General features: G+C 57.4%; 51 protein-coding genes and 2 tRNA genes (1 of these 53 running past the window's edge). 23 read left to right on the top strand and 30 right to left on the bottom strand.

Annotated features, from left to right (window positions below; all coding sequences use genetic code 11):
* Positions 1 to 157 precede the first annotated feature (157 nt).
* On the bottom strand, positions 158 to 1,357 hold the full coding sequence (gene tyrS / locus HZS81_RS06225; protein ID WP_179929707.1) for a tyrosine--tRNA ligase: 1,200 nt from the start codon (positions 1,355 to 1,357) through the stop codon (positions 158 to 160).
* A gap of 144 nt (positions 1,358 to 1,501) precedes the next feature.
* Between tyrS and HZS81_RS06230 the strand changes: the two genes are divergently transcribed.
* A complete protein-coding gene (locus HZS81_RS06230; protein WP_179929708.1) occupies positions 1,502 to 2,626 on the top strand; it encodes an anhydro-N-acetylmuramic acid kinase in 1,125 nt (374 codons plus the stop codon).
* 21 nt (positions 2,627 to 2,647) lie between these two features.
* Here HZS81_RS06230 and HZS81_RS06235 read toward each other — a convergent pair whose 3' ends face one another.
* Both HZS81_RS06235 and HZS81_RS06240 read right to left on the bottom strand, forming a co-directional pair.
* Positions 2,648 to 3,799, bottom strand: a complete 1,152-nt coding sequence (locus HZS81_RS06235; protein WP_179929709.1) for a PilT/PilU family type 4a pilus ATPase — start codon at positions 3,797 to 3,799, stop codon at positions 2,648 to 2,650.
* Between the two features lie 29 nt (positions 3,800 to 3,828).
* Positions 3,829 to 4,863 carry a type IV pilus twitching motility protein PilT gene (locus HZS81_RS06240; RefSeq protein WP_179929710.1) on the bottom strand — a complete coding sequence of 345 codons (1,035 nt, stop codon included), beginning with the start codon at positions 4,861 to 4,863 and terminating at the stop codon, positions 3,829 to 3,831.
* Positions 4,864 to 4,896: 33 nt separating this feature from the next.
* Between HZS81_RS06240 and HZS81_RS06245 the strand changes: the two genes are divergently transcribed.
* The 6 genes from HZS81_RS06245 to HZS81_RS06270 are packed head-to-tail and all read left to right on the top strand — an operon-like array spanning position 4,897 to position 9,441.
* Positions 4,897 to 5,601 carry a YggS family pyridoxal phosphate-dependent enzyme gene (locus tag HZS81_RS06245; RefSeq protein WP_179929711.1) on the top strand — a complete coding sequence of 235 codons (705 nt, stop codon included), beginning with the start codon at positions 4,897 to 4,899 and terminating at the stop codon, positions 5,599 to 5,601.
* A 38-nt stretch (positions 5,602 to 5,639) separates the two neighbouring features.
* The gene (gene proC / locus HZS81_RS06250) at positions 5,640 to 6,467 is read left to right on the top strand and encodes a pyrroline-5-carboxylate reductase (RefSeq protein WP_179929712.1); all 828 of its coding nucleotides are present in this window, start codon (positions 5,640 to 5,642) and stop codon (positions 6,465 to 6,467) included.
* A gap of 36 nt (positions 6,468 to 6,503) precedes the next feature.
* Positions 6,504 to 7,097: a YggT family protein gene (locus HZS81_RS06255; RefSeq protein ID WP_179929713.1), complete on the top strand. Its 594-nt coding sequence runs from the start codon at positions 6,504 to 6,506 to the stop codon at positions 7,095 to 7,097.
* A gap of 60 nt (positions 7,098 to 7,157) precedes the next feature.
* A complete protein-coding gene (metX, locus tag HZS81_RS06260; protein WP_179929714.1) occupies positions 7,158 to 8,372 on the top strand; it encodes a homoserine O-succinyltransferase MetX in 1,215 nt (404 codons plus the stop codon).
* The gene (gene metW, locus HZS81_RS06265) at positions 8,372 to 8,971 is read left to right on the top strand and encodes a methionine biosynthesis protein MetW (RefSeq protein WP_179929878.1); all 600 of its coding nucleotides are present in this window, start codon (positions 8,372 to 8,374) and stop codon (positions 8,969 to 8,971) included. Before metX ends, metW begins: the two co-directional genes overlap by 1 nt.
* A gap of 17 nt (positions 8,972 to 8,988) precedes the next feature.
* Positions 8,989 to 9,441, top strand: coding sequence for a DUF4426 domain-containing protein (locus tag HZS81_RS06270; protein ID WP_179929715.1), 453 nt, complete (start codon positions 8,989 to 8,991; stop codon positions 9,439 to 9,441).
* Here HZS81_RS06270 and sfsA read toward each other — a convergent pair.
* On the bottom strand, positions 9,438 to 10,169 hold the full coding sequence (gene sfsA / locus HZS81_RS06275) for a DNA/RNA nuclease SfsA (RefSeq protein WP_179929716.1): 732 nt from the start codon (positions 10,167 to 10,169) through the stop codon (positions 9,438 to 9,440). The genes HZS81_RS06270 and sfsA overlap by 4 nt on opposite strands.
* Positions 10,166 to 11,326: an aminotransferase class I/II-fold pyridoxal phosphate-dependent enzyme gene (locus HZS81_RS06280; protein ID WP_179929717.1), complete on the bottom strand. Its 1,161-nt coding sequence runs from the start codon at positions 11,324 to 11,326 to the stop codon at positions 10,166 to 10,168. Before HZS81_RS06280 ends, sfsA begins: the two co-directional genes overlap by 4 nt.
* Before the next feature lie 196 nt (positions 11,327 to 11,522).
* Between HZS81_RS06280 and dksA the strand changes: the two genes are divergently transcribed.
* The 11 genes from dksA to HZS81_RS06335 all read left to right on the top strand — a co-directional run bounded on the left by dksA (position 11,523) and on the right by HZS81_RS06335 (position 23,758).
* Positions 11,523 to 11,960, top strand: coding sequence for an RNA polymerase-binding protein DksA (dksA, locus tag HZS81_RS06285; protein WP_179929718.1), 438 nt, complete (start codon positions 11,523 to 11,525; stop codon positions 11,958 to 11,960).
* A gap of 79 nt (positions 11,961 to 12,039) precedes the next feature.
* A complete protein-coding gene (gene gluQRS, locus HZS81_RS06290) occupies positions 12,040 to 12,930 on the top strand; it encodes a tRNA glutamyl-Q(34) synthetase GluQRS (RefSeq protein WP_179929719.1) in 891 nt (296 codons plus the stop codon).
* An 18-nt stretch (positions 12,931 to 12,948) separates the two neighbouring features.
* Positions 12,949 to 13,125, top strand: a complete 177-nt coding sequence (locus HZS81_RS06295) for a hypothetical protein (protein WP_179929720.1) — start codon at positions 12,949 to 12,951, stop codon at positions 13,123 to 13,125.
* Positions 13,115 to 16,066: an ATP-binding protein gene (locus HZS81_RS06300; protein WP_179929721.1), complete on the top strand. Its 2,952-nt coding sequence runs from the start codon at positions 13,115 to 13,117 to the stop codon at positions 16,064 to 16,066. Before HZS81_RS06295 ends, HZS81_RS06300 begins: the two co-directional genes overlap by 11 nt.
* The gene (locus HZS81_RS06305) at positions 16,044 to 17,417 is read left to right on the top strand and encodes a sigma-54-dependent transcriptional regulator (protein WP_179929722.1); all 1,374 of its coding nucleotides are present in this window, start codon (positions 16,044 to 16,046) and stop codon (positions 17,415 to 17,417) included. The genes HZS81_RS06300 and HZS81_RS06305 overlap by 23 nt, the downstream gene beginning before the upstream one ends.
* Positions 17,418 to 18,245: 828 nt before the next feature.
* Complete coding sequence (gene pcnB / locus HZS81_RS06310; protein WP_422141577.1) at positions 18,246 to 19,655, top strand: polynucleotide adenylyltransferase PcnB; 1,410 nt, start codon at positions 18,246 to 18,248, stop codon at positions 19,653 to 19,655.
* Positions 19,656 to 19,659: 4 nt separating this feature from the next.
* Positions 19,660 to 20,151: a 2-amino-4-hydroxy-6-hydroxymethyldihydropteridine diphosphokinase gene (gene folK / locus HZS81_RS06315; RefSeq protein WP_179929724.1), complete on the top strand. Its 492-nt coding sequence runs from the start codon at positions 19,660 to 19,662 to the stop codon at positions 20,149 to 20,151.
* Positions 20,152 to 20,245: 94 nt separating this feature from the next.
* A complete protein-coding gene (gene panB / locus HZS81_RS06320) occupies positions 20,246 to 21,037 on the top strand; it encodes a 3-methyl-2-oxobutanoate hydroxymethyltransferase (RefSeq protein WP_179929725.1) in 792 nt (263 codons plus the stop codon).
* An 83-nt stretch (positions 21,038 to 21,120) separates the two neighbouring features.
* Positions 21,121 to 22,014, top strand: coding sequence for a pantoate--beta-alanine ligase (gene panC, locus HZS81_RS06325; protein WP_179929726.1), 894 nt, complete (start codon positions 21,121 to 21,123; stop codon positions 22,012 to 22,014).
* An 11-nt stretch (positions 22,015 to 22,025) separates the two neighbouring features.
* Positions 22,026 to 22,406 carry an aspartate 1-decarboxylase gene (panD, locus tag HZS81_RS06330; protein ID WP_179929727.1) on the top strand — a complete coding sequence of 127 codons (381 nt, stop codon included), beginning with the start codon at positions 22,026 to 22,028 and terminating at the stop codon, positions 22,404 to 22,406.
* A gap of 173 nt (positions 22,407 to 22,579) precedes the next feature.
* Entirely contained in the window at positions 22,580 to 23,758 is a 1,179-nt protein-coding gene (locus HZS81_RS06335; protein WP_179929728.1) for an acetyl-CoA C-acetyltransferase, read from the top strand.
* A gap of 76 nt (positions 23,759 to 23,834) precedes the next feature.
* On the opposite strand, the gene HZS81_RS06340 is transcribed toward HZS81_RS06335, so the two are convergent.
* From HZS81_RS06340 to rlmE, 16 genes are all read right to left on the bottom strand, one after another.
* Positions 23,835 to 25,004, bottom strand: coding sequence for an MFS transporter (locus tag HZS81_RS06340; protein ID WP_179929729.1), 1,170 nt, complete (start codon positions 25,002 to 25,004; stop codon positions 23,835 to 23,837).
* A gap of 113 nt (positions 25,005 to 25,117) precedes the next feature.
* Positions 25,118 to 27,280, bottom strand: coding sequence for a polyribonucleotide nucleotidyltransferase (gene pnp / locus HZS81_RS06345; RefSeq protein ID WP_179929730.1), 2,163 nt, complete (start codon positions 27,278 to 27,280; stop codon positions 25,118 to 25,120).
* A 172-nt stretch (positions 27,281 to 27,452) separates the two neighbouring features.
* Positions 27,453 to 27,722 carry a 30S ribosomal protein S15 gene (rpsO, locus tag HZS81_RS06350; RefSeq protein ID WP_179929731.1) on the bottom strand — a complete coding sequence of 90 codons (270 nt, stop codon included), beginning with the start codon at positions 27,720 to 27,722 and terminating at the stop codon, positions 27,453 to 27,455.
* 95 nt (positions 27,723 to 27,817) lie between these two features.
* Positions 27,818 to 28,750, bottom strand: coding sequence for a tRNA pseudouridine(55) synthase TruB (truB, locus tag HZS81_RS06355; protein ID WP_179929732.1), 933 nt, complete (start codon positions 28,748 to 28,750; stop codon positions 27,818 to 27,820).
* Entirely contained in the window at positions 28,750 to 29,154 is a 405-nt protein-coding gene (gene rbfA, locus HZS81_RS06360) for a 30S ribosome-binding factor RbfA (RefSeq protein ID WP_179929733.1), read from the bottom strand. The genes truB and rbfA overlap by 1 nt, the downstream gene beginning before the upstream one ends.
* Positions 29,155 to 29,172: 18 nt before the next feature.
* Positions 29,173 to 31,707 (bottom strand): translation initiation factor IF-2, encoded by a 2,535-nt coding sequence (gene infB, locus HZS81_RS06365; protein ID WP_179929734.1) that lies wholly within the window; start codon positions 31,705 to 31,707, stop codon positions 29,173 to 29,175.
* Positions 31,708 to 31,734: 27 nt separating this feature from the next.
* On the bottom strand, positions 31,735 to 33,249 hold the full coding sequence (gene nusA / locus HZS81_RS06370) for a transcription termination factor NusA (protein WP_179929735.1): 1,515 nt from the start codon (positions 33,247 to 33,249) through the stop codon (positions 31,735 to 31,737).
* Between the two features lie 69 nt (positions 33,250 to 33,318).
* Positions 33,319 to 33,780 carry a ribosome maturation factor RimP gene (gene rimP / locus HZS81_RS06375; protein ID WP_179929736.1) on the bottom strand — a complete coding sequence of 154 codons (462 nt, stop codon included), beginning with the start codon at positions 33,778 to 33,780 and terminating at the stop codon, positions 33,319 to 33,321.
* Positions 33,781 to 34,046: 266 nt separating this feature from the next.
* A tRNA-Met gene (locus HZS81_RS06380) sits at positions 34,047 to 34,123 on the bottom strand.
* Positions 34,124 to 34,229: 106 nt separating this feature from the next.
* A tRNA-Leu gene (locus HZS81_RS06385) sits at positions 34,230 to 34,316 on the bottom strand.
* 32 nt (positions 34,317 to 34,348) lie between these two features.
* Positions 34,349 to 34,711, bottom strand: a complete 363-nt coding sequence (gene secG, locus HZS81_RS06390; protein ID WP_179929737.1) for a preprotein translocase subunit SecG — start codon at positions 34,709 to 34,711, stop codon at positions 34,349 to 34,351.
* A gap of 4 nt (positions 34,712 to 34,715) precedes the next feature.
* Positions 34,716 to 35,465, bottom strand: coding sequence for a triose-phosphate isomerase (gene tpiA / locus HZS81_RS06395; RefSeq protein ID WP_179929738.1), 750 nt, complete (start codon positions 35,463 to 35,465; stop codon positions 34,716 to 34,718).
* Between the two features lie 63 nt (positions 35,466 to 35,528).
* Positions 35,529 to 36,893 (bottom strand): phosphoglucosamine mutase, encoded by a 1,365-nt coding sequence (gene glmM / locus HZS81_RS06400; protein ID WP_179929739.1) that lies wholly within the window; start codon positions 36,891 to 36,893, stop codon positions 35,529 to 35,531.
* The gene (gene folP / locus HZS81_RS06405; RefSeq protein ID WP_422141575.1) at positions 36,893 to 37,810 is read right to left on the bottom strand and encodes a dihydropteroate synthase; all 918 of its coding nucleotides are present in this window, start codon (positions 37,808 to 37,810) and stop codon (positions 36,893 to 36,895) included. The genes glmM and folP overlap by 1 nt, the downstream gene beginning before the upstream one ends.
* Before the next feature lie 118 nt (positions 37,811 to 37,928).
* Positions 37,929 to 39,917 (bottom strand): ATP-dependent zinc metalloprotease FtsH, encoded by a 1,989-nt coding sequence (gene ftsH / locus HZS81_RS06410; protein WP_179929740.1) that lies wholly within the window; start codon positions 39,915 to 39,917, stop codon positions 37,929 to 37,931.
* A gap of 231 nt (positions 39,918 to 40,148) precedes the next feature.
* Positions 40,149 to 40,796 (bottom strand): 23S rRNA (uridine(2552)-2'-O)-methyltransferase RlmE, encoded by a 648-nt coding sequence (gene rlmE / locus HZS81_RS06415; RefSeq protein ID WP_179929741.1) that lies wholly within the window; start codon positions 40,794 to 40,796, stop codon positions 40,149 to 40,151.
* A gap of 99 nt (positions 40,797 to 40,895) precedes the next feature.
* Here rlmE and yhbY point away from each other — a divergent pair, with 99 nt between their 5' ends.
* Positions 40,896 to 41,222: a ribosome assembly RNA-binding protein YhbY gene (yhbY, locus tag HZS81_RS06420; protein WP_179929742.1), complete on the top strand. Its 327-nt coding sequence runs from the start codon at positions 40,896 to 40,898 to the stop codon at positions 41,220 to 41,222.
* A 100-nt stretch (positions 41,223 to 41,322) separates the two neighbouring features.
* On the opposite strand, the gene greA is transcribed toward yhbY, so the two are convergent.
* The 5 genes from greA to HZS81_RS06445 form a co-directional block, all read right to left on the bottom strand.
* A complete protein-coding gene (gene greA / locus HZS81_RS06425) occupies positions 41,323 to 41,799 on the bottom strand; it encodes a transcription elongation factor GreA (RefSeq protein WP_179929743.1) in 477 nt (158 codons plus the stop codon).
* Positions 41,796 to 45,026 carry a carbamoyl-phosphate synthase large subunit gene (carB, locus tag HZS81_RS06430; protein ID WP_179929744.1) on the bottom strand — a complete coding sequence of 1,077 codons (3,231 nt, stop codon included), beginning with the start codon at positions 45,024 to 45,026 and terminating at the stop codon, positions 41,796 to 41,798. Before carB ends, greA begins: the two co-directional genes overlap by 4 nt.
* Positions 45,027 to 45,101: 75 nt before the next feature.
* The gene (gene carA, locus HZS81_RS06435; protein WP_179929880.1) at positions 45,102 to 46,247 is read right to left on the bottom strand and encodes a glutamine-hydrolyzing carbamoyl-phosphate synthase small subunit; all 1,146 of its coding nucleotides are present in this window, start codon (positions 46,245 to 46,247) and stop codon (positions 45,102 to 45,104) included.
* A gap of 294 nt (positions 46,248 to 46,541) precedes the next feature.
* Entirely contained in the window at positions 46,542 to 47,351 is an 810-nt protein-coding gene (gene dapB / locus HZS81_RS06440; protein ID WP_179929745.1) for a 4-hydroxy-tetrahydrodipicolinate reductase, read from the bottom strand.
* A 100-nt stretch (positions 47,352 to 47,451) separates the two neighbouring features.
* On the bottom strand, positions 47,452 to 47,733 hold the full coding sequence (locus HZS81_RS06445) for a DUF2218 domain-containing protein (protein ID WP_179929746.1): 282 nt from the start codon (positions 47,731 to 47,733) through the stop codon (positions 47,452 to 47,454).
* A gap of 258 nt (positions 47,734 to 47,991) precedes the next feature.
* Between HZS81_RS06445 and HZS81_RS06450 the strand changes: the two genes are divergently transcribed.
* The 3 genes from HZS81_RS06450 to HZS81_RS06460 are packed head-to-tail and all read left to right on the top strand — an operon-like array spanning position 47,992 to position 50,931.
* Positions 47,992 to 49,119 (top strand): ABC transporter substrate-binding protein, encoded by a 1,128-nt coding sequence (locus HZS81_RS06450; protein WP_179929747.1) that lies wholly within the window; start codon positions 47,992 to 47,994, stop codon positions 49,117 to 49,119.
* Positions 49,109 to 50,188, top strand: a complete 1,080-nt coding sequence (locus HZS81_RS06455; protein WP_179929748.1) for a FecCD family ABC transporter permease — start codon at positions 49,109 to 49,111, stop codon at positions 50,186 to 50,188. Before HZS81_RS06450 ends, HZS81_RS06455 begins: the two co-directional genes overlap by 11 nt.
* On the top strand, positions 50,182 to 50,931 hold the full coding sequence (locus tag HZS81_RS06460) for an ABC transporter ATP-binding protein (RefSeq protein ID WP_089703304.1): 750 nt from the start codon (positions 50,182 to 50,184) through the stop codon (positions 50,929 to 50,931). Before HZS81_RS06455 ends, HZS81_RS06460 begins: the two co-directional genes overlap by 7 nt.
* Here the strand turns inward: HZS81_RS06460 and HZS81_RS06465 are convergent.
* From HZS81_RS06465 to grpE, 4 genes are all read right to left on the bottom strand, one after another.
* Positions 50,909 to 51,823, bottom strand: a complete 915-nt coding sequence (locus tag HZS81_RS06465) for a DMT family transporter (protein WP_179929749.1) — start codon at positions 51,821 to 51,823, stop codon at positions 50,909 to 50,911. The genes HZS81_RS06460 and HZS81_RS06465 overlap by 23 nt on opposite strands.
* Before the next feature lie 176 nt (positions 51,824 to 51,999).
* Positions 52,000 to 53,154 carry a molecular chaperone DnaJ gene (gene dnaJ / locus HZS81_RS06470; protein WP_179929750.1) on the bottom strand — a complete coding sequence of 385 codons (1,155 nt, stop codon included), beginning with the start codon at positions 53,152 to 53,154 and terminating at the stop codon, positions 52,000 to 52,002.
* 100 nt (positions 53,155 to 53,254) lie between these two features.
* Positions 53,255 to 55,180: a molecular chaperone DnaK gene (gene dnaK, locus HZS81_RS06475; protein WP_179929751.1), complete on the bottom strand. Its 1,926-nt coding sequence runs from the start codon at positions 55,178 to 55,180 to the stop codon at positions 53,255 to 53,257.
* A 172-nt stretch (positions 55,181 to 55,352) separates the two neighbouring features.
* Positions 55,353 to 55,994, bottom strand: coding sequence for a nucleotide exchange factor GrpE (grpE, locus tag HZS81_RS06480; RefSeq protein ID WP_179929752.1), 642 nt, complete (start codon positions 55,992 to 55,994; stop codon positions 55,353 to 55,355).
* 199 nt (positions 55,995 to 56,193) lie between these two features.
* Between grpE and recN the strand changes: the two genes are divergently transcribed.
* Positions 56,194 to 57,671: the 5' portion of a DNA repair protein RecN gene (gene recN / locus HZS81_RS06485; protein ID WP_179929753.1), read on the top strand. The gene runs 196 nt beyond the window's last position; only the first 1,478 of its 1,674 coding nucleotides appear in the window; the start codon lies at positions 56,194 to 56,196; its stop codon lies off the right edge, out of view.

Here is a 57,671-nt window from a genome sequence, read left to right on the forward strand (position 1 = left end):
GATCGATGCCAACTGACTCAGCGATCAAACCCTTAACCTTCTGACAAACCAAGGTTTTTACACCTCATTCACCGCTGGTAACGCTCGGCGTCCCCGGCAGCGGATGCGTACTCTACGGGTTAACCGCCGGGTTGGCAAGGGGTTTGTGACAGAAAATTCAAATAAGCGTCACACGGGCGTAACGTTTCTTCCCTGCTTGAACGACATACGCCTTGCCTATGGCCAGCATGGTGTCCTGAGCGACGACGTCACCGTCGACTTTCACGCTGCCATTTTTCAGCATGTCTTTAGCTTGGGCACTGTTTTTGGTCAGTCCTGAACGGTTTAGCACAGCGGCTATCGGTGCCTGCTCGCCCCCGTCAAAATCGACCTCGACTTCGGGCAGGTCTTCGGGCAGCTCTCCATCGGTGAGCTGATTACCCGCTGACTTGTGCGCATTCGCCGCCGCTTCTTCATTGTGGTAGCGGCCAATCAGCTCACGCGCCAACACCATTTTGATATCACGTGGATTCGCGCCCTGTTCAACATCACGCTTAAGCGCCTCAATCTCTTCGTTGGATTTCAGCGATAACAGCTCGAAGTAGCGCCACATTAAACTATCGGGCATGGAGACCAGCTTGTTAAACATCGAGCCTGGCGTGTCGTCGACCCCGACATAGTTACCCAGCGACTTGGACATCTTCTGCACGCCATCCAAGCCTTCCAAAAGCGGCATAGTGATGACCACCTGCGGCTCATGGCCGAAGTGTTTTTGAATTTCGCGCCCCATCAATAGGTTAAACTTCTGATCAGTGCCGCCTAGCTCAATATCGGCTTCTAGCGCGACGGAGTCGTAGCCTTGAACAAGTGGGTAAAGAAATTCGTGAATCGCAATGGGCTGATTGGCTCTATAGCGCTTTTCAAAATCGTCCCGCTCAAGCATACGTGCCACGGTGGTCTGTGCGGCGAGTTCGATCATCTTGGCAGCGGTCAGATCACTAAACCATTCAGAGTTAAAGCGTACCTCGGTTTTTTCCGCATCGAGGATTTTAAATACTTGCGCTTTATAGGTTTCGGCGTTGGCTTTGACTTCTGCTTCGGTGAGCGGCTTGCGGGTGACGTTTTTGCCCGTCGGGTCACCAATGCGACCGGTAAAGTCACCGATCAAGAAAACGACCGTGTGACCTAGATCCTGAAACTGGCGCATTTTGGTCAACAGAACGCTATGGCCTAGATGGAGATCCGGCGCTGTAGGATCGAAGCCCGCCTTAATACGCAGCTTGCGGCCGGAGGCGAGCTTTTGCTTCAACTCGTCTTCCACCAGAATTTCATGTGTGCCGCGTGACAGCAGCGCCAGCGCTTGGTCCACCTCGCTCATTGCTTTTCTCCATTGACTCAATCCGCCCTGTGGGGGCGTTAGGGGTGATAAATAGCGCACGATGTTACCATGCTCGCTACGTTTGGTTGAGCCTTTACGGGCGTGAAACCACCCAATCCTGCGTTAGCCTTGAGAGTACCCCCTATGCAAAACGCGCCTGAACACTATATCGGCTTGATGTCTGGCACCAGCCTCGACGGCGTTGATGCGGCGCTGGTTGAACTCTCGCCTCACGCCGCGCCACACCTTATCGCTACTTATGCCGTCACGATGCCCCCCCCCTTGCGCGAAGCACTGCTAACGCTGTGTCACGCCGAACAGGCGAGCTTTGCCCAGTTTGCCGTTGCTGAAGAGGCCTTCTGCCAGCTGCAGGCCGATGCCGTGAATCACCTGCTGCGCCAACAGGCGCTCGCGCCTGGTGATATTCGCGCCATTGGCAGCCACGGTCAAACGATTGAGCATGCCCCCAACGGCCACAACGGCGGCCCTGCCTATACCCTACAGCTCGACAACCCGAGCCGGCTTGCCGAGCTGACCGGCTGCCGTGTGGTGGCCGATTTTCGCCGCCGCGACTTAGCCGCCGGCGGCCAGGCGGCGCCATTGGCACCGGCATTTCACCAAGCGCTGTTTCAGGCGAGCCACCAAGACCATGTGGTGTTAAATCTGGGCGGTTTTGCCAACATCACGTGGTTACCAGCAGGTACCGCAGCACCACTGGGGTTTGATACCGGCCCGGCGAACGTACTCTTGGACGCGTGGTATCAACGCCACCACAACGGCACATTCGACCGCGATGGTGGCTGGGCCGCTGGCGGAAGAATCGATCAGGCGCTACTTGAGCGGCTTTTGAGCGAACCGTTTTTTCGCCAACCACCGCCACGCAGCACCGGCCGCGAGCTATTTCATCTGCCCTGGCTGGAGCGCCATTTAAGCGGAGAAGAGAAAGCGCAAGACGTGCAAGCAACGCTCGCGGAGCTTACCGCTGCAAGCGTTACCCAAGGCATTACGCCATTGCTTGGCGAGACGCCTTTCACGCTGATTATCGCCGGTGGCGGGGCGCACAACGGTGATGTATGCCAGCGGATCGCCCGCTATCTGCCTAAGGCAACACTCAGCACGCCGGACGCCTGGGGCTGGTCTGCCGACTGGATCGAAGCGGGTGCGTTTGCTTGGCTGGCATACCGGCGTTTGCACAACTTGCCAAGCAATTTACCCAGCGTCACCGGTGCTGACGGGCCACGGGTGCTCGGCGGCGTTTACGCTCCATGAGTACCGCTATGGCGAACACGGCTAAAAGTCATCTTCGTCGCGCAGCGCCAAGCCGCTAGGTACTTGTTCATCAAGTGACATGTCAGCGTCAGCGCCGCCGTATTTGAGCATCATACGCAAGTCGTTCGCAGAATCGGCGTGCGCAAGCGCCACTTCTTCGCTGATATCTCCCGCTTGGTAAAGATCGAACAGCGCCTGGTCGAACGTCTGCATACCGCCGTCGCGGGATTTCGTCATGGCCGCTTTGATCTCGCCGACTTCGCCTTTACTGATCAAATCCGCGATGCGCGGCGACTGCAGCATGATTTCGATGGCCGCGCAGCGTCCACCGTTCTTATTGGGCAGCAGCTGCTGCGCCACTATGGCGCGCAGATTAAGCGATAGGTCCATCCATATCTGCTCGTGGCGCTCATGGGGGAAGAAATTGATAATGCGATCCAGCGCCTGGTTAGCATTGTTAGCGTGCAACGTGGCCAAGCAAAGATGCCCGGTTTCGGCAAACGTCAGCGCGTGCTCCATGGTTTCGCGCGTGCGTATCTCACCGATCAGGATCACATCCGGCGCCTGGCGCAACGTGTTTTTCAGCGCCACCTCAAACGATTCGGTATCGATACCCACTTCGCGCTGATTCACAATGGCGCGCTTATGCGGGTGGATGTACTCGATGGGGTCTTCGACACTAATGATATGCCCGCCGACGGTCTCGTTGCGCTGCTGAATCATCGCCGCCAGCGTGGTGGATTTACCCGTACCGGTTCCGCCAACCACCAGCACCAGCCCGCGTTTTGCTCGCGCCAACTCGCCCAATGCAGGAGGCACACCAAGGCTTTCCAGCGCTGGGATTTCCAACGAAATGCGGCGAATCACCATCGCCATCTGGTTGCGTTGCTGAAACGCACTGACGCGAAAGCGGCCTTTTTCACCAAGACTCAACGCGAAGTTGGCTTCCCGATCCTCCTGAAAACGCTGACGCAGCCCTTCCGGCACGGTATTTGTCACCAGCTCTTTCACTTGGTGTTCGCTGAGCGGCTGTTTCCCCAACGGGGTTAAGCCATCGGACATTTTAAAGCTTGGTGGCGCGCCAACCGAAATGAGCAAATCGGAGGCTTGCTGCTCGACCATAATACCCAGCAACTGATGCAACCATTGGGTCGGCGTGACGGTTTCGCTCATACTCCCCTCCTTGTCTCTGCAATCGACCGTCAGATCGACAGCTCGCTTTTTGCGCGTGCCTGGGCATCTTCACGGCTAATCGCACCCTCTTTAACCAGCTGCGTAAGCGAGGCATCGAGTGTCTGCATGCCGAGGCTACCACCAGTTTGAATCGCCGAGAAAATCTGCGCCACCTTGTCTTCGCGGATCAAGTTACGTACGGCCGAGGTGGCAATCAGAATTTCGTGAGCAGCCACGCGCCCGCCGCCTTGACGTTTAAGCAGCGACTGCGACACTACCGCTTGCAGCGACTCCGACAGCATCGAGCGCACCATGGATTTTTCTTCGCCAGGGAACACATCGATGATCCGATCAATGGTTTTGGCCGCCGAGGTGGTATGCAGCGTACCAAACACCAAATGGCCCGTTTCCGCCGCCGTGAGCGCCAAGCGAATGGTTTCCAAATCGCGCAGCTCCCCAACCAGAATCACATCGGGGTCTTCACGCAAAGCACTGCGCAAGGCATCGGCAAAGCTGTGGGTATCGCGGTGTACTTCGCGCTGATTGATCAAGCAGCGCTTGCTGGTGTGAACAAACTCCACCGGGTCTTCAATAGTGAGAATGTGTTCATAACGGTGGTTATTGACGTGGTCGATCATCGCCGCAAGCGTTGTCGATTTACCCGAACCAGTGGGGCCGGTTACCAACACTAAGCCGCGCGGCAGCATCGAGAAACGCTCAAACACCTCGCCAAGCCCCAACGCCTCCATCGACAGCACCTCATTGGGAATGGTGCGAAATACCGCCCCCGCGCCGCGCGCTTGGTTGAAGGCGTTGACCCTGAAGCGTGCCACGCCCGGCACTTCAAAGGAAAAATCCACTTCCAAGTGCTCTTCGTAGTCACGCCGCTGGCGATCCCCCATGATGTCGTAGATCAATTTGCGTACATCATTGTTTTCCATCGCCGGCACATTGAGTCGGCGAATATCGCCGTCAACGCGTATCATGGGCGGCAATCCTGCGGATAAGTGCAGGTCAGAGGCATTCTGCTTTGCCGAGAATGCCAGCAGTTCGGTAATATCCATCTCACTTCCCCAGCTGCGGTAAGGTGCTTGAGTATGACAGAGATTGCGCTTGATGCGTCACTCGCCAGCGCACGTGAGCGTTTAACGCGCGCGCTAGACGCTGCCGGCCGGCCTCACGATGACGCCCGCCTCCTCGCGGTGAGCAAGACCAAACCCGCCTTGATGATCCGCCAGGCATGGCAGCTTGGCCAGCGCGAGTTTGGCGAAAACTACCTTCAGGAAGCGCTGGATAAGCAAACCGAACTGGCCGATCTCGACGGTATCGTGTGGCATTTTATTGGCCCGCTGCAATCCAATAAAACCCGCGCGGTGGCCAAGCACTTTGATTGGGTACACAGCGTCGACCGACTCAAAGTTGCCAAGCGCCTAAGCGAGCAGCGTCCTGAGGCGTTAGGCCCGCTCAATGTCTGCCTACAAGTCAATATCAGCCGTGAAGAAAGCAAAGTCGGCGTGATGCCGGAAGCGCTCGGTGAGCTTGCCGCCGCCGTGGCTAAGCTGCCGCGCCTGCGCTTACGCGGGCTGATGGCGATTCCCGCGCCTGCCGAGACGTTAGACGCACAGCGCAAGCCGCTTGCGGCCCTGCGGGAAGCGCAAGAAACGCTCAAGCAAGTGTTACCCGAGACGCTGCTGGATACGCTTTCCATGGGCATGAGCGACGATCTTGAAGCCGCTATTCTGGAAGGTGCGACACTCGTGCGCTTAGGCACGGCGATTTTCGGCGCGCGTGACCCACGCTAGCCCCTTTTCATTCACTATTTACGTTAGAAGGACACCCCATGGCGAACCACATCACGTTTATCGGCGCTGGCAACATGGCAAGCGCCATCATTGGCGGCCTAATAGACAGCGGTTTTTCCCCTTCGAGCATCACCGCTACCTCGCCCGACGACGCTATGCTGGCCCCCGTGCGCGAGCGCCTGGGTATTCATACCGATACCGATAACAACGCTGCTGTCAGTCAGGCCGATGTTGTGGTGCTGGCGGTGAAGCCACAAATCATGCGCCAGGTGTGTGAGGCGATGCGCGACAGCGTTCAGCGCCAGAAGCCGCTGATTATCTCGATAGCTGCGGGCCTTGATGCCGACACCATCGATGGCTGGCTTGGCGGCGGCAATGCGCTGGTCCGCTGTATGCCCAATACGCCCTCGCTGGTGGGCTACGGCGCCAGCGGGCTCTTTGCCAATACCCGTGTCAGCACAGAGCAGCGCGACATTGCCACCGAGTTAATGGAAGCGGTCGGCATCGTTGAGTGGGTAGACGACGAGGCGCTACTTGATGCGGTTACCGCGGTTTCCGGTAGCGCACCGGCCTACTTTTTCTTAATGTTTGAAGCCATGGAAGAAGCGGGCGTTAAGATGGGCCTGCCTGCGGCGACGGCGAGGCGTTTGGCGATTCAAACTGCCCTCGGCGCCGCTACCATGGCCAAACAGAGTGACAAAGACCCGGCCACGCTAAAACAAAACGTGATGTCACCGGGCGGCACCACCGAGCAAGCCATTGCCCACCTGGAAGATGCCAACCTGCGCGGCACCATGGAAGCGGCGATGCAAGCCTGTGCCAAACGCGCCCAAGAAATGGCCAAAGAATTAAGCGGCACACCTTAACCATCCACACCATCACGCGACGACGGAGAGAACATAATGGGCAACTCACTGGGCAGCGCGGGTCTGATGCTGGTCAACTCATTGATCAACATTTACCTGTTTATTTTGATGCTGCGCTTTCTGCTGCAGGCCTCGCAGGCCGATTATTACAACCCGCTGAGCCAATCGGTGGTAAAAATCACCCAGCCGGTGGTGGGCCTTTTTCAGGGTTTTCTCGGCCCGGTCGCCGGGCGCTTTGACCTTGCCACCTTAGCCGCCGGTTTTGTGCTGAAAGTGGTGAGCATGGTGGCGATCTTTATGGTGATCGGCGTGGGTATCCCGCCCATCGTTGGCCTATTGATCGGCGGGGTGGCGGCACTGGCCAACGCGATTTTAAAAATCTACTTTTTTGCTCTAATCGTGATGATCATTTTGAGCTGGGTTGCCCCCAATGCCAGCCACCCCGGGGCACTTTTGGTGATGCAGATCGTCGAGCCGATCATGGCGCCGGTGCGCAAGGTGATCCCGCCGCTGGGCATGATCGATCTTTCTCCTATCGTCGTGTTTATCGCCATCAACCTGATCGACGGGTTGGTCGTCGGCGCGCTTGTACGAGCCGCCGGTATTTCCGGCGCGCTGGTTGGGCTTTAATGTTTCGCCCAAGGCTTACGCCATTGAAGATTGTTCTAGCAAGCGGGGTTTATGCAGTTCATGCCAGATTCATACACTGAGGCGGCGGGCACTCACTCGGCGAGCACTCTCCCAGCGGACTCTGTGGGCGTTATTACCCCGGAAATCGCGCATTTTGATACGCCGCTGTCACTGGCGTGTGGCAAGGTGTTGCCCGAGTACGATTTGGTTTATGAGACTTACGGTACGCTTAACGCCGAGCGCAGCAACGCGGTGCTGATTTGCCATGCGCTTTCAGGGCATCACCACGCGGCAGGCTACCATAGCCGTGATGACCGCAAGCCGGGTTGGTGGGACGCCCATATCGGCCCCGGCAAATCCATCGACACCAATCACTTTTTTGTCGTGTCGCTCAACAACCTGGGTGGCTGTCACGGCAGCACCGGGCCGCTTAGCCACAACCCGGAAACCGGCCGCCAATGGGGGCCGGATTTCCCCATGATCACGGTCAGCGATTGGGTCGAAAGCCAAGTACGACTGGCGGATTATCTCAGCATCGAGCGCTGGGCCGCCGCGGTAGGCGGAAGCCTTGGCGGTATGCAGGTGTTGCAGTGGAGCCTGGCCTACCCCGAACGCATCGCCAACGCCGTGGTCATTGCCGCCACACCTCGCCTTTCGGCGCAGAACATTGCCTTTAACGAAGTGGCTCGCCAAGCAATTCGCTCCGACCCCGACTTCCATGCTGGTTGGTACGGCGAACACGACACCGTGCCCAAGCGCGGGCTTAAGCTGGCGCGCATGGTGGGCCATATTACCTACCTTTCTGAAGATGCAATGGGCAGCAAGTTTGGCCGTGATTTGCGCAGCAACGACCTGAACTTCGGTTTCGACGTCGAGTTTCAGGTGGAGTCCTATTTGCGCCACCAGGGCGACACCTTCTCCACCACCTTTGACGCCAACACCTACCTGTTAATGACCAAGGCACTCGACTACTTCGACCCGGCGGCGATCTATGGCGGAGATCTTTCTCGCGCACTGGCGCCAGCGCAGTGCCCGTTTTTGGTCATGAGTTTTACCAGCGACTGGCGCTTTCCGCCCTCGCGCTCGCGCGAGCTGGTAGACGCCCTGATTCATGCCGGCAAGCCCGTGAGCTTTGCCAGTATCGATTCTCCCTTCGGCCACGATGCCTTCTTGCTCCCGGATGAGCGCTATCACGCCATGTTCAGCGCTTTTATGCAGCGCGCCGCACGCGAATTAAACCTGGACACGCAAGCCAACAAGGAGGTGACGTCGTGATGCGCGCCGACCTGGACATCATTTACGATTGGGTGCCGCAAGGCGCTCGTATACTCGACCTTGCCTGCGGCGATGGCGTACTGCTCGAAGCACTGGCTAAGCACAAAAATGTCAGCGGCTATGGGTTAGAAATTGACCCAGACGGCATCACCGGTTGCGTCAAGCGCGGGGTCAACGTGATCGAACACAACCTTGACGACGGTTTAAGCAGCTTTAGCGATAATAGCTATGATCAGGTGATCATGACCCAGGCGCTGCAAGCGCTGCGTCGCCCGGACAAAATGCTGGATGAAATGCTGCGCGTCGCCGAAGAGGGCATTATCACCTTCCCCAACTTCGCCTACTGGCGCCACCGGGTTCACTTGGGGCTGCGCGGCTACATGCCGGTATCCAAGTCGCTGCCGCACGCCTGGTTCGATACACCTAACATTCACTTATCGACCTTTAACGATTTTGAACATCTGTGCCGCGATAAAGGTCTGATCATTGTTGATCGTGCCGTCGGCGTTGGCGATCATCGCGGCCATTGGACGTCGCGCCTATGGCCCAACTTGTTTGGCGAAATCGCCATCTTTCGCGTTCGGCGCCGCACAACTTAAATGGGAGAGAAAACGTCATGCTGAAACGCGCTTTACTTACCGGCCTTGCTTTCGTCGGTTTAAGCCTTACCGCACTGAATGCTCACGCCGAGCAGTATACCCAGGTCGGCGACTATCAAATTCACTATAGCGCCGTGAGCACACGCTTTTTGACCCCGGAAGTCGCCGACGCTTACAACCTGCAGCGCAGTGCTGGCCTAGGCCTCGTAAACGTGAGCGTACGCGAGGAGCAGGAAGACGGCAGCACCCGCCCCGTTAATGCCAGCGTGCAGGGCAGCGTCGGAGACCTCGCCGGGAATCGTGAGTCGATGAGCTTTCGTACCGTGCACGAGGACGGCTCCATCTACCATCTCGCCACCTTCACTCTGCGCGACGACGAATCGATGCGCTTTGAGCTCGACGTTAAATACGACCGCAACGCCGACCCCGAACCGGTCAACTTTACCCAGCGTTTTTATATCGAACGTTAAACACGCACCGGCAGCGTCCGCGAAAGCTTCACCACCGAGGGCGTTTGCCCCTCTCGCTCGAATGTCACGCCGTAAGCAAGTACCTCAACGCCGTGGCGCAGCGCTTCTTCCAGCGCCGTGGCGTAAGTGGGATCAATATGGGCCGCGGGCGCGACATCCTCGATGCCTTCGTGGGCGACACAAAATAGCAACACCGCCCGCTCACCGCTCTGTGCTACCCGGGCAAGGGTTTGCAGATGCTTGGTGCCGCGCGCACTCACCGCGTCAGGAAAATAGCCATGGCCATCAGCCTCTTTCAGCGTGACCTGTTTCACCTCGATATAGGCGTTTCCCCGCGCCGAGTCTGAGAGCAGAAAATCGAGCCGTGCCTCATCGACTTTCACTTCGCGTCGCAGCGTCGCGTAGCCTGCAAGCGCGGTTACCACTCCAGCGCTAAGCGCTGCCTCAACGATGCGATTAGTGCGCCCGGTATGCACCGAGGCTAGCGCTTGCGTGCCATCGGGCTGCGGCAAGTCGATCAGCTCCCACGTCCACGAAAGCTTGCGCTTGGGGTTATCGCTGGGTGACAGCCACACCCGGCAGCCCGGCACATTGACCGCTTTCATCGAGCCGGTGTTGGGGCAATGGGCCACGACCTCACGCCCATCGTCGAGTCGCACATCAGCCAGAAAGCGCTTGTAGCGCTTAACCAACGTGCCCGGCACCAGCGCGGGGTAACACAGCGTCACAACCGATTCAAAAAGCGGGCAAAACGCGCAACCGCTTCCTCAAGTCTTGCGACGTCATTAGTAAACGCAATGCGCACATGGTGCTCACCACCGCGTACGGCAAAATCGATGCCCGGCGTAATGGCGACGTTTTCTTCTTCTAGCAGCCGCCCGCAGAACGCCTGGCTATCGTGGCTGTAGCGGGAAATATCCAGCCACAAATAAAATGCGCCTTGCGGCGGCACGTCGGGCGCCAAACCCAAACGCGCAAGCCCGTCGAGCAGCACATCGCGGCGGGTTTTCAGCGTTTGCCGGCGCACTTCCAAAATATCGCGACACTCCGGCGTAAACGCGGCAAGCGCGGCGTGCTGCGAGGGCGTCGGCGCGGCAAGAAAGACGTTCTGCGCCAGCCGCGTTAGCGGCTCGATAGCCGCCTCTGGCGCGACCAGCCAGCCTAAGCGCCAGCCGGTCATGCCGAAATACTTGGAAAAACTATTCACCACAAAGGCATCATCGGTGAGCGAGAGCGCGGAGAGCGGCGCTTCGTCATAGTTGAGACCCTGATAAATTTCATCGACCAGTAGCGTGCCGTCGCGATCGGCTACTGCCGCCTGAACGCCTGCGAGCGACGCGGCGTCAAGCGTATGCCCAGTAGGGTTGGAGGGCGAGGCAAGCATCGCCAAGCAGGTATCGGGCTGCCAGTGCTCGGCCACGAGTTCCCCATTTAGCTGCCAGCCGCTATCACGCCCGACCGAGACCGCGTCCACCTCGGCCCCGGCGAGCGCCATAAAGTGGCGATTACACGGGTAATTAGGGTCGGCCATCAGCACGCGATCACCCGCTTCTACTAGTAGCTGGCTGGCCAGTAGCAGCGCGCCGGAGGCGCCGGGGGTAACGATAATGCGCGCCGGGTCGACGCTTGCGCCAAAATGCTCGCGGTAGTGGCGCGCAATCGCTTCACGCAGCGCCGGTAGCCCCGCCGCCGGGGTATAGCGCGTCAGGCCTTGTGAAAGTGCGGCTTGTCCGGCCGCAATCACCGGCTCTGGTGTGGGAAAGTCAGGCTCGCCCACTTCCAGATGGATCACATCATGCCCGGCTGCTTCCCGTGCTTGGGCCATCTCTAGCAGGTGCATCACCCGAAACGGGGCCACCCGCGCGACTCGTGAATTCCACGCCATATTCGATCCTTATTTCATCGCCGTGCCGCGCTCATTTTTGCTAATGTGCCGACCATTGAGGGATATCTATCGTATAAGAAGCGTCATTATGCTTGCAACGGCGCCATTTTTCAGCTAAACAAGCATCCCTTTGGCGGAAGATCATTACCTCGACGGTGATGGTCGATCAGCAGTCATTTACGTAAGGGGCAGTCTTATGCCAGTAGCGGAAAAGAAACCGGAAGCGTCCAAGCCAATCACCCCGTACGAACCGGCACCGGGTGAAGAGTATATGAACGAGCAGCAGCTGGAACACTTCCGTCAGCTCCTGCTGGAGTGGAAGCAAGATCTCATGGAAGAGGTGGATCGCACCGTTCGCCACCTGCAAGAAGACGCCAACAACTACGCCGACCCGGCCGACCGCGCCACCCAGGAAGAGGGATTCAGCCTGGAGCTACGCACCCGTGACCGCGAACGCAAGTTGCTGAAAAAGATCAACGAAACGCTAGAGAAAATCGACGAAGACGATTATGGCTTCTGCGAAGCCTGCGGCGTCGAGATCGGCATTCGCCGCTTGGAAGCGCGCCCGACGGCAACACTGTGCGTCGACTGTAAAACCCTGGCCGAGCTCAAAGAGAAACAGCTAGGCGGTTAAATCTCCCATACAGCCGTTTAACGGGCACCCCGCCAAAGGTGCCCGTTTTTATTTATCGGCAGGCTGATACGATAGCGCTATGCATTTACGCTCAACTTATCGTGGCCGCTTTGCCCCAACGCCCTCCGGGCCGCTGCACCTAGGCTCATTGGTGGCGGCACTGGGCAGCTTTCTCGATGCCCGTGCTTCACAGGGCACTTGGTTAGTGCGAATCGAAGATATCGACCCACCACGCTGCCCGGCGGGAGCGGCGGATACGATTTTGCACCAGCTAGAGGCGTTCGGCTTGCTCTGGGACGGCAACGTTACCTGGCAGCACACCCGTGACGATGCCTACGAAAAGGCACTGGAGCAGCTAAAAGCGGCGGGCCTGGCCTATCCGTGCAGCTGCTCACGCAAGCAGTGGCGCGATTACCCTACCTACCCTGGCTGGTGCCGCAACGGTGTTTGCGAACCCGAAAAACCGGTGGCTTGGCGGCTGCGCAGCGATCTCGGCGAGCGCCCTATCCATTGGGAAGATCGTCTGTTTGGGCCGCAAACCTTCGATCCGGTGGAACTAGGCGATGTGGTGCTAAAACGCAAAGACGGGCTCTGGGCGTATCAGCTTGCCATGGTGGTGGATGACGCCGCGCAAGGTATCACCGACGTGGTGCGCGGCATTGACCTTCTCGATAACACGCCCTGGCAGCGCCAACTCCAACGTGCGCTGGGCTGTCCTGAGCCTCGCTACCTGCACCTGCCGCTGATCGTTACACCGGAAGGCCAAAAACTCTCCAAGCAGAATTTTGCGCCACCGCTTGCTGACGATGCCGTCACTATCCGGCGCCAGTTGTTCTGGGCATTACAGGCGCTCGATCAAGCGCCCCCCCTTGAGCTCGCCCAGGCGACCCCGGCAGAGCAGCTTGCCTGGGGTATCGAGCACTGGTCAGTATCCCGTATGGCCGCTACCGCCCAGCGCGCTGCACCCTAGCGCATTGAAGGAGTCGCGATGTACGTTTATCGAATCATGCTGTTTTTGGTGTTTGGCGGCTACCTGCTCTCACCGCTTTTGATGAACGGCTGGGGCAACCCGGATATCGCCTGGTACCGGCCGTTTCTGATCTGGGGCGGCTTAATCGCCCTCACCGTGTGGCTGGAGCAGAAGAGGAAGCTCGATGAGCGTTGATGCCATCTCACTGCTACTGCTCGGGGTCGGGTATCTGGCGCTGCTGTTCGGCTGTGGCGTTGCCGTCGAGCGCGGCTGGGTGTCGGTCCGCATTACCCGCCACCCGGCCGTCTATACGCTCGCGCTTGGCGTTTATGCCAGCGCCTGGGCCATTTACGGCAGCATCGAATTCGCTGCCAGCTCAGGGTTTGGCTACCTGGCCTATTACTTGGGCGCCGCCGGGGCCTTTCTGCTCGCGCCGGTGCTGTTGGTGCCGATTCAGCGTATCACCCGCACCTACCAGCTCGCATCGCTGGCTGATCTGTTTGCCTTTCGTTTTCGCTCGCGCTGGGCAGGGTTGCTCGTCACGCTGGTGAGCTTGCTGGCGGTACTGCCGCTTCTCGGCATTCAAGTGAAAACGCTCGGCGAAGCGGTCGATGTGATGACACAAAGCACCAGAGGCTCCGACGTATCGCTGCTGCTCTGCGTGATCATTGCAGCGTTCGCGGTGTTTTTTGGCGCGCGCCATAGCCATCTCCATGCGCGCCACGACACGCTGCTCGCCGCCATTGCGTTTGAGTCGATCATTAAGCTTGTCGCTATGCTCACCCTAGGGGCCGTCGCCCTTTGGGGCGTATTTGATGGCCCTCAGCACCTTCAGCAGTGGCTGGGAAGCGAAGGCCAAGCGCTACAAACCCAAACGTCCAAACTTGAACCAGCCCACTGGCGCACGCTGCTGCTGCTCTTTTTTGCTGCGGCGTTTCTCATGCCACACCTGTTTCACATCACTTTTGCTGAGAGCCTCTCACGTTATACCTTGCTGCAAGCCAGCTGGACGCTGCCGCTGTTTTTATTGCTCATGGCGCTACCGGTGCCGCTGATTTGGTGGGCGGCCCAGGCTCAAGCCGACGCGCCCATTACGCTCCCGGCTTATGCCGCTTACATGATTCACACCCACCCCTGGGTTGGCGCGCTGGCGTTTCTTGGCGGGCTCGCCGCGGCGAGCGGCACGATGATTATGATTTCATTGGCGCTTTCGGGCATGGTGCTCAACCATATTGTGCTGGTGGCAAGCCCGCCGGAAGCGCGCACGGATCTCTACGGCTGGCTACGTTGGCTGCGCCGTGGTCTTATCGTGTCAGTGATTATCAGCGGCTGGCTGTTTTACACCGGCGTTGGGCGCCACCAAGACTTAACCACCCTAGGGCTTGCCGCCTTTGTCGGCATGGCGCAGTGCTTACCCGGCATGCTGGCGCTGCTCTACTGGCCCGGCGCCAACCGTAACGGCATGGTGGCGGGCTTACTCGCGGGTGCTCTCATTTGGCTCTGGGGGCTATGGTTGCCGCTTTTTGTCGCCACTCCGGTGCCGACACTGCCTTTCACCCCCCTATTACCCCCCGACTCGCCGCTGTGGTATCAGGTGACCCTGCTGTCATTGGTGGCTAATATTGTCTTACTCATTAGCGTGTCGCTGTTTAGCCGCACCTCCGAAGGGGAAAAATCCGCTGCCGAAGCCTGCTCGGTGGATGCCGTCATTCGCTCCAAGCGCCTACCGCTGGAAGCCGCCACCGTGGATGATTTCACCACGCACCTGGCGCAAGCGCTGGGCGACGAAGCGGCTCATCGAGAGGTTAATCGCGCCCTCATGGCGCTGCATATCACCCACCAAGAGCGCCGCCCCTACGCCCTGCGCCGCCTGCGCGACCGCATTCAGGCAAACCTTTCCGGCCTAATGGGGCCGTCGGTAGCGCGGGATATCGTTGACCGCTACCTGCCCTACCGCCACGACGACGCCCCGGTGACCGATGACATCCAATTTGTCGAGAGCCGCTTGGAAGCCTATCGCTCGCGGCTGACCGGGCTTGCCCGCGAACTCGATGGCCTGCGCCGCCACCATCGTCAAACCCTCACCCACCTGCCGGTAGGGCTTTGCGTATTTGGCGATGATAGCGAGCTACTGATGTGGAACCAAGCACTCACGAAGCTCTCCGGCATCAGCGGCGAGAGCGTGATCGGCTCGCGCCGTGACAGCCTGCCTGAGCCGTGGCCCACCCTCTTAGGGAGGGCGCTTGAGAGCAACAACGCCCCACTTTATAAACAGCCGGCGCACCTGCATGGCCGCGATTACTTTTTGACCCTACACAAAGCTGACCTCAGCGGCGACGATAGCCGTGGCGGTAGCGTCGTACTGATCGAAGATCACAGCGAAATGAAACGCCTCGAAGACGAGCTGGTTCACGCCGCCCGCTTAGCTTCTATCGGCCAGCTAGCCGCGGGGGTCGCGCATGAGATCGGCAATCCGATTACCGGCATCTCATCACTGGCGCAAAACCTGCGCTACGATACCGATGACCCGATATTGTTGGAAACCGCCGATCATATTCAGACCTTGACTCAGCGCGTCACCAAGATCGTCAACTCACTAGTAGGCTTTGCCCACGGAGGCCGCCAAACCGTGCCGCTGCCCCGCGACCCGGTCAACCTTACGACCATTAGCGAAGACGCGCTGCACTTGATCCACTTGGCACGCTCAGGCGAGGATGTCACGCTAACTAACGCATGTTCGAAAGCCATTGTAGTGCGCGGCGACGCCCAGCGACTCACCCAAGTGATGGTGAACCTGCTCGGCAACGCTCGCGACGCCTGCGCGCCTAGTGGTCATGTAACGATTAGCGCCGGCATCGATGGGCACCACGCTTGGTGGCAAGTGAACGATGACGGCCACGGCATCGACCCGACCGTGCGCGACCGGCTGTTTGAACCGTTCACCACCACCAAGCCCGCCGGGGAAGGCACGGGACTTGGGCTTTCGCTGGCGTACCAAATCATTACCGAACACCAGGGCAAGATTGACGTGGCGTCACCGCCGCCTGGCCACTCTCGCGGCACAGCCATCACGCTATGGCTTCCGCTTTACCAACAGGATGACATAACGCCCCATGGCCAAGATTCTGATTGTTGAAGATGAAGCGATCATTCGCAGCGCGTTAAAGCGACTGCTGGAACGCCATGACTACCAGGTCAGCGAAGCCGGCAGCGTTGAAGCTTGCGCGCCGCTGGAGCTCCACGACTTTGATCTAATCATCAGCGACCTGCGCTTGCCCGGTGAACCCGGCAACGCGCTGATTGAGCGCGCCTCACCGGTGCCGGTGCTGATTATGACCAGCTATGCCAGCATGCGCTCGGCGGTGGAGACGCTCAAACAGGGCGCGGTGGATTACGTGGCCAAACCGTTTGACCACGCAGAGCTTTTGGAAACCGTCTCACGGATTTTGCATCGGCAATCGATGCAGAAAAGCGAGCCGCCGGATATAACCGATGAGCGGGGCAGCCGTCAGAGCATGATCGGCGACTGCGCCGCCATGCAGCAGGTGTATACCCGCATTCGCAAGACCGCACCGGCCGATGTCTCGGTGCTGATTCAAGGCGAATCCGGCACCGGCAAAGAGCTGGTGGCACGCGCCATTCACCAGCAGAGCCAACGTATCAACGCCCCGCTAATTTGCGTGAACTGCGCAGCGATCCCGGAAACGCTGATCGAATCGGAGCTTTTTGGTCACGAAAAAGGCGCTTTCACCGGCGCGAGCGCCGCGCGCACAGGGTTGGTTGAAGCCGCTGACGGCGGCACGCTGTTTTTGGATGAAATTGGCGAACTGCCACTTGATGCCCAAGCGCGCCTTTTACGCGTTTTGCAGGAGGGCGAAATCCGCAAGATCGGCTCGGTCGAGACGCGCCACGTCAATGTGCGTTTGATCGCCGCCACCCACCGCGACCTTCGCGCGCTATCCAAAAGCGGTGAGTTTCGCCTGGATCTCTATTATCGCTTAAACGTCATGCAGATTGATCTGCCGCCGCTACGTGAGCGCGGCGACGACGTCCTCGAAATCGCCGATATCCTGCTGGACAAAGCCTGCAAGCGCCACCACCGCGAAGGACTCAGGCTATCGCGCGCAGCGCGTCAGGACCTTCGCGACTACCCTTGGCCCGGCAACGTGCGCGAGCTGGAAAACGCCCTTGAACGCGGCGTTATTCTGGCTGAAGGGCATTTGATTCACCCAGATGATCTAGGCCTAGCACCGGCGGCCACACGCCCTCAGCCCACCCCACAAACGCAGGCGACCGAGAGCGGCGGCGACCCAGCGGAAGGCGATCTCTCGTTAGAAGATTATTTTCAGCATTTTGTGCTGGAACATCAGGACCAGATGAGCGAAACCGAGCTGGCACAAAAGCTCGGCATTAGCCGCAAAAACCTTTGGGAACGGCGCCAACGCTTGGGGATTCCGCGCAAAAAAACCGCCCGCCACTCACCTTAGTTTCATCAACTCCGACCAACGTCTACTTCACGAAAGCCACCGTTTATTATCTCCCCTAAGCGTTACGCCACCACTGTTACCTGTGCACACAACCCTCGCCCAAATCAGGCCAAAAACGGGTAACACTTGCTTAGCGACGACTTACCCTTACCGCACATATAAATCTTAAATAATTGAAATTAAAGATTTTTTAAAATAATGGCACGCCAAGTGCAATATATATGAGTAAGAAAAACAAACACGATAAACATGGGCTGTGCGGCGGTCGCTCCTAAACGAGACCCAACAAAAACAACACCCGACACCGCACCACCTGAGCCACAACAAAAACAACAGGGCCAGGCAGAGATAGCAGTACGAACAAAAACAACAGACTGTATCTCGACTTGCAGCGCGGCAAAATTGCCACGCAACGCGAACAAAAACAACACAACGCAGGTGCCCACTAGGACGCGATGTACGCATAAAAGGCAAAAAACAATAACAATGCCCTCTACGCGTGCGGCCCGGTAACAAAAACAAACAACCGGGTGGAGAAAATCGCGATTGGATTATTGTTTTGAATACGAGGCGGTCGGAATCCATTAGGTTTTGATAAAAGATTCTAACGCCTACTGACTGCGGTGCGTATTCAGGGCGATGTGCCAACATGAAGAAAAACAGCAGCACGGATGCTGGTTGATTGCTTAATAGGGGAGGCCACTATGGCCTCCCCTTTCTGCGTTTAAGCGCCCCTGCTCGCGCTTTGACACCGCAGCATGCTTTGCAAGGCGCTAAGCGTCGGCTACACTCAGCCACTTTACGAATCTTGCGAGTCGAATCCACCGCATATTCAATGGATTTACCCATTGCCTGAGCAACGACCTCTTACATAACCTGGGAGAGCATTTGAAATCCCTGCTCGAATCAAAAAAACATCCCGAAGGTGAGCAAAAGCCGCGTATTATTCCACGCGCCGAGCACCCCGTGTCTCGTCAGCATATCAGCGACGCCGCGCTCAAGGTGCTTTATCGTCTTGACGGCGCTGGCTTTGACGCTTTCCTCGTCGGTGGCTGCATCCGCGATGCCCTGTTGGGCCTAATGCCCAAAGATTTCGACGTGGCGACCAACGCCACGCCCGAACAGGTACGCGAGCTATTTCGCAATTCGCGCCTGATTGGGCGGCGTTTTCGTATTGTTCATGTGCGTTTTGGCCGTGAAGTGATCGAGGTCACCACGTTCCGCGGCAAGCCCCAAGATGAGCACGACAACCACATCGCGCAACAATCAGACGCTGGCTTACTGCTGCGTGATAACGTCTGGGGCAGCATCGAAGAAGACGCGCTACGCCGCGACTTCACGGTCAACGCGTTGTACTACAGTATCGCCGATTTCAGTATTCACGATTTCGCCGATGGCGCGCACGATATCGAAACCCGCACCCTGCGGCTGATCGGCGACCCACAAACGCGCTACCGCGAAGATCCGGTGCGGATGCTGCGTGCGGTTCGCTTTGCGTCAAAGCTCGATTTCACGCTGTCGCCCGAAACGGAAGCGCCGATTTACGAACTCGCCCCGTTGCTGCTGCAAATTCCCCCCGCGCGGCTATTCGATGAAGTGCTTAAGCTCTTCATGGCAGGCCACGGCTTAATGACCTTCCGTATGCTTAGCCATTACGGCTTGTTTGGCATGCTCTTTCCCGAAGCGGAAGAAGCCATGGCCGACGCCGCGTGGGCCGAACAGCTGATCGAAGCCGCGCTGACGAACACCGACAAACGCATCGCCGATAGCCGCCCGGTGACGCCAGCGTTTCTGCTCGCGGCATTTTTATGGGCCCCGGTGGCACATCGCCAAGCGCAGCTTGAGAGCGACGGCATGCCCGCCATTCCCGCGCTTCAGGCCGCTGCTCAGCAGGTCATCTCGCGTCAGCTGCAGCATACCTCGATCCCTAAACGCTTTGGTATGCCGATGCGCGATATTTGGGAGCTGCAGGCACGGCTACCCCAGCGCCATGGCAAGCGCGCGTTTCAGACCCGCGAACACCCGCGTTTTCGCGCCGCCTATGATTTGCTTCTCCTGCGCGAGCAGGCAGGCGAGATTCCGCGCGGGCTCGGCGACTGGTGGACCGCCTTCCAGGACGGTGACGAACACGAACAGCGCCGCCTGATCCAAAAGACCGGTGGCGACCCGGCAAGCCAAGGGCCAAAAAAGAAACCCCGTAAGCGGCGTCGGCGCAAACCGCGCCAGACGACGGAGTAAGCCCATGCCGAACACGTCACTGGCGTATATTGGGCTGGGCAGTAACGTGGATAACCCTGTTCAGCAAGTAACACATGCCTTATCCGAGCTTGACCGGCTGCCGCTGAGCCGACTTGTGGAAGCGTCATCGCTTTATTGTAGCAAGCCGGTGGGGCCTCAGGATCAGCCTGACTTCGTCAACGCCGTGGCTGCGCTGGAAACCCGCCTCTCGCCGCTGGCCCTATTGGATCAGCTGCAAGCGCTTGAGCAGCGCCACCGTCGCCGACGAGAACACCGCTGGGGACCACGCACGCTGGATCTTGATGTCTTGCTATTCAACCACACCCACATCGAGCATTACCGGCTGTACGTGCCGCACCGAGAAATGCACACACGCGCTTTTGTGCTACGCCCGCTCATGGAGGTAGCCCCGCACTTGACGCTACACGGTCAGCCGCTTGAGCACTGGCTGGCGCCGCTGACCGATGAGATTATCCCTCTCGACAGCACGCGCTAATTTGGGTAACAATTGCGGGTTACGTCATATCTAGCGCCCATTTAGAGGCGCTCACCATGGCCTGCAGGCCTAACGCAGAACACGAGATCACGCCATGAAAACCGTCACCCTGAGCACGCTGCAGGCGTATAAACGCGCCGGCGAAACGTTCAGCTGTTTGACCGCCTACGACGCCTCCTTCGCCCACGCCGCCAGCCAAGCAGGCATTGACGTGCTACTGGTCGGCGACTCCCTGGGCATGGTACTGCAAGGACAGCAAAGCACCCTGCCAGTAACGCTGGATGACATTTGCTACCACACCCATTGCGCCGCCCGAGGCAAAGGAGCGAGCCTTCTGATGGTCGATTTGCCCTTTATGAGCAATGCAAGCACCGAGCAGCTATTGCGCGATTCAGGCGAGTTGATGCGCGCCGGTGCCGAACTGGTGAAAGTCGAGGGCGAAGCGTGGATGGCCGATGGCATCCGCGAGCTGACTCGTCGCGGCGTACCGGTATGCGCGCACTTAGGGCTAACGCCGCAGACGGTTTATCAGCTGGGGGGCTATAAAGTGCAGGGACGCGATGCCGAGCGCGCCGAGCAGATCATTAATGACGCCAAAACCCTGGTCGAGGCCGGCGCTTCGGTGATCTTGCTTGAGTGCGTTCCGGCGAGTCTGGGCAAAGCCGTGACGGAGGCGCTCGACGTGCCGGTCATCGGTATTGGTGCCGGCCCGGACACCGACGGCCAGATTTTGGTCATGCACGACATACTTGGCGTCACCCACGGGCGCACGCCCCGCTTTGTTAAAAATTTCTTGGCCGACGCTGATAGTATCCAGGGGGCATTCCAGCGCTACCACCAAGACGTCAAACAGCGTGTATTCCCGGCACCGGAGCACTGTTTTTAACCACGCACTGTTTTATCCACGCTCAGTTTTAATCACGACACAGCGCTGATGGATTCAGCGGCTCGCTGCGTTTCGGAGCATTTATGCGTACCTTGCGAGACATTTCAGACCTACGTTATGCGCTCAGCGAATATCGCCAGCGCGGCCAGCGCCTCGCGTTAGTTCCTACCATGGGCAATTTGCATGCTGGCCATCTAGCGCTGGTCGAAACCGCGCGCCAGCACGCCGACGTGGTGGTCTCAAGCCTATTCGTCAACCCGATGCAGTTTGGCCCAGGGGAAGACCTCGACGCCTACCCACGCACGCTTGAGGCCGACCAGCAAGCACTCGCTGACGCCGGCTGCGATGTGCTCTTTGCCCCCACAACACAGGCGCTGTACCCCAGTCGGCTTGATGAGCAGACCAGCGTGCATGTACCCGTGGTCAGCGAAGGCCTCTGTGGTGGTGATCGCCCCGGCCATTTTGATGGCGTTGCCACGGTCGTCACCATGCTCTTTAACCTAGTGCAGCCCGATGTTGCTTGTTTCGGCGAGAAGGATTATCAGCAGTTGGCGGTCATTCGCAAAATGGTGACCGATTTGCACCTGCCCATCGAGATTATCGGTGTACCAATTGTGCGCAATGAAGACGGTCTCGCCCTCTCTTCGCGCAATGGCTACCTAAGCCCTGAAGAGCGCGCCACGGCGCCCACGCTCTACCGCACCCTATGCACGATGCGCGATGCGCTTGAAAATGGCGCAAACCACCACGAAATACTACAACAGGGATATCAAGCGCTGTATGATGCCGGGTTTAAACCGGACTACATTGAATTGCGTGATCATACGCTTGGCCCGGTGGAAGCCACAACCCGCGATGCCGTGCTGCTTGCAGCCGCCAAACTTGGGCCTGCACGACTGATTGATAACGTGACATTAACACTTCCCGTTTCAACCGACACACGCGCTGGCGCTGACCCCGCGTCAGCTCAGTCATAAAGGTACACTCCATGCAAACCATTATGCTCAAAGCCAAGCTTCACATGGCCCGCGTCACTCACGCGGTTCTTAACTATGAAGGCTCCTGCGCCATTGATGGCGATTTGCTGGATATGGCCGGCATTCGTGAAAACGAACAGATTCAGATCTACAACGTGGAAAACGGCGAGCGCTTCACCACTTACGCCATCCGCGGAGAAGAAGGCTCTCAAATGATATCTATTAACGGCGCTGCTGCCCACCTGGCGAGCCCGGGTCATCGCGTCATCATCTGCAGCTACGCTCATTACGCAGAGGCGGAGCTGGATAACCATCAGCCGGCGCTGGTGTACCTGCAAGAAGGCAACGTCGTTAGCCACACAAGCAACGCGATTCCGGTACAGCTTGCCTGATCAAACAGACTCTGTCTTGCTAATCAACGGGCCGTTTTTACGGCCCGTTTTTATTTGGTCCGAAAAGCGTATTGCCGCGTCGCACACCCTTCCCCTATGCTACAAGAAGGCGTTAATGTAAAGGCCAAGACGGCTCAATAAATGCCTGTTTCATGCTACCTAGGAGTTTTCTTATGCAAGACGTGGTGATTGTTGCAGCACGCCGTACTGCGGTCGGCGCTTTTGGCGGCTCCCTTGCCGGTATTCCCGCAAGCGAGATCGGCGCACTCGTAATCAAAGACATCCTTAGCTCAACGGGTGTGGCGCCGGATCAAATTGATGAAGTATTGCTCGGCCAAGTGCTTACCGCAGGCGTTGGCCAAAACCCGGCGCGTCAGGCATCTATCAAGGCGGGGCTCCCCGATGCTGTGCCTGCGATGACCATTAACAAAGTCTGCGGCTCTGGCCTGAAAGCGCTGCACCTGGGCACCCAGGCGATTCGCTGCGGCGATGCGAGCGTTATCATTGCCGGCGGCCAGGAAAACATGTCCGCCTCACCGCACGTACTGCCTAACTCGCGCAATGGCCAGCGGATGGGCGACTGGAAGGCCCTTGACACCATGGTGCACGATGGCCTGTGGGATGCTTTCAACGACTACCATATGGGCATCACCGCCGAAAATCTCGGCGAGAAGTACGGCATCACTCGCGAGGAAATGGACGAGTTCGCTGCAGCGTCGCAGCAGAAAGCCGCTCAAGCGATCAAAGATGGCAAATTCAAGAGCCAGATCGTGCCTGTGGAGATTCCGCAGCGCAAAGGCGATCCGGTTGTGTTTGATACTGACGAGAACCCGCGTGAAGTGACAGCGGAGAAGCTTGGCACCATGCGCCCCGCGTTCAAGAAAGACGGCACGGTCACTGCCGGTAACGCTTCTGCGCTCAACGACGGCGCCGCCGTGGTTATGCTTTGCTCCGCCGACAAGGCGAAAGAGCTCGGCCTTGAGCCGCTCGCGCGCATCGCGTCTTACTCCAACGCTGGGGTTGACCCGGCTATCATGGGTATTGGCCCGGCGCCGGCGACCCGCCGCTGCCTGGAGAAAGCTGGCTGGAGCTTGGACGATCTCGATCTTGTCGAAGCCAACGAAGCCTTTGCCGCTCAGGCCCTCTCAGTCAACAAAGAACTAGGCTGGGATGTCAGCAAGGTCAACGTTAACGGCGGGGCGATTGCACTGGGCCACCCGATTGGCGCCTCTGGCTGTCGCGTGCTGGTCACGTTACTGCACGAAATGATCGCCCGCGATGCCAAAAAAGGCCTTGCCACGCTGTGTATCGGCGGCGGTCAAGGTGTGGCACTCGCCATCGAGCGCCCTTAACCGCTATTTTTGACACGGTTAAACGCCATGCCTCCGCTAATAGCGGGGGCATTTTAATGGTTCATGTTTTTACGGCCTAGCGACGCTTCTCCCCCACAACGTGCGACGGTGTTCGCCAGACCAACAAAACACCCAGCAGGAATAAACCCGATGCGGCCCACATGGCAATCGGTAAGCTAGTGCCATCGACGATACGCCCGCCCAACATGGCGCCCAGACCAATCGATAGATTGAAGGTAAACGCCATCAAAGCTGTGGCGGCTTCGGTATTCGGCGCAGTACGCAAAATCCAGGTTTGAATGCTGACCGATACACTGCCAAACGCCGCGCCCCACACCATCAGCAGCGCCACACCACTGCTCGGTTGAACACCCAACAACGGAAAGGCGGCCACAACGATGAGCAGTAGGCTGGGGATCGCCAACACCGCACGATAAGGGTGGCGCCCGGCATATAAGCCTGCCGCAACATTGCCCACAATGCCCGCCGCCCCGTAGAGCAGCAACAGACTGCCCACATGGCGTTGGGAAATACCACTTATATTCTGCAAGATGGGGCTAATAAAGGTATAGGCAGCGAAGTGCCCTACCACCACAAAAGCCGTGGTTAACACCGCGACCCGCACCCCGCGATTACTAAACTGTTGTGCTAATACTCGCAAACGTACGGGTTCTCGTGGAGGTAAAGGCGGTAGCCACCACCACAGCGCAATTGCCGTTAACAAGCTTAAGCCGCCCAGCGCCCCAAAGGCGACTCGCCAGTTGCTAAGGTCCCCCAATAGCGTACCCAATGGTACGCCGAGCACTGACGCAGCCGCGACGCCACCAAAAATCACCGTCATCGCTTTTGGCACCTGCGCTTCGGGCACTAAACGCGGGGCAATACTGCCAGCAACGGCCCAAAACCCACCGATACTAAGGCCCACCAGCACGCGGGCGACGAGCAGCAAGGTAAAGCTGCTGGCCAATGCCGAAAACACACTCCCGGCCACCATCACGACCATCAATACCGTGAGCATAATGCGCCTATCCAAGCGCCCCACGGCGACCGGTAATAACGGGGCTGAAAAGGCAGCAACCACGCCGGGCACGGTAACCATTAAGCCTGCCATGCCGGGGGTAACACCCATTGAAGAAGCCACCTGCGAAAGCAACCCAATCGGTAATTGCTCGGCGGTCACCAATAAAAAAATGCCGATCATCACGGCCACCACCGCCCACCAGCGTGGTGCTTGCTCCTGCTCCATAGCGGATTACTCCCTGACTCTCTAAACCCCTGACTAACAAACAAAACCGCCCCGAGGCCAAAGCCTCGGGGCGGTTTTTTCATGCTTGAAGAAAGCGTGCTGTAAAACGCGCTTTACAGAGCGACTTCAGCCCGCTCAGCGTCAAACGCGGCTTTCTCTTCCTCGGTGATCTCTTTGATCGAAAGCTTTACGCGGTTGCGGTTATCGATATCGAGTACCTTCACCACCACGTCATCGCCTTCGTTCAGATAATCACGCACGTTGTTAACCCGCTCCGGCACGATTTGTGAAATATGCACGAGGCCGTCAGTACCCGGCATGATATTCACGAAAGCACCAAAGTCGGCGAGACGTACGACCTTACCCAAATAGAGCTTACCGATTTCCGCTTCTGCGGTAATGGCCAGCACGGTATCGATTGCCGCCTTAGCAGCGCTTTTATCCTCAGCGTAAATACGCACAGTACCATCGTCATCCAGATCGATAGACGCGCCGGTATCATCACAAATCTTGCGAATCATCGCCCCGCCTTTACCGATAACATCGCGAATCTTGTCCGGATCGATCTTGATCGTCGCCATAGACGGCGCGTTATCTGACACCTCGGTACGGCTTTGGCTGATGACGGTATTCATCTCTTTAAGAATATGTAGACGCGCTTTGTTAGCTTGCTGCAGCGCGGTTTCCATAATCTCTTCGTTGATACCTTCGATCTTGATATCCATCTGCAGGGCGGTCACGCCCTCTTCTGAACCGGCCACTTTGAAGTCCATATCGCCAAGGTGATCTTCATCACCCAGGATATCGGTCAGCACCGCAAAACCGTCGTCATCTTTCACCAAACCCATGGCAATACCCGCCACGGGTGCTTTGAGCGGCACACCAGCATCCATTAGTGCCAGCGAGGAGCCACACACCGAAGCCATGGAGCTTGAGCCATTGGACTCAGTAATCTCCGACACCACACGAATGGTGTAGGGGAAAGCATCTTCTGATGGCAGCATCGCTTGCACACCGCGACGTGCCAGACGGCCGTGACCGATTTCGCGCCGCTTCGGCCCGCCCATGAAGCCGGCTTCACCCACACAGTAAGGGGGAAAGTTATAGTGCAACATAAAGCGGTCTTTGCGCTCGCCCTCAAGCGATTCGATCAGCTGAGAGTCACGCAGGGTGCCAAGGGTGGCAATGGCAATCGCCTGGGTTTCACCGCGGGTGAAAATCGCCGAGCCGTGGGTTTTCGGCAAGGTGCCGACTTCAATCGCGAGCGGACGTACCGTTTGGTTATCGCGGCCGTCGATACGTGGCTCGCCTTTAACCACACGCGAGCGTACGACGCGTTTCTCTAAGCTCGCGAAAGCCCCTTTCACCTCATCGGCATCGAACCTGCCGTCTGCTGTTTCGCCTTCGACGACGGCAAACTGCGCGAGTGCTTCTTCTTTCGCGGACGACAATGCATCCTGACGCGCCATTTTGTCGGTGATGCGGTAGGCATCCCCCACTTTGGTTTCAAACGCCTCAGCGAGGGCGGTTTTTAGCGCACTATTTTCTTGTGCCGGCTGCCATTCCCAACGCGGTTTGCCAGCTTCGGCCACCAGCTCATTAATGGCGCTGATCGCTACCTGCATTTCTTGATGACCGTAAAGCACAGCGCCCAGCATTTCGTCTTCAAGGAGCTCTTGGGCTTCGGATTCCACCATGAGGACAGCTTTTTCAGTGCCGGCCACCACCATGTCGAGTTCAGAGGTCTTCAGTTCTTCAACGGTAGGGTTGAGGAAATAGCCATGATCTTCATTAAAACCAACACGAGCACAACCAATCGGGCCGTTAAACGGCACGCCGGAAATGCCTAACGCCGCCGATGTACCGAGCATTGCGGCAATGTCGGGATCGTGGTTACGGTCAGTAGAGAGAACGGTACAGACAACTTGTACTTCGTTCATAAAGCCTTTGGGAAAGAGCGGACGTATCGGGCGGTCAATCAGCCGCGAGGTCAGCGTCTCTTTCTCCGTCGGGCGCCCTTCACGCTTGAAAAAGCCGCCAGGGATCTTGCCCACGGCGTAGGTTTTTTCTTGGTAGAACACCGCCAGCGGGAAGAACGGCTGGCTGGGATTGACATCCTTCTTGGCCACTACCGTACATAGCACGACGGTATCATCCATCGTAACCATCACAGCACCGGTTGCTTGGCGAGCAATACGCCCGGTTTCGAGCGTGACGGTGCTACGACCATACTGGAACGTTTTTTTAACCGGATTCACGGCAACTTCCTTTCGCATTAATATCAACTTGTCTTTTCGTTTGGTCGTTTTGACTCTTCACTATTCTAGGCGCTGAAGCACCGTAGGGCTACCGCTTCTCTATATACTTTCCCACATGCTAGGCTAGCCAGACAAAAAAACGGGCAGCTCACAAGGAGCTGCCCGTTTTTCTGTCTTCGCCTGTAAAATCTTAGCGGCGTAGACCTAAGCGCTGAATCAACGACTGATAGCGTTCGAAATCTTTACGCTTCAGGTAATCCAGCAGCTTACGACGCTGGTTAACCATGCGGATCAGGCCACGACGCGAGTGGTGGTCCTGCTTATTGGTTTTGAAGTGATCCTGCAGGCCATTGATGTTGGCGCTCAGCAGAGCCACTTGAACTTCCGGTGAACCGGTGTCACTTTCGCCGCGACCGTATTCATCAACGATCTGGGCTTTCTTTTCAGCAGTTAGTGCCATCTTTCACTCCAGTAAGCAATATGCCTAATATAAATGAATGGGTGAGACCACGCATATTTGCAGTCTCAGTCGTACTTTGTGCGCAAACATTACACTTACGCGGCGGCTGTGTTCAACAACCGTTTGGGTGCCACTTCATCGGCACCTTTCACCACGCCAAGGCCAATAAAAGCCTCGCCGTGATAAAGCCGTGTCAGCGTATCCATCGCCATCCCCGCGACATCCCTTCGAGCGGACTGCCCATGGATCAAGCGCTGATAGTCGCTTTTAGCCACATCAAGCGCTGGCAGATGATCGACTAGCACATCAACGGGCATCAGCTCCGCTTCTTTTGCCTCTTGACCATCGAGCGCTTCAAGGGCATCAAGCGTCCACATGCCGTACGTGCCAAAGGTGTCAGCGCCAAACGGCCCTGTTTTTAGCCTTCTTAACGCACTGATATGCGCGCCAGCACCAAGCGCCTGGCCAATATCTTCGGCCAACGTGCGGATGTAAGTGCCTTTGCTACAGCTGACTTCCAGCTCGAAAGCACTTCCATCCCGCGACAGCAGGCGCGCATCATACACGCTTATGCGCCTGGCTGCACGCTCAACATGTTTGCCTTCACGGGCAAGTTCGTAAAGCTTTTTGCCTTGGTGTTTTAGCGCCGAGTACATCGGCGGCACTTGCTCGATCTCGCCGCGAAACTGCGCAATCACGGCATCGATATCAGCGTCTGACAAGTTCGGCACCTGCCGACGCTCCAGCACTTCGCCTTCGGCGTCGCCAGTATCGGTGATAACGCCTAGCTCGACACGCGTTTTGTATACCTTATCTGCCTCTAGCAGGTGGGCCGAAAACTTGGTGGCCTCCCCCAGACAAATTGGCAACATGCCGGTGGCCATCGGGTCGAGCGTACCGGTATGCCCCGCTTTTTGCGCTTGATAAAGCCGTCGCACGCGCTGCAAAGCGTGATTGCTGGACATGCCCTTGGGTTTATCCAACAGCAACACACCGTTGACGGGCAAACCACGACGGCGACGCGCCACTAGCGCGCCTCCTCGTGGTCCACCTCATCGTCATCGTCTTGACGATCAAGGTCGCTCGCCACCGCCTCGTCAATTAACGATGACAGATGCTGCCCGCGCACCACGCTTTCATCGTAATGAAAGCGCAGTTCCGGCACGTGACGTAGCTTAACGCGCTTGGCAATTTGGCTACGCAAGAACCCCGCCGCACGCTTTAGTACCTGCAGGTTCTCTTTAATCCGCTCCGGTGTCTGTTCACCCAACAAGGTGATGTAGACATCGGCATAACCAAGGTCGCGGCTAACGTCCACGCCGCTGACCGTGACCATTCCCAAACGTGGGTCTTTGACCTCACGCTGGATGAGAACCGCCAGCTCCTTCTGGAGTTGGTCGGCTACCCGGTCGGTACGCTTAAATTCGCGCATGCAAAACTCCCGGCGGCCTTAGAGGCTGCGCTCGACCTTCACTTGGTCGAAGACTTCGATTTTGTCGCCGACCTGGACATCGTTGTAGTTCTTCACCCCGATGCCACACTCGATACCACTGCGTACTTCCTGAACGTCATCTTTGTAGCGGCGCAAGGACTCAAGCTCGCCTTCGTAGATGACGACGTTGTCGCGTAGCACACGGATGCGCTTGTTACGGTGGACAGTACCTTCGACCACCATACAGCCAGCCACCGCGCCAATTTTGGGTGCCCGGAAGACATCGCGCACTTCGGCAATGCCGACGATTTCTTCTTTCCACTCCGGCGCCAACATGCCGCTCATGGCCTGCTTCACTTCGTCGACTAGCTGATAGATAACGCTGTAATAGCGTAAATCCAGGCCTTCACGCTCGATAATCTCACGTGCGGCCGCATCGGCACGGACGTTGAAACCTACGACGATGGCGTCACTGGCAAGAGCCAAGTTGGCATCGGTACCAGTAATACCGCCTACGCCGGAAGACACGACCGCGACTTCGACTTCATCGGTAGAGAGCTCTTCGAGTGCGCCCTTGATCGCTTCCAGCGAGCCTTGCACGTCGACTTTGAGGACGATGTTGAGCTTGGCCGCTTCGTCTTGGCCCATCTGGCTGAACATGTTCTCAAGCTTGGCTTTTTGCTGACGAGCAAGGCGTACTTCACGGTATTTACCCTGGCGGAAGTTAGCCACTTCGCGAGCTTTCTTCTCATCCGCCAGCACCATGAAGTCATCCCCTGCATCCGGGGTGCCGTCCAAGCCTTGGATTTCGACCGGCATCGCCGGGCCAACTTCATCAACTTGCTTACCCAACTCATTGGTTAGGGCGCGCACACGACCGTAGTGCAGGCCTGCCAGGACGATATCGCCCTTTTTCAGCGTGCCGTTTTGTACCAGCACGGTAGCCACCGGACCGCGACCCTTATCCAAGCGCGACTCCACGACAACGCCTTTACCTGGCGCTTCCGGCACAGCTTTAAGCTCCAGCACTTCAGAGACCAGCTGGATCGCTTCGAGCAATTCTTCAATCCCTTCACCGCTTTTCGCCGAAACGTGAACGAACTGTGTATCGCCGCCCCACTCTTCGGAGATAACGCCGTGTTGAGACAGCTCGTTTTTAACTCGATCCGGGTCCGCGCCAGCCTTATCGATCTTATTGACCGCAACCACCATCGGTACGCCAGCGGCTTTCGAGTGCTCGACGGCCTCGATGGTTTGTGGCATCACACCATCGTCAGCTGCCACGACCAGGACAACGACGTCCGTCGCTTGGGCACCGCGGGCACGCATGGCGGTAAACGCCGCGTGGCCAGGCGTATCCAGGAAGGTTACGCCACCATGCTCGTCTTCCACATGGTACGCGCCGATGTGCTGGGTAATACCGCCAGCTTCACCCGTGGCAACTTTTGCCTCACGAATATAATCGAGCAGTGAGGTTTTACCGTGGTCTACGTGACCCATGACCGTGACGACCGGCGAGCGGGTAATCTCTTCACCTTCATAGGAGATCCCTTCCAGCACCTCGGTTTCCAGCGCGTCATCTTTGACCAGCTTAGGCTTGTGGCCCATTTCTTCCACGACAATCGACGCTGTATCTTGGTCGATGGTCTGGTTAATGGTCACCGCCGCACCCATGTTAAACATGGCCTTGATAACTTCGTTGGCCTTGATCGACATTTTATCGGCCAAGTCGGCTACGCTGATCGATTCGGGAATCGAGACTTCGCGCACAATCGGCTGCGTCGGCTTTTGGAAGCCGTGTTTGCCATTGCCCGCTTGGCTAGCACCGCCACGACGGCCACCGCGACGCTCAGAACGTTTTGCTTTCTTCGCGCCACCGCCACGCTTGCGCTCTTCGCGATCACTACGATCATCCTCATCGTCGCGACGACCCTTTTTCTTCGCGGCCGTTTTCTTCGGCGGCGCCGTACGGCGGTCGCTGCGACCCTCTTTGGGCGGTGCCGGCGGCTCTTCTGGCGCGGGCTCGCTTGTCTCTAGCTCCGGCACAGGGATTTCAAGCTCAGTCGGCGCTTCTGCCTTTTTCTTCGCTTGCTCTTCCGCTTGTTTACGCTCGGCTTCTTCCGCTTTGCGCTTGTCTTCCGCGGCTTGGCGCTCTTCAGCGTCGCGCGTTTTGCGCTCGGCTTCCGCGACGGCCATGTCCCCTACCAGCTGGCGCGGGCCAGAGTGCTTGGGTTCTGACGCTTTCGGTGTTTCTTCTTCGGAGCGCTTTACGTACGTTTTTTTCTTACGCACCTGCACTTCGATCGTTTTGCCGCGCTCGCCCGTTTTAATTTTGCTACGGGTTTTGCGTGTTAGCGTGACGCGATTTTTGTCGCTATCGCCCTCACCACCGTGACTCTTTTTCAAGTGGTTGAGCAGGGTACGCTTGTCGTCTTCGGAAACGGCATCGGTTTCCGAGCGATGCTTAAGCCCGGCTTCTTTCATTTGTTCCAGTAGACGGGGTACATCGCGCCCCACCTTCGCTGCAAAATCTTTAACTGTCATATCTGACATCTTGACCCTCCTCAGCCCGTGACCTGTTTACTGTGTGTTCGAATCGGATGTTGCGTCGTCTTCGAACCAGGGCGCACGGGCAGTCATGATCAGTGCCGCTGCGCGCGCTTCGTCCAATTCCTCGATATCGACCAGATCGTCGACAGACTGCTCGGCGAGATCTTCCATGGTGACGATGCCACGGCTAGCCAAAATAAAGGCTAGGTGACGTTCCATACCGTCCATTTCTAGCAAGTCGTCTGCCGGCTGGGCACCGTCTAGCGCTTCTTCTGAGGCGATTGCCATCGTCAGCAGCTCGTCTTTTGCCCGCGCACGCAGCACTTCAACCAGCTCTTCATCGAATTCTTCGATTTCCAGCATCTCGTCAAGTGGCACGTAGGCGATTTCTTCCAGCGTGGTAAACCCTTCCTCAACCAGTAAGCGGGCAACATCGTCGTCCACATCCAGATGCTGAATAAAGGTGTCTACCAGGCTATCAATCTCTTGTTCACGTTTCGCTTCAGACTCGGCTTCGGTCATGACGTTAATGCGCCACCCGGTCAGTTCAGAGGCGAGGCGAACGTTTTGACCACTACGGCCAATGGCTTGCGCGAGGTTGTCTTCTGCCACCGCAACATCCATCGCGTGGGCGTCTTCGTCAACCAGAATCGACCCCACATCGGCCGGTGCCATGGCGTTGATCACCAATTGAGCGGGGTTGTCGTCCCACAGCACGATATCCACGCGTTCGTTTTGCAGCTCAGAAGAAACCGCTTGAACGCGCGAGCCGCGCATCCCCACGCAAGCCCCTACCGGGTCGATACGACGATCATTGGTTTTCACCGCGATCTTCGCGCGTGACCCTGGATCGCGAGCCGCCCCTTTGATCTCGATTAACTGCTCGGCGATTTCCGGCACTTCTATTTTAAACAGCTCGATAATGAGTTCCGGACAAGTACGCGATAGCAGAAGCTGCGCGCCGCGCGCTTCCGGGTCAACCTGAACCAACAATGCGCGCACACGCTCGTTCATGCGGTAGCGCTCGCCATGGATCATCTCATTGCGTGGCAAGAACGCTTCCGCGTTGTCGCCAAGATCAATCACCAAACCGTCGCGAGTGGTCTTTTTGACAATACCCGCTACCAGCTCGCCTTCACGATCAGCGTATTGACGCACGACTTCAGCACGCTCAGCCTCGCGTACTTTTTGCACGATCACTTGTTTCGCTGTTTGTGCGGCAATGCGGCCAAACTCAGCGTTCTCGATCTTCTGCTCAACCACATCCCCAAGCTTCAAGGGCGGATCACGCTGTTCGGCGATGCTCTCTTTAATTTCGTAGTCGGGCGTTTCGAAATCGTCGTCTTCCACGACCGTCCAGTAGCGGATCGTTTCGTAATCGCCGGTACGCCGGTCAATGTGAACGCGCACGTTCGCTTCTTCTTTATCAAAGCGCTTACGCGATGCGCTGGCTAACGCTGCTTCCACCGCTTCGAAAATGACATCGCGGGAGACGCCCTTCTCGTTAGAGATCGCGTCAACGACCATTAAAATTTCTTTACTCATGCGTTTGCCTCGCCAGAAAACCTGTCCTTATGTGCAAAAGCCCGGCATCTCGCCGGTCGCGTCACCCGTTCAGTCATCAAATTGAGGCACGATGCTGGCCTGATCTATGCTTTCAATTGGGAAGCAGTACTCTTCCCCATCAAGCTGGAGCAGGATTTCATCGCCCTCAATTCCGGCTAGCAATCCCTTATACTTGCGTCGACCATCAAACGGCATGCGCAACTTCAGTGCCACATGGTGGCCTTGAAAACGCGCAAAATGATCAAGTGTATAAAGAGGACGCGCCATACCCGGCGAAGAGACTTCCAGTCGATACTCACCGGCGATAGGGTCTTCAACATCTAACACGGCGCTGATTTGGCGACTGATATCGGCACAGTCTTCGACGCTAACACCGCTTTCGCGCTCAATGTAGATCACCAGACGCGAATGCTTACCCTGGGAAAGGTGGTCGATACCCCATAGTTCAAAGCCCATGGCAGTAACAACGGGTTCGATCAGCGCATAAAGCGCAGCGTGTTTTGTGGCCACAGACAAAGCTCCTATAGCCGTTGCATCAGGCACCTGGCCAGGAGTTGATAATAAAGCTAGGTGGCTGATTGGCGTTACCCGGAAACGTGTCTCCGGTAACCCGGTAGACATTCGCTAGTGAGATACTGTCGTCAGCAGCCACAACAAAAGCAGCTGCTAACAAAAAGCCCCTTCACAGGAAGGGGCTTTTGGAGAAACCTGTAATACCATTTTTAGCATCAGCGCCATTACTTGTGCTTAGCAACGCTAAGCGGCACTGACTGAAATGGTAGCGGGGACCGGATTTGAACCGATGACCTTCGGGTTATGAGCCCGACGAGCTACCAGACTGCTCCACCCCGCATCAATCTAGGTGGACGATAATAGACGCTTAACACTGTTTCGTCAAGATCTCTTTTCGTCTCAACTGCCACTCCTGATCTGGTAGGCTGGCGTGCCAGCGAATCAGATGGTGCCGAAGGCGGGACTTGAACCCGCACGACCGTAAGGTCACTACCCCCTCAAGATAGCGTGTCTACCAATTCCACCACTTCGGCATCAGGGGAGGCTATTAAAAAGCGGCGACGCATTACTCGCTGCTGCTTTCCTCTAGCACTGGCGCGGCATTATCCATGCTTTGATCACCTTCGTCAAGCGTTGGAACGCTTTGTTGTTGCTCAATTAATTGCGCATCAGGAATGCCCGCCTCGGGCGCCTGCCCGGCCTGGGTAGCGAAGAACGCTAACGCCATAGAGGTCGCGAAGAAAGCGGCCGCAAGGATACCCGTAAAACGCGCCAAAAAGTTGCCGCTACCGCGCGACCCAAAGACCGTTTGTGAGGCACCGCCGCCAAACGCCGCACCGGCTTCAGCACCTTTTCCCTGCTGAAGCAGGATCAAAACAACCAGGGCGATCGCAATCACCACGTGAACCATTAAAATTGCAACTTGCATGGAATTATCCTGCTGACTGACAAATAGCGTGGAAGTCGTCGATCTTAAGTGAGGCACCGCCTACTAGACCGCCGTCGATATCTGGCTGCGCGAGTAGCTCAGCCGCGTTTTTGGCATTCATACTGCCGCCGTAGAGTAGGCGCAGCTGCTGTGCCAGTTGTGCATCAAATTCACCTTGATACGCGCGAATGCCGCTCATTACGTCTTGCGCCTGCTCAGGTGTTGCAGTGCGCCCAGTACCAATCGCCCATACCGGCTCATAGGCAATCACCACCTGTTCGCGCTGCTCAGGCTCAAGCCGCGCCATCACATGACCGACTTGCCGCAGCACCACATCCATGGTGCTGCCGCCATCACGCTCTTCAAGCGTTTCCCCAACACACAAAATCGGCACAATCCCGACGTTGAGCGCCGCTAGCGTGCGAGCATAAACATGGTCATCCGTTTCCTGGTAGAGCTGCCGGCGTTCCGAATGACCAATCAAGACATACGTGACACCAAACTCTTTCAGCATACGCCCGCTCACTTCGCCGGTATGCGCACCGGAATTCAGCGGGTTTAGCGTTTGCGCCCCCAATGTAAGCGGCGTGCCTTGAAATGCCTGGTACGCGGCATGGAGATAGGGGAACGGCGGAATCACTGCGATATCCAACGCCGCGGGCAGTGTTGCATCACGAAAACGCTCACCGAAAGCGTGAATAAGCTCGGCAGAGCCATTCATCTTCCAATTTCCGGCTATTAAGGGCGTACGCATGGGGCATCCTCACTCATGGTGGGCCAAAATGGTATAGGACCGGCCTGATCAAAACAACCATTGTCAAGCCGTTGTGTTCGGTGACAGCAGCGCCTGCACCTGGTCGGCCAGCGACTGCGCCAACGCATCGACGTCCAAGTGCGCTCGCCCTTCCACCATCACGCGAATCAACGGTTCCGTCCCGGAAGGGCGCAAAAGCACTCGCCCTTCGTCACCAAGCTCGGCTTCCGTCTTCGCCACGGCCTGCTGTAGCGCTTCGGACGTCATGAGCTTTTTGGCGTGGCTGCCAGGGGGCAATCGCACGTTAACGAGCGCCTGTGGCACTTTTTCCAACCCGCGGAGCAGCGCCGGTAGCGTCTTATTTTCCCGCACCATCATACCAACGACCTGTAGTGCAGCGACAATGCCATCGCCGGTCGTTTGTATATGACCGCACACAATATGGCCAGACGACTCACCGCCAAGCTCCCATGCGTTTGCGGTCATACGCTCCATGACAAAACGGTCGCCGACCTTGGCGCGCTCAAAGGGAATCGACATTTTCTCCAACGCCATCGCCAGGCCAAAGTTCGTCATCAGCGTCCCCACGACACCGCCTTCGAGCAAGCCGCGCTTGTAGCGATCCCGGGCAATCAAGTAGAGAATATCGTCGCCGTCGACTTCTCTACCGTCAGCATCGACTATCAAAACGCGGTCGCCATCGCCGTCAAACGCAATACCCAGATCCGCCCCTTGCTGAATCACCGCCGCACGCAGCGCTGCTGGGTAAGTCGAGCCAACCCTTTCGTTGATATTCATCCCATCGGGCGTAGCACCAATGGCGCTAACGTTAGCACCAAGTTCGCGAAACACATTCGGCGCGATGTGGTAAGTCGCCCCGTGCGCGCAGTCGAGCACAATATTCAAACCGTGCAGACTTAAACGATCCGGCAACGCCGACTTACAAAATTCAATATAGCGCCCAGCGGCGTCATCAATGCGCATGGCCTTACCCAGCTGCGCGGAATCCGCGGTGGTCAAGGGCGCATCCAGCATCGTCTCGATACGATCTTCGATCTCGTCGGGCAGCTTTTTTCCCTCTGCCGAGAAGAACTTGATACCGTTGTCGGCAAAAGGATTGTGCGAAGCCGAAATGACGATGCCTGCATCGGCGCGGAAGGTACGAGTCAAATACGCAATTCCCGGCGTTGGCATTGGCCCGAGCAGCGCCACGTCAACGCCAGCTGCCGATAGCCCCGCTTCTAACGCAGACTCAAACATATAGCCCGAAATACGCGTATCTTTACCGATCAACACACGCGTGCGCCCCGACTGTCGGCGCAAGACTTGCCCGGCCGCCCAACCCAATTTAAGCATAAAGTCAGCGGTGATCGGTGCTTGCCCCACCGTGCCGCGAATCCCGTCCGTGCCAAAGTAGCGACGCGCCATCACGCCTCCCCCTCATTGTCTTGAAAACAGCTATCTTGAAAACAGCCTTCGTGGAGCACCGCCCAGGTCATGTTCACCGCATCCACCGTGGCGCCCACATCGTGAACACGCAAAATTTTTGCGCCACGCTCAACGGCTAACGCAGAGAGGGCAAGCCCGCCATGAAGGCGCTCCTCCACCGGGCGCCCTAGCACTTTTCCTATCATGCTTTTGCGCGACATTCCCACCAAAAGCGGCAGCTCTAACGCTTGAAGGGCATCCATATGTTTTAGCAGACGCAGGTTATGCTCCACCGTCTTGCCAAAGCCAAAACCCGGATCAATCAGCAAGCGATGACGCTTAAGCCCTGCGGCTTCGCACTCTTCTATGCGTCGTGCCAAGTAATCAGCCACCTCTGCCTCAATCGCGCGCTCATAGCGTGGCGACTGCTGCATGGTCTGCGGCTCACCTTGGCGGTGCATCAGGCATACCGGCAAGGCGCTCGACGCCGCCGCCGCAAGTGCCCCCTCGCGCTCCAGCGAGCGCACGTCGTTAATCATACCAGCGCCCAAGACACTGGCTTCACGGATGACTTGCGCGCTACTTGTGTCCACCGACACCAAGGCGTCCAACTCACCCACTAACGCTTCAACCACCGGCGCGACCCGGTCAAGTTCTTCCTGGTCGCTGACCGTATCGGCGCCAGGCCGGGTCGATTCGCCGCCAACATCAATGATCGCCGCTCCTTCCGCCAGCATCCGCTCGGCGTGGCGCAACGCGTCATCTAGCGCATTGTGCTGACCGCCGTCGGAAAAGGAGTCAGGCGTGACATTAAGAACGCCCATGACACGAGGAAAAGAAATATCTAGCAAATGACGACCGCAGCGCAGGTGAGAACCCTCTTCGGTCGTTTGGTGGGAAGCCGCGTTTAAAGTCATGCAAAAGCCTAGTGTGAGAAGCGTCTGAAATTACATCTGCCAGGATAACAAAAAGGCGCCCCGGGTAGGGCGCCTTTGCTGGGCAAGCGCTGGTATGGCGCTTACGTTTGGCTCCGGCTTAAGAGCCTGCCGGGCCGCCTAGTGGGTCGGACGGGCGGCGACGGGGTTCATCATCTTCTTCATCGTCGCCATCGTGCGAGTCTTCCGGCGCCTTCTGAGAAGACCCTTCATCTACCGCTGAACCGCCGCCCGAGGGCGCCCCACCACTCGGGTCATCCCAACCCTCGGGAGGACGCGGATCACGGCCTGCCATGATGTCCTTAAGCTGAGTGGAGTCGATGGTTTCATACTTCATCAACGCTTCGGCCATGGCATCGAGCTTGGCGCGGTTGTCTTCGAGAATTTTGTACGCCTGCTCGTAGCAGCCATCGATGATCTTGCGTACCTCTTTATCCAGCCGCGTAGTGGTTTCACCCGACTTCATCTTGGCACCGCCCTGACCTGAGCCGAGGAACTGATGCGACTCATCCTCGTCGTAGAGAACTGGCCCCATCTCATCCGACAAGCCCCACTTGGCGACCATGTTGTGGGCGAGTTCCGTGGCACGCTTGATATCATTCGATGCCCCAGTGGTCACGCCATTTGGCCCCAGTGTCATCTCCTCAGCAATACGACCGCCGAACAGCGAACAGATTTGGCTAATGATCTGCTGGCGCGACAGGCTATAACGGTCCTCTTCCGGTAGGAACATGGTCACACCCAGCGCACGACCGCGCGGGATAATCGTCACTTTGTAGACCGGATCATGCTCGGGCATCACCAGGCCGATAATGGCGTGCCCCGACTCGTGATAAGCCGTATTGAGCTTCTCTTTATCGGTCATGACCATGGACTTACGTTCAGAGCCCATCATGATTTTATCTTTGGCCTGCTCCAGCTCCTCCATGCTCACCAGACGCTTATTACCACGTGCGGCAAACAAGGCGGCCTCGTTAACCAGGTTGGCCAAATCGGCACCAGAGAAGCCGGGCGTACCGCGGGCAATCAATTGCGGTTTAACGTCATCGGCCAACGGTACCTTACGCAGGTGGACGCCAAGAATATGCTCACGACCGCGAATATCGGGCAGGCCGACGGTGACCTGGCGGTCAAAACGTCCTGGACGCAGGAGCGCCGGGTCAAGCACATCGGGGCGGTTAGTGGCCGCAATCACGATAATGCCTTCGTTCGGCTCGAAACCGTCCATTTCCACTAGCAACTGGTTGAGCGTTTGCTCACGCTCATCGTTGCCACCGCCCATGCCAGCACCGCGCGAGCGGCCTACGGCGTCAATCTCATCGATGAAGATAATGCACGGCGCCTGCTTTTTGGCCTGCTCGAACATGTCGCGTACACGCGACGCACCGACACCGACAAACATTTCAACGAAGTCAGAGCCCGAGATCGAGAAGAACGGCACCTTGGCTTCGCCGGCGATAGACTTAGCCAACAGCGTTTTACCCGTACCTGGCGGGCCCACCATCAGCACACCGCGAGGGATCGTGCCCCCCAGACGCTGGAACTTGGTCGGGTCGCGCAAGAAGTCGACAAGCTCCTCGACTTCTTCTTTGGCTTCGTCACAACCGGCCACATCGGCAAAGGTGGTTTTAATCTGGTCGTTTGAGAGCAGCTTCGCTTTGGATTTACCAAAACTCATCGGGCCACCTTTACCTCCACCGGCACCGCCCTGCATCTGACGCATGAAGAACATGAAGATAGCGAGAATCAGCAGAATCGGGAAGCTCGCGATCAATAAACGCGTCCAGATACTCTGCTGATCGGGTTTTGTACCCACGACGGTAACGTCGTTGGCAAGCAGATCATCCATTAGCTTGGGATCTTCCGCCGATGGACGGATCGTTTGGAACGAGGAGCCATCGGTACGCTCACCATTAATGGTGTAACCATCGATAGTGACACTGCGCACTTGCTGATTTTGCACCTGCTGCACGAACTGTGAATAGTTCATGGTTTGAGGCGCGCTTTCCGTATTGAAGTTGTTGAACACTGTCAGCAGCACGGCCGCAATGACCAACCACAAAATCAGGTTCTTTGCCATATCGTTCAAGGGGCTACCCTCATTACATAAATCTGTCAGTTAACGTTCGATACTGAGACCATACACCAGCATCAATCGTTCAACCATTGCCAAAGCGCTTACACTTTGGGCCAGTAATGCCACGCGTCTAAAACTTAAAGCTTCACAGACACACTGTGGCATACATTGCGATTACCTGTCTGGCAATCGCGTTGATAGAGCATCACTATCTGCAATGTAACGCGCCGCACACCGCGTGCATTAGCCGTTAAATCCGTCAGCGAGTAAATACACTTCTCTTGAACGTGCCCGAGAAGCCTCCGGCTTACGCGTGACAACCTTGTTAAAGTCGCCGCGCAGCGCTTTTAAGTACGCATCAAACCCTTCACCTTGAAAAACCTTGGCCACAAAGCGCCCACCGGGTGAAAGCGTATCACGCGCAAGCTCCAGTGCCAGCTCCACCAAATACATGGCCTGAGGCTGGTCGATTGCCGCCATACCACTCATATTGGGGGCCATGTCCGACATCACAAGGTCAACAGGGCGATTGTTTAGCCGTTCGAGAATCGCGTTAAGCACGCTCTCTTCGGTGAAATCGCCTTGTATAAAGTCAACGCCGGCTAGCGCGTCCATCTCCAGGATATCCGAGGCGATCACTACACCGTCGGAACCAACCTTTTCTGCGGCGACTTGGCTCCACCCACCCGGCGCGGCACCGAGGTCGATGACCGTCATCCCAGAGCGAAACAGTTTATCTTTTTCATCCAACGCTAGCAGCTTGTAACTCGCCCGAGAGCGATAGCCATCCTGCCAGCTCTGTTTGACGTAAGGATCGTCAAAATGCTCTTTCATCCAGCTGCCGCTGGCTTTACTTGCTTGGCGCTTACCGCCTTTGGGCTTTTGCTGCATGGGGAATCTAATCGTATAAGTCGGGATGAGCGCTTTCACCTAGCGGCATTTCGCCGTAAGATGGAGCGTTAAGCGCAAACTGGGATACCGCAAGATACCATGAGCTTGTCACAGGCACAAAAGAAAGCATTCCGTAGCATTGGCCACCACCTTAATCCGGTCGTGACCGTTTCGGAAAACGGCGTTTCGGAGAATTTGCTCGCGGAGCTCGGCCGCGCCTTACGCGACCATGAGCTGATCAAAGTTAAGCTTGCCTTGCCCGAGCGCGATGACCGCGCCGCCATGCTGGAAGAGCTAATTAACGCAAGCCAAGCCGAACAGATCCAAACCATCGGCAAGGTTGCGTTACTTTATCGCCATAATCCGCAGGCGAACCCGAAACTTTCCAACATCACACGTTTCGAGAATCATCACGGGCGTCGATAACGTCTCATCACATCAAGCGTGTAAGTCACAAGCAAACGCCCCACTGCCAACAGCAGCGGGGCGTTTTACATTGAGCGGTGCGGCACAGACCCAAAGGGCTTTAAATGTGCTCGACACTCTCGATTTCGTACTCGACTTCACCGCCCGGCGTTTTCACTGCGACCACGTCGCCAACTTCTTTACCGATCAGCGCACGCGCGATGGGCGAGGTGACGGAAATGCGCCCTTGTTTAATATTCGCCTCGTCCTCGCCGACGATGCGATAGGTCACCTCGTCATCGGTATCGAGGTTTAAAAGCTCGACGGTAACGCCGAAGATCACTTTGCCGGTTTGCGGCAGCTTGGTCACATCGATCACTTGGGCGCTAGAGAGTTTACTTTCAATCTCCTGGATACGCCCTTCAATAAACCCCTGCTGCTCACGCGCGGCGTGATATTCGGCGTTTTCCTTAAGGTCGCCGTGCTCACGTGCTTCAGCGATGGCCGCAATCACCTGAGGGCGAGCCTCACCCTTGAGATGATTGAGTTCATCACGAAGACTTTTTTCGCCCGCAACCGTCATCGGGACCTTATTCATTGACTTGCTCCTGCATGCAATTCCTGAAGGCGCCGCACCGTAATCTCCCGTCCGTACTCTAGCGCCATGCAAACGGCATTAGCGCCCGCCAAGGTGGTCGCATAGGGCACCTTGCGCGCGAGAGCAGTACGGCGAATCACTGAAGAGTCATTAATCGCTTGGCGACCTTCAGTGGTATTGACGATGTAGGCGATTTCGTCGTTCTTAAGCAGATCGACGATATGGGGGCGGCCTTCGTAGACTTTGTTGACGTGCGTGACACTAAGTCCAGCTGCTTCCAATGCGGCAGCTGTTCCGCGCGTTGCACATAGCGTAAAGCCCAATGTTAGCAGAGAACGCCCCACTTCGATAATCCCTTCCTTGTCAGGCTCACGTACCGAGAGAAATGCTTTGCGATCACCGGAAAGCGCCGGGATCGCCTCGCCCGCGCCGAGCTGCGCCTTAAAGAACGCTTCAGCAAAGGTATCGCCCGAGCCCATCACCTCACCGGTAGATTTCATTTCGGGAGAGAGAATCGGGTCAACGCCGGGGAATTTATTAAACGGGAACACCGCTTCTTTGACGCTGTAGAAGTGCGGCACGATCTCACGCTCGAAGCCCTGCTCGGCAAGGGTTTTACCCGCCATACAGCGCGCGGCAACCTGCGCTAGCGAGGTGCCAATGCACTTAGACACAAACGGCACGGTACGCGAGGCGCGCGGATTGACCTCGATCACGTAGATCTCGCCATCCTGCCAGGCCAGCTGCACGTTCATCAGCCCTTTAACGCCGAGCTCCACCGCCATACGCTTAACCTGCTCGCGCATCTCATTTTGCACGTCAGCCGGCAGCGAATAGGGCGGCAGCGAGCAGGCAGAATCACCGGAGTGAACACCCGCTTGCTCCACGTGTTGCATGATACCGCCAATTACCACTTGCTGACCGTCCGACACCGCGTCGATATCGATCTCAACCGCTGCGCTCAAAAAGTGATCCAGCAGCACCGGGGAATCATTTGAGACCTTGACCGCATGGGTCATGTAGTTCTCAAGCTCCGAAGCGTCGTAGACAATCTCCATAGCGCGGCCGCCGAGCACGTAGCTTGGGCGCACCACCAGCGGATAACCAATCTTCTCGGCCTTGGTAAACGCCTCCTCAAAGCTGCGCGCCGTGGCATTGGGCGGCTGCTTGAGGCCGAGCTTGTCGATCATTTGCTGAAAGCGCTCGCGGTCTTCGGCACGGTCGATGGCGTCCGGCGTGGTGCCGATAATCGGCACGCCAGCAGCTTCGAGTTCACGCGCGAGCTTGAGCGGCGTCTGGCCGCCAAACTGGACGATCACGCCCACCGGCTTCTCTTTATCGGCGATTTCGAGCACGTCTTCCAGGGTCACCGGCTCGAAATATAGGCGGTCAGAGGTATCGTAATCGGTGGAAACGGTCTCAGGGTTGCAGTTGACCATGATGGTTTCATAGCCGTCATCGTGCATCGCAAACGCGGCGTGAACACAGCAGTAGTCAAACTCAATGCCCTGACCGATACGATTGGGCCCGCCACCGAGGACCATAATCTTCTGGCGATCAGACACCTCCGCCTCGCACTCCTCTTCATAAGTAGAGTACATGTAGGCGGTATCTGACGCGAACTCCGCCGCACAGGTATCGACTCGCTTGTAAACCGGGCGAATACCGTGCTTTTGGCGCGTTTTGCGAAACTCTTTTTCCGATACGCCCAGCAGGCTGGACAAGCGCGCGTCAGAGAAGCCTTTACGCTTAAGCTGATACAGCTCACGGGCAGAAAAATCCGAGAGTGAGCGCTGACTCACCGCCCGTTCGGTGAGCACTAAGTCTTCCATCTGAACCAAGAACCAGCGGTCGATATTGGTCAGCGCAAAGACCTCATCGACGCTCATTCCCGCACGCATAGCATCGGCGACATAGAAGATACGTTCCGCGCCCGCTGCCTGCAGTTCGCCCTGAATAATCGTCATATTCTCGGGGGTAAAATCGGTAATGATCGGGTCAAGGCCATCGTTACCGGTTTCCATGCCGCGCAAGGCTTTTTGCAGCGATTCCTGGAAGGTGCGGCCAATCGCCATCACCTCGCCCACTGATTTCATCTGCGTGGTCAGGCGATCATTCGCCTGAGGGAATTTCTCGAAGGTGAACCGCGGGATTTTGGTGACCACGTAGTCGATCGACGGCTCAAACGACGCCGGCGTTTGCCCGCCGGTGATGTCGTTCTGAAGCTCGTCCAGGGTGTAACCCACCGCCAGCTTGGCGGCGATCTTGGCAATCGGGAAGCCGGTCGCTTTTGATGCCAACGCCGATGAACGCGACACCCTCGGGTTCATCTCAATCACCACCAGACGCCCGGTTTGCGGGTCCATACCGAACTGCACGTTGGAGCCCCCGGTCTCAACGCCAATCTCGCGCAGCACCGCAAGGCTGGCGTCGCGCATGATCTGATACTCTTTGTCGGTCAGCGTTTGCGCAGGCGCGACGGTGATTGAGTCACCGGTATGAATCCCCATGGGGTCGAAGTTTTCAATCGCGCAGACGATGATGCAGTTGTCGTTTTTATCGCGCACCACTTCCATTTCGTACTCTTTCCAGCCCAGCAGCGACTCATCAATGAGCAGCTCGTGGTTATTGGAAAGCTCGAACCCACGGGTACAGATTTCCTCGAATTCTTCCTTGTTGTACGCCACGCCGCCGCCGGAGCCGCCCATGGTGTAGGACGGGCGAATGATCGTCGGGAAGCCCAGCTCGGCCTGAATTTCCCAGGCCTCGTCCATGCTGTGCGCGACCTTGGCTTTCGGGCACTCCAAACCAATGCGTTTCATGGCCTGATCGAACAGATCGCGGTCTTCGGCCATATTGATGGCATCAGCGTTGGCGCCGATCATCTCGACGCCGTACTTGGCCAGCACGCCTTGCTTTTCCAGGTCCAGCGCGCAGTTCAGCGCGGTCTGCCCGCCCATGGTGGGTAAGATGGCGTCCGGACGCTCGGCTTCGATGATTTTCTCGACCGCCTGCCAGGTAATCGGCTCGATGTAGGTGGCATCGGCCATCGCCGGGTCGGTCATGATGGTCGCCGGATTGGAGTTAACCAAAATGACACGGAAGCCCTCCTCACGCAGCGCTTTACACGCCTGGGCGCCGGAGTAGTCAAACTCGCAGGCCTGGCCGATGACAATCGGGCCAGCGCCAATAATCAGAATACTTTTTATGTCGGTACGCTTAGGCATATCGGTTCCCGCAAAAATGGTGACGAATAACGACGAATCTGGAACGGCTTTCGCGCGGCGGTTGTCGCGAACGACTTAACGGCGCGCCCACATCATGGAGACGAAACGATCAAACAGCGGCGCCACGTCGCGCGGGCCGGGGCTCGCTTCCGGATGGCCTTGAAAGCTAAAGGCCGGGCGGTCGGTGCGCTCGATCCCCTGCAAGGTGCCATCAAATAGCGAGCGGTGCGTGGCGCGCACATTGGCGGGCAGACTCGCTTCGTCAGCGGCAAAACCGTGGTTTTGGCTGGTGATCATTACCGTGCCGGTGTCGACGTCCTGCACCGGATGATTGGCACCGTGGTGGCCGTGGCTCATCTTCACCGTTTTGGCGCCACTCGCCAGCGCCAAGAGCTGATGACCGAGGCAAATACCAAATACCGGCATTTGGGTTTCCAGGATTTCCTGAATTGCCTTGATGGCATAGTCGCAGGGTTCCGGGTCACCGGGGCCGTTGGCGAGAAAGACGCCATCCGGGTTCATGGACAGCACCTCGGCGGCGGGGGTTTGCGCCGGCACCACGGTCAAACGGCAGCCACGCGAGGCCAGCATGCGCAGAATGTTGCGCTTAACGCCGTAATCGTAAGCCACCACATGGAAGGGTCGCTCGATGGTAGTAGCGTCTTGGTACCCCTCACCCAACGCCCATTCGCCTTCGCTCCACTCGTAGGGCGACTGGCAGGAAACCACCTTGGCCAGGTCCATGCCCTTAAGCCCGGGGAACGCCTTGGCAGCGGCCAGCGCGCGCTCAACGGCGTCATCGCCCTCTGCCTCAGCGCCCGCCAGAATCGCCCCGTTTTGTGCGCCTTTGTTACGCAAAATGCGCGTTAGCCGGCGGGTGTCGATATCGGCAATGCCCAGAACGTTCTGGCTTGTTAGATAATCCGACAGCGTCTGCTCACTGCGAAAGCTGCTGGCGAGCAGCGGCAAATCGCGAATCACCAGCCCCGCAGCGGCAATCGCGCCGGACTCAACGTCTTCGGCGTTAACGCCGGTATTGCCGATATGGGGGTAAGTCAGGGTGACGATTTGGCGGGTATAGGAGGGGTCGGTGAGGATTTCTTGATAGCCAGTCATGGCCGTATTGAACACCACCTCACCGCTGGTTTTTCCTTCGGCGCCGATGGCGGTGCCGTGGAACACACTGCCATCTTCTAAGGCCAATATCGCGGGTTTGCTCAATGCGGGGTTATTCAAGACATATCCTCCCATGCTGGATAAGCGCCCTTGGGCGCAGGCGCAGCGTTCCGGTAACAGCGTTTGCGGGCAAACGTCGAGTCGTAAAAAAGCGGGACGAAGCCGATCAAAAAACCGGTCTCATCCCGCTTGTTGTTCTTTTCCATGATGCGGCCATCATGCTCCATCACACTGATGCAGCGGGCTGCTTTATTCGCCACCCGGCCAAAATTTTTGAAATGTTACAGGATTTTGGCGCCAGCGGCTAGCCCCGTTATCCAAGCACCACGGAGCTAAGCCTCAATCCCCCAAGCCAAGCACGTCTTGCATGTCGTAACGGCCGCTGTCTTTATCGGCAACCCAACGCGCGGCGCGTACGGCGCCTTTGGCAAAGGTCATGCGGCTTGACGCCTTGTGAGTGATCTCGATGCGCTCGCCTTCGGTGGCAAACATCACCGTGTGCTCGCCGACAATATCGCCCGCGCGCACGGTGGCAAAGCCGATCTCTTTATCGCTACGCGGCCCGCACTGGCCGACTCGCTCGAACACGCCGTGCTCTTTAAGATTGCGCCCTAAACTCTCGGCCACGACTTCGCCCATTTTTAGCGCCGTGCCCGAGGGTGCGTCGACTTTATGGCGATGGTGCGATTCGATCACTTCGATATCGTAGCCTTCATCGCCCAGCGCTTTGGCGGCGGTCTGCAAAAGTTTCAGCGTCAGGTTCACGCCCACGCTCATATTCGGGGCAAATACCATGGGTACTCGGTTGCGGAAGCCGTCAAGCTCAGCAATTTCGTCGTCGCTCATGCCGGTGGTGCCGATCACCATGCGCTTGCCGTGCTCGGCGCAGAACGCCAGATTGGAAAGCGTGACCTTAGGGGCCGTGAAGTCGATCAACACCTCGACGTCGTCCGCCAGCGCTTCGAGCGAATCCACCGCGGCCACACCTTTTTTGCCGATACCCGCTAACTCGCCAATATCGACCCCGGCAAGCGAACTACCAGGCTCTACTACACCACCGGCCAAGGTGGCTCCAGCGTCCTGCTCAACGGCGTTGACTAATGTACGGCCCATACGGCCAGCCACGCCTACAATGGCAATTCGGGTCATGGAAACTCCTGCGCGTGCGTTGTTTGGGATCTACTAGAGATAAAAAAGTGACCGCGATTATAGCAGACGCGTGGAGGGAATCCGTGCCTCAGGCCAGCGGTTAGTTTTCCCAAATGATGACCAGCGCCTCATCCCCCGCCACCTGCATTAGCTGGCGCTCCACTACGCCTTCCAACGTATCCAGGTGTTCTTCTTCAAGCGTCTCAATCGCCACCGCCAGCGTTTCTTCATCGGCTCGCATCAGGCAAGTACCCGACGCAAAGGCAATTCTTGCCTCTTGCGCTGAGTGTTCAACCTCAAATTCAGGCGCCCAATGCTTGCATAAGCGATCAATCAAGTGCTCGCCAGAGGGCGTGGCGATTTCAGCACGGGATAGGGACATGAGGATTCTCCGCATCGGTAGCGAGTGATATCCATTAGCTTAGTGCGCGCACCTCCAAGATGCCAAGCAACGGCTGGGCGTTCGCTGCAACAAAGCATTCACGAGCAGCATCTCGACAGCCGCTGCGGTTTCCGCAATAATGGCAACCCTTGAGAATGCGAATTATACGCAGAACATATTTTATTACCTGCTCGTCTGGATGGATGGCGCAGACGCTCTCCCATCAGCTTAATTTATCAACTGGTTATAAAGGCATTTATGGCTACCCACATCTCTAAAATTCTGCTCGGTGCTCTATCCGTATTGAGTTGCGCCACCGCTGCCGCTGACGACATCACCGTGACCGACGTTACCGGTCGCCAAGTCACGTTAGATGCCCCCGCCGAGCGAGTTATCTTAGGCGAAGGTCGGCAAATTTATCTGCTGGGGTTACTCGAACCTGAAGACCCGTTTGCCCATGTGGTCGGCTGGCGGGAAGACTTTTCCCAGGCAGACCCTGACAACTATGCTCGCTACGCTGAGCGCTTCCCGGAAATTGAAGCGATCCCCACCTTTGGCGGGTTCAAGGACGGCACCTTCGATGTGGAGCAGGCCGCGTCACTGACACCCGACGTCGTGCTGATGAACCTTGAAGCAAAAGCCGCCACCGAAGACGCCGGCTACGACGACAAGTTGGCCGAGCTGGATATTCCCATTGTTTACGTGGATTTTCGTGAAGATCCCATCGCGCACACCATTCCCTCTATGCGGATCATCGGTAAGCTAATGGGCGAAGAAGCCGCCGCCGAGGACTTTATCGCGTTCGCGGAAGAACAGATGGCGCGGGTAACCGATGTCATCGAGCAGGCCGACCCCGAGCGTCCCAGCGCATTCATTGACCGGGCAGGCGGCTACTCGGACGAGTGCTGCATGAGCTTTGGCCCTGCCAACTTTGGCGAATACGTCGCCCTGGCAGGTGGTACCAACATTGCCGCGGATATTATCCCCAACACCTTCGGAACGTTGAATCCCGAGCAAATTATCGCCGCCAATCCAGATCACATGGTCGTAACCGGCGGCAGTTGGGATGCCTACGTGCCGGGCGGTGATTGGGTCGGCGTCGGGCCTGGCGCTGACATGGAGAAGGCGCAGGCCAAGCTCGAGGCCCTCACTGAGCGCACTGCCATGACCGGCATTCAGGCGGTCGAGTCGGATAATGTCCACGCCATCTGGCACCAGTTCTACAACAGCCCCTATTATTTTGTCGCCATCCAGCAATTGGCGAAGTGGCTGCACCCTGACCTGTTTACCGACCTGGATCCGGAAGCCACCATGGCTGAACTGCATGATCGCTTTTTGCCCATCGACTACGAACCCGGCTACTGGTTATCCTTGAATGACGACTGAAAGCATTGCGACAACACCTAACGCGCCGGATTCACAGGGGCGTGCTTTTTATCGCAGCCAGGTATTTCGCCGCCAGATGATTCTGGCGGCACTGGTTTTAGCGCTATTTTTCAGCCTGTGCGTTGATCTAGCCCTTGGTCCGGCGCGCTATAGCCTGGGCGAAGTGATCGCTGCCTTGCTCACCCCTGACAACGTCAGCCAGCAGGCGCGTGTCATCCTTTGGGAGATACGCATGCCGGTAGCACTGATGGCGCTCGTGGTCGGCGCCAGTCTCTCGGTGGCCGGTGCCCAGATGCAAACCATTCTGAGCAACCCGCTGGCCAGCCCGTTCACTCTGGGGATCTCCGCCGGGGCGAGCTTTGGCGCTGCCCTGGGGCTCGCTTTTGGCGTTGCGATTATTCCCACCGCCATCGAGTACGTCGTGCCCATCAATGCGTTTTTGATGGCCATGGTGACGGCTTTTCTGATTCATGCCCTAAGCCTTAAGCGTGGCGTAACGGTGGAAACCATCGTCTTGCTCGGCATTGCCATGGTGTTTATTTTCAATTCGCTGATGGCGCTGATTCAGTTTTTTGCCAGCCAACAGGCCGTGGCCGCTGTGGTGTTTTGGACCATGGGCAGTTTGACCAAAGCCACCTGGCCGAAATTTTGGATTGCGCTTGGTGTGCTGGCCACCGTAATGCCTTTGCTTGCGCGCCACGGCTGGGCACTTACCGCCATGCGCCTGGGCGACGCTAAAGCCGAAAGCATGGGCGTAAGGCCCCGGTCACTGCGCTTAGAAGTACTGGTGCTGGTGTCGTTGCTGGCCGCCATTGCCGTGGCCTTTGTCGGCACCATTGGCTTTATTGGTTTAGTCGGGCCGCATATTGCACGCATTCTGCTAGGCGAAGATCAGCGCTTCTTTTTGCCCGGCTCCGCCCTTTGCGGTGCACTGATTCTGTCTGTTGGCTCGGTGATTTCCAAAATCATTATTCCAGGCACCATTATTCCCATTGGGATTATTACCTCCCTGGTGGGCATCCCCTTCTTTCTGTTTCTCGTGCTTAACCACAAGAAGGCTTCATGGTAACCCTACAGCTGAACCACGTTTCTGCCCGTTACGGGCGTCATCCTATTGTGCAGGATATCACCACCCCTTGTTTTCAAGGCGGGCAAGTGGTGGCACTACTTGGCCCTAATGCCGCAGGCAAGTCGACGCTTTTTCGACGCATATTAGGACTGCTCAAAGGCGAAGGTGAGGTTGCCATCAGCGGCACAAACGCCGAACGCCCGGTGGCCTACATGCCCCAGGAGACGGGCGCTAAAGCAGTGCTGACGGTGTATGAGTCGGTGCTCTTGGCACGCATGCAAGGGCGCAGCCTTAAAGTGCAGGCGGCAGACTTGGCTCAGGTCGACCGTGCGCTTTCAGAGCTCAATATCAGCGCGCTCGGCGAACGCGATATAGGCGACTTGAGCGGCGGGCAGCGCCAACTGGTGAGCGCCGCTCAGGCCCTAGTTCAAGAGCCGGATATTTTGATGCTGGATGAACCTACCTCGGCACTCGACCTTAACCGCCAAATCAATCTGCTAGGCGTACTTAGGCGACTTGCCGACGAACGCAATATGCTGATTATGGTCGCCCTGCACGACCTTGGGCACGCGCTGCGCTTCGCTGATGCTGCCATGATGCTTGAGAATGGCCGCTTAATTGCCTGCGGCCCCACCGCAGACGTGATTACCCCAACGTTGCTGCGTCAGGTGTATCGCGTAGAGGCGCGCATCGAGCCATGCTCAAAGGGCCGCCTTCAGCTTATTGTCGAAGAGGCCGTTTAGCCCTTAACCTAAGCCGCCGCCCTTCCATCGCCGCTAGCGCTACCCCGCTTAACATCAACGGGAGCGCTAGCAGGAAGCCGCTGGAGACCGGTATGCCAAACAGCACCCAATCGGCGAGCACGGGCCACACCAGGGCAATATATTCAAAAGGTGCCAAACGTGACGCTTCGGCGTAGCGCAGGGCTAATGTCATCGCAATATGCGCGGCACCACCAAACAGGCCCGATAGCACTAAAAGCGCAAACTCCACCCGACTGAGCGCTGCCCAACCCAGCGGGAGCGTTGCCAATCCGGCCAGCGCCGCCACCAAAATAAAGTAGAAAGCGATTGAGGCGGCACTCTCCGTTCGCGAAATACGTCTCACGGTTAGTAACGCCCCAGCGGTTAATAGCGCACTCAGTGCCCCCAGCGCGTAACCGGCCACTTGGCCACTACTGGAACTGGCATTGAGCCCAGGCAAGATCAGCACGGCGACCCCAGCAAGCGCCAGCACTACGCCACCCGCACGATTAAGCGAGAAGCGCTCGCCCAGCAGCAGCACACCACCTACCGCCATAAAGACCGGCGTTAGCTGGGCTAATAGTGTCGCCTCGGCGACTGGCAGTAGCGCCACCGCCGCAAAGGAGGCAAACATTGCCGCCGCCCCTAACCCCGAGCGTAATGCATGCCCCAGCGGACGACGCGTGGCCAACCCTTGAGGGAACTCCCGGCGCAACATCAAAAACACCACGATGGGCAACAAGGCAAACAACGAGCGGAAAAACACCGACTGCCCCACTGGCACCTCGTCACTCACCGCCTTGATACATACCAACATGCCGGTAAACAGCGCGCCAGAAAGCACGCGTAACACAATCCCCAAGCCGGGGCGCGTTTCTCCATCTCCCTGCATTCGTCAATATCCTTATGCGCCAATAAGTCAATGTTAAACTGAGCACCTGATCGCCAAACGCTATTACGACGCATTAATGTCTCGAATGGAACCCTTAATGGCGATGGTTACATAAAAAACGCCCCATCACCTTTGCGGCAATGGGGCGTTGATAATGCACGACAACGTACTGCCGTTTACGGCTTCATCTCTTCAAAGAACTTCTTCACGTTGTCGAAGAAGCCGGTTTTCTTGGGTGAGTGGCTGTGGCTATTGCTGCCGTCAAAGCTCTCTTGTAGCTGACGTAACAGGTCTTTCTGCTCGTCGTTGAGATTGACGGGAGTTTCTAGCACGACCTTGCACAAGAGATCGCCGGGGGCGCCGCCACGGACCGGTTTTACGCCCTTGCCTTTGAGGCGGAACATCCGACCGGTTTGCGTTTCCGGCGGAATCTTCAGTTTCACCCGACCATCAAGCGTGGGTACTTCCAATTCTCCCCCAAGGGAGGCATCAACAAAGTTGATCGGCACATCGCACTGCAAGTGCCTGCCTTCACGTTGGAAGATATGGTGCGGCTTGATATTGGCCTGCACGTAAAGATCACCCGGCGGCCCACCGTTGATGCCGGCTTCGCCCTCGCCGTTAAGGCGAATACGATCACCGGTATCCACACCTGCGGGAATCTTGACCGAGAGGGTACGCGTCTCACGAACACGCCCTTCGCCGTTGCATTTGTGGCACGGCACTTTGATGTGCTGGCCAGAGCCATGGCAGGTCGGGCAGGTTTGCTGCACGGCGAAAAAGCCCTGCTGCATACGCACCTGACCGTGGCCAGCACAGGTCGGGCACGTCTCTTTGCTAGAGCCCGGCTCGGCGCCGTCACCGTCACAGCGGTCACAGTTAATATGCCGTGGCACGCGGATATCCACTGTCGTACCGAATACCGCGTCTTCCAGATCTAACTCTAGGTTGTAGCGCAGATCGGAACCTCGTGCGGGGGCGTTGGGGCCACGACGACGTCCGCCGCCACCACCAAAGATATCGCCGAACACATCGCCGAAGATATCGCTGAAATCGCCGGCACCACCGCCGCCGAAACCGCCACCGCCAAAACCGCCGCCTTGGCCGTCGACACCGGCATGGCCAAATTGGTCATAAGCGGCACGCTTTTCGCTATCGGTTAAGACTTCGTACGCTTCTGACACCTCGCGGAACTTCTCAGCGGCGGAGTCATCGTCCGGGTTTCGATCGGGGTGATACTTCTGCGCCAGGCGGCGGTAAGCTTTCTTGATCTCTTTCTGATCGGCCCCTTTATCGACCCCCAGGACTTCGTAATAATCGCGTTTGGACATGGGTCCTACGCCTCCTGGTTAGCTACGCATCTCAGCTGCGGAAACAGCAACGCGGGAGTTGTCTCCCGCGTCACCGCTTTCCTTGGCAGAAAGGGGGTGATTACTGCTTTTTCTGATCGTCGTTGACTTCTTCGTACTCAGCGTCAACCACGTCGTCTTCCGGCTTGGCGCTTTCGGCACCTTCACCACCCGCTTGCTCACCTTCAGCTTGCTCGGCGTACATCTTCTGCGCCAGCTGGCCTGAGGCTTCGGTCAGCGCATCCAGTTTCTTCTGGATGTCGTCCTGATCGTCACCTTTCGTCGCTTCTTCAAGCTCGGCGATGGCCGTTTCGATGTTTTGTTTCTCATCATCGGTGGCCTTGTCACCGGCTTCTTCCAGCGTCTTGCGGGTGGCGTGGATCATGCCATCCGCTTGGTTGCGTAGCTGCACCAGCTCTTCAAACTTCTTGTCTTCGTCGGCGTGCGCTTCAGCATCGCGCACCATCTGTTCGACTTCGTCCTCGGACAGACCGCTAGACGCCTTGATAACAATCGACTGTTCTTTACCGGTCGCTTTGTCTTTCGCTGAAACGTTCAAGATACCGTTGGCATCGAGATCAAACGCAACTTCGATCTGCGGCACGCCACGCGGTGCCGGCGGAATGTCGGCAAGGTCAAAACGACCCAGCGACTTGTTCTGCGAAACCTGCTTACGCTCACCCTGTACCGCGTGAATGGTCACGGCGGTCTGGTTGTCATCCGCGGTGGAGAAGGTTTGCGTCTTCTTCGTCGGGATGGTGGTGTTCTTCTCGATCAGCGGAGTCATCACGCCGCCCAGAGTTTCAATACCCAGGGTGAGCGGTGTGACGTCAAGGAGCAGTACGTCTTTCACGTCGCCGCCGAGTACGCCGCCCTGAATCGCCGCACCAACTGCAACCGCTTCATCCGGGTTGACGTCTTTGCGCGAATCCTTACCGAAGAAGTCAGCGACTTTCTTCTGCACCTGCGGCATGCGGGTCTGACCGCCGACCAGGATGACTTCATCCACTTCAGACGCTGACAAACCGGCGTCTTTCAGCGCGACCTTGCACGGCTCGAGCGAGCGCTGCACCAGGTCTTCCACCAGCGCTTCCAGCTTGGCGCGCGTCACTTTAACGTTTAAGTGCTTAGGACCGGTGTTATCCGCCGTGATGTACGGCAGGTTCACATCAGTCTGTTGAGCGCTTGAAAGCTCGATCTTGGCTTTCTCAGCGGCTTCTTTCAGGCGCTGCATGGCGAGATTGTCGCCGGAAAGATCGATACCGCTGTCGGACTTGAACTGGTCGACCAGATAGTTGATCAGCGCCAGGTCAAAGTCTTCGCCGCCCAGGAAGGTGTCGCCGTTGGTGGCCAGCACCTCAAACTGAGTTTCGCCGTCAACGTCAGCGACTTCGATAATGGAGATGTCGAAGGTACCGCCGCCCAGGTCGTATACCGCGATGGTTTTATCGCCGCGCGACTTGTCCATACCGTAGGCCAGTGCCGCTGCGGTCGGCTCGTTGATGATGCGTTTAACATCCAAGCCTGCGATGCGGCCGGCGTCTTTGGTTGCCTGACGCTGGCTGTCGTTGAAGTAAGCCGGCACGGTGATGACCGCTTCGGTGACTTCTTCGCCGAGATACTCTTCGGCGGTTTTCTTCATTTTCTGCAGCACTTCCGCGCTAACCTGCGGCGGTGCCATTTTCTTGCCTTTCACCTCAACCCAGGCGTCGCCATTATCGGCTTCGGTGATTTTGTACGGCACCATTTTGATGTCTTTCTGAACGACGTCGTCTTTAAAGCGACGACCGATCAGACGCTTGATGGCGTACAGAGTGTTTTCCGGGTTGGTCACGGCTTGGCGTTTCGCCGCCTGACCCACCAGCGTTTCACCATCGTCGGTATAGGCGATGATAGACGGCGTTGTACGGCCGCCCTCGGCGTTTTCGATAACCTTGGCGCTGTCACCATCGAGCACTGCTACACAAGAGTTTGTAGTGCCCAGGTCAATACCAATAATGCGTCCCATAGTAGAAACCTCAAATTCGTTAGTTAAACGTGAATATACGTTGTGTCTTTACGTTAGCGGCCGATATGCAATAGCTTTTGCGCGAGTCACTGAAATAGTTACTGCGATAGTTACCGCGTGGTTGACCCTTTATTTGGGGGTGGCTTGCGGCATTTCAAGGGCTTTTTTATGCCTATTCGCCAGCTTTTTGACTTACCACCACCATCGCTGGACGAACCAAGCGGCCATTAAGCAGATAGCCCTTCTGCATCACTTCCATCACCGTGTTGGGTTCCACCTCAGGATTAGGCACCATCGTGATTGCCTCGTGTACCTGTGGGTCAAAAGGCTCGCCGTGAGGCTCCACCGACTCGACGCCGAATTTATTCAGCACATCAAGCTGCATTTTTAGCGTCATGGAAACACCTTCACGGTGGGCTTCGGAGGCTTCACTCTCCATCGACTCCAGCGCTTTCTCCAAGCTATCGACCACCGGCAGAAGCTCTTTGACAAACTTCTCCAGGGCGAATTTACGCGCCTTTTCCGCTTCGTGTTCAGCACGACGGCGCACGTTTTGCGCTTCGGCCGCTTCGCGCAGCGCTTGATCTTTGGCCTCAGACAAACTCTGCTTTAGCTCCTCGACTTCCGCTGCCAAGACCTCCGCCTCGGGGTTATCCGATGACGTCGCGACGGTATCGCCTTCGTCTTCGATCAGGCCTTCTAGCTCGCCTTCTTCAAGGCGCTCCTTGGCCTGTTGCTCCGGCGTTTCGGCTTCCTGCTCTTGTTCTTCGCGCGTGAGCTCTTCGTCTAGCGGGGTTTGGGGTTCTTTAGCCATGCGTTACTCCTAAACGGAAAACATTGGTCAGTTGCGGTTTGCAGGGTATATGGGGGCCAAGACATTCAACTCAAGTGGTCAATGCATTTCTCTTGAAAAAGCCGCTTCACAACAAGCATTGCAGTGTGAAATCGGCTACTGTATAAATTAACCACTGTATATAATTTCAAACCCGTATAGCCCGGCGCCAGGAGGAACCATGCTGACCCAGTTAGCCATCCAGGATTTCGCCATCGTTGACCATTTGGAACTTGATCTTACCGGCGGCATGACAGCGATTACCGGCGAGACCGGCGCCGGCAAATCGATTCTTCTCGGCGCCTTGGGGCTCTGCCTTGGCGAACGGGCCGATGCAGGCAGCGTGCGTCACGGCTGCGAGCGCACCGACCTCTCGGCGCGCTTTGATATCCACCATCTCCCGGCGGCACAAGCCTGGTTGAGTGAGCGCGAGTTGCCCGCCGATGAGTGCTTGCTGCGCCGTGTGGTTACGGCAAACGGACGCTCCAAAGCGTGGATCAACGGGCAGCCCGCCACCGTGAGCGACCTCAAAGCCCTGGGTGAGCACTTGATCCAGATTCACGGCCAGCACGCTCACCAAGCCCTGATGCGCGAAGAGACGCATCTTTCGCTACTTGACGATTATGCGGGGCTCAATGGCAAAACCCTCCAGCTCGCCGACACGTTTCGTGCCTGGCACAGCGCCCGCCGGCGGCTGAAAAAACTCAGCGAAGCAGGTAGCGAAATTGAGGCCAAACGCCAGCTACTGCGCTATCAAGTCGAGGAACTTGACCAGCTCGCCTTAGAAGAAGACGAGCTGCCTACGCTTGAGGACGAGCAGCTTCAGCTCGCCCACGCCGAAGAAATCTTGCGCGAAACGCAGTTTGCCGCCGACTGCTGCGCTGATGATGACGGTGGCGCGCTATCGCTGTTACACCGCGCCCATCAGCACTTGAGTGCGCTACCCGGTAGCGACAAGGGCGCCCTGGCCAACACGCTTGCCATGCTGAGCGACGCGCAAATTCAGATTGAGGAAGCCACCAGCGAGCTCGCGCGGCTATCCGGCCACACCGAACTCGATCCTGAGCGTTTAGCCTGGGTGGAGGACCGCTTAGGCGATATCCATCGCTTAGCGCGCAAGCACCATGTTTCTCCCGAAGAGCTCTACGCGCAGCACCAGCAATTGAGCCAAGAGCTCAACCAGCTCGACGCCAGCGATAGCGACCTGGATGCGCTAAGCGCGGACGTCGAATCCTTGCGCGAGCGCTACCGTGGCGAGGCCAAAGCGCTCAGCGACGCCCGGCAAAAGGCCGCGACGCGGCTGGGTAAAGAAGTGCAGCAGCAATTGGCCTTTTTGGCCATGGACAAGGCAAGCTTCAAGGTCGCCCTGGAAAGCCGTGACACCCCCGCTCCCGAAGGGTTAGACCGCGTACAGTTTTTGATCAGCGCCAACCCCGGCCAACCCGCGCGGCCGCTGGCAAAAGTTGCCTCGGGCGGGGAGCTTTCCCGCATCAGCCTGGCGATTCAAGTGGTGGCCGCGAACCATTCCACAACGCCGAGCCTCGTTTTCGACGAAGTGGATGTGGGGGTTTCGGGCGCCACGGCGGAAATCGTCGGCCAGCTACTACGTAAGCTCGGCGACAATGGGCAGGTCATGACGGTGACGCATTTACCGCAAGT

Origin of the sequence: Vreelandella salicampi (assembly GCF_013415105.1) — a bacterium.
Classification (GTDB): Bacteria; Pseudomonadota; Gammaproteobacteria; order Pseudomonadales; family Halomonadaceae; genus Vreelandella; species Vreelandella salicampi.

What these genes read in the sequence shown, in the direction of transcription:
- HZS81_RS06270 (WP_179929715.1), top strand. Translation starts at nt 8,989, where the DNA reads ATGCTGAAACGCGCTTTACTTACCGGCCTTGCTTTCGTCGGTTTAAGC.
- HZS81_RS06280 (WP_179929717.1), bottom strand. Translation starts at nt 11,326, where the DNA reads ATGGCGTGGAATTCACGAGTCGCGCGGGTGGCCCCGTTTCGGGTGATG.
- infB (WP_179929734.1), bottom strand. Translation starts at nt 31,707, where the DNA reads ATGTCAGATATGACAGTTAAAGATTTTGCAGCGAAGGTGGGGCGCGAT.
- HZS81_RS06235 (WP_179929709.1), bottom strand. Translation starts at nt 3,799, where the DNA reads ATGAGCGAAACCGTCACGCCGACCCAATGGTTGCATCAGTTGCTGGGT.
- nusA (WP_179929735.1), bottom strand. Translation starts at nt 33,249, where the DNA reads ATGAGTAAAGAAATTTTAATGGTCGTTGACGCGATCTCTAACGAGAAG.
- HZS81_RS06245 (WP_179929711.1), top strand. Translation starts at nt 4,897, where the DNA reads ATGACAGAGATTGCGCTTGATGCGTCACTCGCCAGCGCACGTGAGCGT.
- HZS81_RS06300 (WP_179929721.1), top strand. Translation starts at nt 13,115, where the DNA reads ATGAGCGTTGATGCCATCTCACTGCTACTGCTCGGGGTCGGGTATCTG.
- gluQRS (WP_179929719.1), top strand. Translation starts at nt 12,040, where the DNA reads ATGCATTTACGCTCAACTTATCGTGGCCGCTTTGCCCCAACGCCCTCC.
- grpE (WP_179929752.1), bottom strand. Translation starts at nt 55,994, where the DNA reads ATGGCTAAAGAACCCCAAACCCCGCTAGACGAAGAGCTCACGCGCGAA.
- HZS81_RS06295 (WP_179929720.1), top strand. Translation starts at nt 12,949, where the DNA reads ATGTACGTTTATCGAATCATGCTGTTTTTGGTGTTTGGCGGCTACCTG.
- greA (WP_179929743.1), bottom strand. Translation starts at nt 41,799, where the DNA reads ATGAATAAGGTCCCGATGACGGTTGCGGGCGAAAAAAGTCTTCGTGAT.
- secG (WP_179929737.1), bottom strand. Translation starts at nt 34,711, where the DNA reads ATGCAAGTTGCAATTTTAATGGTTCACGTGGTGATTGCGATCGCCCTG.
- tpiA (WP_179929738.1), bottom strand. Translation starts at nt 35,465, where the DNA reads ATGCGTACGCCCTTAATAGCCGGAAATTGGAAGATGAATGGCTCTGCC.
- rpsO (WP_179929731.1), bottom strand. Translation starts at nt 27,722, where the DNA reads ATGGCACTAACTGCTGAAAAGAAAGCCCAGATCGTTGATGAATACGGT.
- HZS81_RS06445 (WP_179929746.1), bottom strand. Translation starts at nt 47,733, where the DNA reads ATGTCCCTATCCCGTGCTGAAATCGCCACGCCCTCTGGCGAGCACTTG.
- HZS81_RS06460 (WP_089703304.1), top strand. Translation starts at nt 50,182, where the DNA reads ATGGTAACCCTACAGCTGAACCACGTTTCTGCCCGTTACGGGCGTCAT.
- folP (WP_422141575.1), bottom strand. Translation starts at nt 37,810, where the DNA reads ATGACTTTAAACGCGGCTTCCCACCAAACGACCGAAGAGGGTTCTCAC.
- HZS81_RS06450 (WP_179929747.1), top strand. Translation starts at nt 47,992, where the DNA reads ATGGCTACCCACATCTCTAAAATTCTGCTCGGTGCTCTATCCGTATTG.
- metX (WP_179929714.1), top strand. Translation starts at nt 7,158, where the DNA reads ATGCCAGATTCATACACTGAGGCGGCGGGCACTCACTCGGCGAGCACT.
- HZS81_RS06305 (WP_179929722.1), top strand. Translation starts at nt 16,044, where the DNA reads ATGGCCAAGATTCTGATTGTTGAAGATGAAGCGATCATTCGCAGCGCG.
- pnp (WP_179929730.1), bottom strand. Translation starts at nt 27,280, where the DNA reads ATGCGAAAGGAAGTTGCCGTGAATCCGGTTAAAAAAACGTTCCAGTAT.
- HZS81_RS06230 (WP_179929708.1), top strand. Translation starts at nt 1,502, where the DNA reads ATGCAAAACGCGCCTGAACACTATATCGGCTTGATGTCTGGCACCAGC.
- panC (WP_179929726.1), top strand. Translation starts at nt 21,121, where the DNA reads ATGCGTACCTTGCGAGACATTTCAGACCTACGTTATGCGCTCAGCGAA.
- HZS81_RS06455 (WP_179929748.1), top strand. Translation starts at nt 49,109, where the DNA reads ATGACGACTGAAAGCATTGCGACAACACCTAACGCGCCGGATTCACAG.
- rlmE (WP_179929741.1), bottom strand. Translation starts at nt 40,796, where the DNA reads ATGCAGCAAAAGCCCAAAGGCGGTAAGCGCCAAGCAAGTAAAGCCAGC.
- yhbY (WP_179929742.1), top strand. Translation starts at nt 40,896, where the DNA reads ATGAGCTTGTCACAGGCACAAAAGAAAGCATTCCGTAGCATTGGCCAC.
- tyrS (WP_179929707.1), bottom strand. Translation starts at nt 1,357, where the DNA reads ATGAGCGAGGTGGACCAAGCGCTGGCGCTGCTGTCACGCGGCACACAT.
- dapB (WP_179929745.1), bottom strand. Translation starts at nt 47,351, where the DNA reads ATGACCCGAATTGCCATTGTAGGCGTGGCTGGCCGTATGGGCCGTACA.
- dnaK (WP_179929751.1), bottom strand. Translation starts at nt 55,180, where the DNA reads ATGGGACGCATTATTGGTATTGACCTGGGCACTACAAACTCTTGTGTA.
- dnaJ (WP_179929750.1), bottom strand. Translation starts at nt 53,154, where the DNA reads ATGTCCAAACGCGATTATTACGAAGTCCTGGGGGTCGATAAAGGGGCC.
- HZS81_RS06240 (WP_179929710.1), bottom strand. Translation starts at nt 4,863, where the DNA reads ATGGATATTACCGAACTGCTGGCATTCTCGGCAAAGCAGAATGCCTCT.
- HZS81_RS06335 (WP_179929728.1), top strand. Translation starts at nt 22,580, where the DNA reads ATGCAAGACGTGGTGATTGTTGCAGCACGCCGTACTGCGGTCGGCGCT.
- HZS81_RS06340 (WP_179929729.1), bottom strand. Translation starts at nt 25,004, where the DNA reads ATGGAGCAGGAGCAAGCACCACGCTGGTGGGCGGTGGTGGCCGTGATG.
- glmM (WP_179929739.1), bottom strand. Translation starts at nt 36,893, where the DNA reads ATGGCGCGTCGCTACTTTGGCACGGACGGGATTCGCGGCACGGTGGGG.
- panB (WP_179929725.1), top strand. Translation starts at nt 20,246, where the DNA reads ATGAAAACCGTCACCCTGAGCACGCTGCAGGCGTATAAACGCGCCGGC.
- panD (WP_179929727.1), top strand. Translation starts at nt 22,026, where the DNA reads ATGCAAACCATTATGCTCAAAGCCAAGCTTCACATGGCCCGCGTCACT.
- proC (WP_179929712.1), top strand. Translation starts at nt 5,640, where the DNA reads ATGGCGAACCACATCACGTTTATCGGCGCTGGCAACATGGCAAGCGCC.
- rbfA (WP_179929733.1), bottom strand. Translation starts at nt 29,154, where the DNA reads ATGCGCGAATTTAAGCGTACCGACCGGGTAGCCGACCAACTCCAGAAG.
- folK (WP_179929724.1), top strand. Translation starts at nt 19,660, where the DNA reads ATGCCGAACACGTCACTGGCGTATATTGGGCTGGGCAGTAACGTGGAT.
- HZS81_RS06465 (WP_179929749.1), bottom strand. Translation starts at nt 51,823, where the DNA reads ATGCAGGGAGATGGAGAAACGCGCCCCGGCTTGGGGATTGTGTTACGC.
- metW (WP_179929878.1), top strand. Translation starts at nt 8,372, where the DNA reads ATGCGCGCCGACCTGGACATCATTTACGATTGGGTGCCGCAAGGCGCT.
- carB (WP_179929744.1), bottom strand. Translation starts at nt 45,026, where the DNA reads ATGCCTAAGCGTACCGACATAAAAAGTATTCTGATTATTGGCGCTGGC.
- dksA (WP_179929718.1), top strand. Translation starts at nt 11,523, where the DNA reads ATGCCAGTAGCGGAAAAGAAACCGGAAGCGTCCAAGCCAATCACCCCG.
- HZS81_RS06255 (WP_179929713.1), top strand. Translation starts at nt 6,504, where the DNA reads ATGGGCAACTCACTGGGCAGCGCGGGTCTGATGCTGGTCAACTCATTG.